At 46.1% G+C, this 56,766-nt stretch carries 60 protein-coding genes; 37 read left to right on the top strand and 23 right to left on the bottom strand.

The window, feature by feature from the left end; genetic code table 11:
- The first annotated feature begins 196 nt into the window (after positions 1–196).
- The 23 genes from ABMY42_RS23925 to glmU all read left to right on the top strand — a co-directional run bounded on the left by ABMY42_RS23925 (position 197) and on the right by glmU (position 20,433).
- Positions 197–943: an amino acid ABC transporter substrate-binding protein gene (locus ABMY42_RS23925; protein WP_050907875.1), complete on the top strand. Its 747-nt coding sequence runs from the start codon at positions 197–199 to the stop codon at positions 941–943.
- Between the two features lie 105 nt (positions 944–1,048).
- Entirely contained in the window at positions 1,049–1,720 is a 672-nt protein-coding gene (locus tag ABMY42_RS23920) for an amino acid ABC transporter permease (protein ID WP_005451049.1), read from the top strand.
- Positions 1,717–2,454, top strand: a complete 738-nt coding sequence (locus ABMY42_RS23915) for an amino acid ABC transporter ATP-binding protein (RefSeq protein WP_005451048.1) — start codon at positions 1,717–1,719, stop codon at positions 2,452–2,454. The genes ABMY42_RS23920 and ABMY42_RS23915 overlap by 4 nt, the downstream gene beginning before the upstream one ends.
- Positions 2,455–2,696: 242 nt before the next feature.
- Positions 2,697–2,831 carry a 50S ribosomal protein L34 gene (gene rpmH / locus ABMY42_RS23910; RefSeq protein WP_005378825.1) on the top strand — a complete coding sequence of 45 codons (135 nt, stop codon included), beginning with the start codon at positions 2,697–2,699 and terminating at the stop codon, positions 2,829–2,831.
- A 46-nt stretch (positions 2,832–2,877) separates the two neighbouring features.
- Positions 2,878–3,201, top strand: coding sequence for a ribonuclease P protein component (gene rnpA, locus ABMY42_RS23905; RefSeq protein ID WP_009699098.1), 324 nt, complete (start codon positions 2,878–2,880; stop codon positions 3,199–3,201).
- A complete protein-coding gene (yidD, locus tag ABMY42_RS23900; protein WP_005451046.1) occupies positions 3,168–3,425 on the top strand; it encodes a membrane protein insertion efficiency factor YidD in 258 nt (85 codons plus the stop codon). The genes rnpA and yidD overlap by 34 nt, the downstream gene beginning before the upstream one ends.
- A 2-nt stretch (positions 3,426–3,427) precedes the next feature.
- Complete coding sequence (gene yidC, locus ABMY42_RS23895) at positions 3,428–5,050, top strand: membrane protein insertase YidC (protein WP_005451045.1); 1,623 nt, start codon at positions 3,428–3,430, stop codon at positions 5,048–5,050.
- Positions 5,051–5,185: 135 nt separating this feature from the next.
- A complete protein-coding gene (gene mnmE, locus ABMY42_RS23890; protein ID WP_005451044.1) occupies positions 5,186–6,547 on the top strand; it encodes a tRNA uridine-5-carboxymethylaminomethyl(34) synthesis GTPase MnmE in 1,362 nt (453 codons plus the stop codon).
- Between the two features lie 99 nt (positions 6,548–6,646).
- Positions 6,647–7,087, top strand: a complete 441-nt coding sequence (gene mioC / locus ABMY42_RS23885; protein ID WP_005451042.1) for an FMN-binding protein MioC — start codon at positions 6,647–6,649, stop codon at positions 7,085–7,087.
- Between the two features lie 469 nt (positions 7,088–7,556).
- Complete coding sequence (gene mnmG, locus ABMY42_RS23880) at positions 7,557–9,452, top strand: tRNA uridine-5-carboxymethylaminomethyl(34) synthesis enzyme MnmG (RefSeq protein WP_005451040.1); 1,896 nt, start codon at positions 7,557–7,559, stop codon at positions 9,450–9,452.
- Positions 9,452–10,087, top strand: a complete 636-nt coding sequence (gene rsmG / locus ABMY42_RS23875) for a 16S rRNA (guanine(527)-N(7))-methyltransferase RsmG (RefSeq protein WP_005451038.1) — start codon at positions 9,452–9,454, stop codon at positions 10,085–10,087. Before mnmG ends, rsmG begins: the two co-directional genes overlap by 1 nt.
- 10 nt (positions 10,088–10,097) lie before the next feature.
- Positions 10,098–10,871, top strand: a complete 774-nt coding sequence (locus ABMY42_RS23870) for a ParA family protein (RefSeq protein ID WP_005451036.1) — start codon at positions 10,098–10,100, stop codon at positions 10,869–10,871.
- Between the two features lie 23 nt (positions 10,872–10,894).
- Positions 10,895–11,776 (top strand): ParB/RepB/Spo0J family partition protein, encoded by an 882-nt coding sequence (locus ABMY42_RS23865; protein ID WP_005451035.1) that lies wholly within the window; start codon positions 10,895–10,897, stop codon positions 11,774–11,776.
- A 189-nt stretch (positions 11,777–11,965) separates the two neighbouring features.
- A complete protein-coding gene (locus ABMY42_RS23860) occupies positions 11,966–12,355 on the top strand; it encodes a F0F1 ATP synthase subunit I (protein WP_005440813.1) in 390 nt (129 codons plus the stop codon).
- A gap of 8 nt (positions 12,356–12,363) precedes the next feature.
- A complete protein-coding gene (gene atpB / locus ABMY42_RS23855) occupies positions 12,364–13,176 on the top strand; it encodes a F0F1 ATP synthase subunit A (protein WP_005451034.1) in 813 nt (270 codons plus the stop codon).
- Positions 13,177–13,231: 55 nt separating this feature from the next.
- Positions 13,232–13,486, top strand: coding sequence for a F0F1 ATP synthase subunit C (gene atpE, locus ABMY42_RS23850; RefSeq protein WP_002540812.1), 255 nt, complete (start codon positions 13,232–13,234; stop codon positions 13,484–13,486).
- Between the two features lie 71 nt (positions 13,487–13,557).
- Positions 13,558–14,028 carry a F0F1 ATP synthase subunit B gene (gene atpF / locus ABMY42_RS23845; protein WP_005451032.1) on the top strand — a complete coding sequence of 157 codons (471 nt, stop codon included), beginning with the start codon at positions 13,558–13,560 and terminating at the stop codon, positions 14,026–14,028.
- Positions 14,029–14,042: 14 nt separating this feature from the next.
- Positions 14,043–14,576 (top strand): F0F1 ATP synthase subunit delta, encoded by a 534-nt coding sequence (atpH, locus tag ABMY42_RS23840; RefSeq protein WP_272759108.1) that lies wholly within the window; start codon positions 14,043–14,045, stop codon positions 14,574–14,576.
- Positions 14,577–14,589: 13 nt separating this feature from the next.
- Positions 14,590–16,131, top strand: coding sequence for a F0F1 ATP synthase subunit alpha (gene atpA / locus ABMY42_RS23835; protein ID WP_005451027.1), 1,542 nt, complete (start codon positions 14,590–14,592; stop codon positions 16,129–16,131).
- A 44-nt stretch (positions 16,132–16,175) separates the two neighbouring features.
- Positions 16,176–17,042, top strand: coding sequence for a F0F1 ATP synthase subunit gamma (gene atpG, locus ABMY42_RS23830; RefSeq protein WP_005440806.1), 867 nt, complete (start codon positions 16,176–16,178; stop codon positions 17,040–17,042).
- 35 nt (positions 17,043–17,077) lie between these two features.
- Positions 17,078–18,481, top strand: a complete 1,404-nt coding sequence (gene atpD / locus ABMY42_RS23825) for a F0F1 ATP synthase subunit beta (RefSeq protein ID WP_005451025.1) — start codon at positions 17,078–17,080, stop codon at positions 18,479–18,481.
- Positions 18,482–18,499: 18 nt separating this feature from the next.
- Entirely contained in the window at positions 18,500–18,922 is a 423-nt protein-coding gene (locus ABMY42_RS23820; RefSeq protein WP_005429758.1) for a F0F1 ATP synthase subunit epsilon, read from the top strand.
- Between the two features lie 149 nt (positions 18,923–19,071).
- Complete coding sequence (gene glmU, locus ABMY42_RS23815) at positions 19,072–20,433, top strand: bifunctional UDP-N-acetylglucosamine diphosphorylase/glucosamine-1-phosphate N-acetyltransferase GlmU (protein ID WP_009699093.1); 1,362 nt, start codon at positions 19,072–19,074, stop codon at positions 20,431–20,433.
- An 85-nt stretch (positions 20,434–20,518) separates the two neighbouring features.
- Here glmU and ABMY42_RS23810 read toward each other — a convergent pair whose 3' ends face one another.
- Positions 20,519–21,259, bottom strand: coding sequence for an amino acid ABC transporter permease (locus ABMY42_RS23810; protein WP_005451021.1), 741 nt, complete (start codon positions 21,257–21,259; stop codon positions 20,519–20,521).
- A 122-nt stretch (positions 21,260–21,381) separates the two neighbouring features.
- Between ABMY42_RS23810 and ABMY42_RS23805 the strand changes: the two genes are divergently transcribed.
- The gene (locus ABMY42_RS23805) at positions 21,382–22,158 is read left to right on the top strand and encodes a transporter substrate-binding domain-containing protein (RefSeq protein WP_009699091.1); all 777 of its coding nucleotides are present in this window, start codon (positions 21,382–21,384) and stop codon (positions 22,156–22,158) included.
- Positions 22,159–22,244: 86 nt separating this feature from the next.
- Here ABMY42_RS23805 and punC read toward each other — a convergent pair whose 3' ends face one another.
- Positions 22,245–23,450 carry a purine nucleoside transporter PunC gene (gene punC, locus ABMY42_RS23800; protein WP_005451019.1) on the bottom strand — a complete coding sequence of 402 codons (1,206 nt, stop codon included), beginning with the start codon at positions 23,448–23,450 and terminating at the stop codon, positions 22,245–22,247.
- Between the two features lie 153 nt (positions 23,451–23,603).
- Here punC and punR point away from each other — a divergent pair, with 153 nt between their 5' ends.
- A complete protein-coding gene (gene punR, locus ABMY42_RS23795) occupies positions 23,604–24,506 on the top strand; it encodes a DNA-binding transcriptional activator PunR (protein ID WP_005451018.1) in 903 nt (300 codons plus the stop codon).
- Positions 24,507–24,543: 37 nt separating this feature from the next.
- On the opposite strand, the gene ilvA is transcribed toward punR, so the two are convergent.
- The 5 genes from ilvA to ilvG are packed head-to-tail and all read right to left on the bottom strand — an operon-like array spanning position 24,544 to position 30,844.
- Entirely contained in the window at positions 24,544–26,091 is a 1,548-nt protein-coding gene (gene ilvA / locus ABMY42_RS23790; RefSeq protein WP_005429804.1) for a threonine ammonia-lyase, biosynthetic, read from the bottom strand.
- 4 nt (positions 26,092–26,095) lie between these two features.
- Positions 26,096–27,937 carry a dihydroxy-acid dehydratase gene (ilvD, locus tag ABMY42_RS23785; RefSeq protein ID WP_005451017.1) on the bottom strand — a complete coding sequence of 614 codons (1,842 nt, stop codon included), beginning with the start codon at positions 27,935–27,937 and terminating at the stop codon, positions 26,096–26,098.
- 13 nt (positions 27,938–27,950) lie between these two features.
- Positions 27,951–28,889 carry a branched-chain-amino-acid transaminase gene (ilvE, locus tag ABMY42_RS23780; protein ID WP_005451015.1) on the bottom strand — a complete coding sequence of 313 codons (939 nt, stop codon included), beginning with the start codon at positions 28,887–28,889 and terminating at the stop codon, positions 27,951–27,953.
- A 12-nt stretch (positions 28,890–28,901) separates the two neighbouring features.
- Positions 28,902–29,186: an acetolactate synthase 2 small subunit gene (ilvM, locus tag ABMY42_RS23775; protein ID WP_005440786.1), complete on the bottom strand. Its 285-nt coding sequence runs from the start codon at positions 29,184–29,186 to the stop codon at positions 28,902–28,904.
- An 11-nt stretch (positions 29,187–29,197) separates the two neighbouring features.
- Complete coding sequence (ilvG, locus tag ABMY42_RS23770; protein ID WP_009699088.1) at positions 29,198–30,844, bottom strand: acetolactate synthase 2 catalytic subunit; 1,647 nt, start codon at positions 30,842–30,844, stop codon at positions 29,198–29,200.
- Positions 30,845–31,306: 462 nt separating this feature from the next.
- On the opposite strand from ilvG, the gene ABMY42_RS23765 reads away from it, so the two are divergent.
- Positions 31,307–32,830, top strand: coding sequence for a YifB family Mg chelatase-like AAA ATPase (locus ABMY42_RS23765; protein WP_283312147.1), 1,524 nt, complete (start codon positions 31,307–31,309; stop codon positions 32,828–32,830).
- A 2-nt stretch (positions 32,831–32,832) separates the two neighbouring features.
- Here the strand turns inward: ABMY42_RS23765 and ABMY42_RS23760 are convergent, their stop codons facing one another.
- Together ABMY42_RS23760 and ABMY42_RS23755 are read right to left on the bottom strand one after the other, a co-directional pair.
- Entirely contained in the window at positions 32,833–33,666 is an 834-nt protein-coding gene (locus ABMY42_RS23760) for a GGDEF domain-containing protein (RefSeq protein WP_349266864.1), read from the bottom strand.
- 149 nt (positions 33,667–33,815) lie between these two features.
- Entirely contained in the window at positions 33,816–34,772 is a 957-nt protein-coding gene (locus tag ABMY42_RS23755) for a DUF2860 domain-containing protein (protein ID WP_009699087.1), read from the bottom strand.
- A 164-nt stretch (positions 34,773–34,936) separates the two neighbouring features.
- Between ABMY42_RS23755 and ABMY42_RS23750 the strand changes: the two genes are divergently transcribed.
- Entirely contained in the window at positions 34,937–35,815 is an 879-nt protein-coding gene (locus ABMY42_RS23750; RefSeq protein ID WP_005451002.1) for an acyltransferase, read from the top strand.
- A 42-nt stretch (positions 35,816–35,857) separates the two neighbouring features.
- Here the strand turns inward: ABMY42_RS23750 and ABMY42_RS23745 are convergent, their stop codons facing one another.
- The 5 genes from ABMY42_RS23745 to ABMY42_RS23725 form a co-directional block, all read right to left on the bottom strand.
- A complete protein-coding gene (locus ABMY42_RS23745; RefSeq protein WP_005451000.1) occupies positions 35,858–36,460 on the bottom strand; it encodes a thiol:disulfide interchange protein DsbA/DsbL in 603 nt (200 codons plus the stop codon).
- Positions 36,461–36,494: 34 nt separating this feature from the next.
- Positions 36,495–37,481, bottom strand: a complete 987-nt coding sequence (locus ABMY42_RS23740) for a serine/threonine protein kinase (protein ID WP_005450998.1) — start codon at positions 37,479–37,481, stop codon at positions 36,495–36,497.
- A 48-nt stretch (positions 37,482–37,529) separates the two neighbouring features.
- Positions 37,530–38,951 carry a cytochrome c oxidase accessory protein CcoG gene (gene ccoG / locus ABMY42_RS23735; RefSeq protein ID WP_005450996.1) on the bottom strand — a complete coding sequence of 474 codons (1,422 nt, stop codon included), beginning with the start codon at positions 38,949–38,951 and terminating at the stop codon, positions 37,530–37,532.
- 312 nt (positions 38,952–39,263) lie between these two features.
- On the bottom strand, positions 39,264–39,530 hold the full coding sequence (locus ABMY42_RS23730; RefSeq protein ID WP_005450994.1) for a YihD family protein: 267 nt from the start codon (positions 39,528–39,530) through the stop codon (positions 39,264–39,266).
- 122 nt (positions 39,531–39,652) lie between these two features.
- Entirely contained in the window at positions 39,653–39,820 is a 168-nt protein-coding gene (locus tag ABMY42_RS23725; RefSeq protein ID WP_005450993.1) for a hypothetical protein, read from the bottom strand.
- A 296-nt stretch (positions 39,821–40,116) separates the two neighbouring features.
- On the opposite strand from ABMY42_RS23725, the gene ABMY42_RS23720 reads away from it, so the two are divergent.
- Both ABMY42_RS23720 and ABMY42_RS23715 read left to right on the top strand, forming a co-directional pair.
- Positions 40,117–40,923, top strand: coding sequence for a sporulation protein (locus ABMY42_RS23720; RefSeq protein ID WP_047517495.1), 807 nt, complete (start codon positions 40,117–40,119; stop codon positions 40,921–40,923).
- Positions 40,924–40,995: 72 nt separating this feature from the next.
- Positions 40,996–41,649 (top strand): hemolysin III family protein, encoded by a 654-nt coding sequence (locus ABMY42_RS23715; protein WP_005450987.1) that lies wholly within the window; start codon positions 40,996–40,998, stop codon positions 41,647–41,649.
- A 38-nt stretch (positions 41,650–41,687) separates the two neighbouring features.
- On the opposite strand, the gene ABMY42_RS23710 is transcribed toward ABMY42_RS23715, so the two are convergent.
- From ABMY42_RS23710 to def, 6 genes are all read right to left on the bottom strand, one after another.
- A complete protein-coding gene (locus ABMY42_RS23710) occupies positions 41,688–42,317 on the bottom strand; it encodes a DUF3157 family protein (protein ID WP_005450985.1) in 630 nt (209 codons plus the stop codon).
- A gap of 25 nt (positions 42,318–42,342) precedes the next feature.
- Complete coding sequence (locus ABMY42_RS23705) at positions 42,343–43,788, bottom strand: TrkH family potassium uptake protein (RefSeq protein WP_005450983.1); 1,446 nt, start codon at positions 43,786–43,788, stop codon at positions 42,343–42,345.
- Between the two features lie 9 nt (positions 43,789–43,797).
- Positions 43,798–45,174: a Trk system potassium transporter TrkA gene (gene trkA / locus ABMY42_RS23700; protein WP_005429806.1), complete on the bottom strand. Its 1,377-nt coding sequence runs from the start codon at positions 45,172–45,174 to the stop codon at positions 43,798–43,800.
- Positions 45,175–45,238: 64 nt separating this feature from the next.
- A complete protein-coding gene (rsmB, locus tag ABMY42_RS23695; protein ID WP_349266863.1) occupies positions 45,239–46,522 on the bottom strand; it encodes a 16S rRNA (cytosine(967)-C(5))-methyltransferase RsmB in 1,284 nt (427 codons plus the stop codon).
- A gap of 81 nt (positions 46,523–46,603) precedes the next feature.
- Positions 46,604–47,551 (bottom strand): methionyl-tRNA formyltransferase, encoded by a 948-nt coding sequence (gene fmt / locus ABMY42_RS23690; protein WP_017190972.1) that lies wholly within the window; start codon positions 47,549–47,551, stop codon positions 46,604–46,606.
- Between the two features lie 33 nt (positions 47,552–47,584).
- The gene (def, locus tag ABMY42_RS23685; RefSeq protein WP_005450979.1) at positions 47,585–48,103 is read right to left on the bottom strand and encodes a peptide deformylase; all 519 of its coding nucleotides are present in this window, start codon (positions 48,101–48,103) and stop codon (positions 47,585–47,587) included.
- Between the two features lie 138 nt (positions 48,104–48,241).
- On the opposite strand from def, the gene ABMY42_RS23680 reads away from it, so the two are divergent.
- Genes ABMY42_RS23680 through ABMY42_RS23665 form a run of 4 tightly spaced genes read left to right on the top strand, consistent with a single transcriptional unit; the run spans position 48,242 to position 51,504 of the window.
- Complete coding sequence (locus ABMY42_RS23680) at positions 48,242–49,336, top strand: LysM peptidoglycan-binding domain-containing protein (RefSeq protein ID WP_009701852.1); 1,095 nt, start codon at positions 48,242–48,244, stop codon at positions 49,334–49,336.
- Positions 49,320–50,429: a DNA-processing protein DprA gene (dprA, locus tag ABMY42_RS23675; protein ID WP_349266862.1), complete on the top strand. Its 1,110-nt coding sequence runs from the start codon at positions 49,320–49,322 to the stop codon at positions 50,427–50,429. Before ABMY42_RS23680 ends, dprA begins: the two co-directional genes overlap by 17 nt.
- A 2-nt stretch (positions 50,430–50,431) precedes the next feature.
- Complete coding sequence (locus ABMY42_RS23670) at positions 50,432–50,911, top strand: DUF494 family protein (protein ID WP_005429833.1); 480 nt, start codon at positions 50,432–50,434, stop codon at positions 50,909–50,911.
- 23 nt (positions 50,912–50,934) lie between these two features.
- Complete coding sequence (locus ABMY42_RS23665) at positions 50,935–51,504, top strand: topoisomerase DNA-binding C4 zinc finger domain-containing protein (RefSeq protein ID WP_005450974.1); 570 nt, start codon at positions 50,935–50,937, stop codon at positions 51,502–51,504.
- Positions 51,505–51,567: 63 nt separating this feature from the next.
- Here ABMY42_RS23665 and ABMY42_RS23660 read toward each other — a convergent pair whose 3' ends face one another.
- Positions 51,568–52,701 (bottom strand): 5-(carboxyamino)imidazole ribonucleotide synthase, encoded by a 1,134-nt coding sequence (locus ABMY42_RS23660; RefSeq protein ID WP_349266861.1) that lies wholly within the window; start codon positions 52,699–52,701, stop codon positions 51,568–51,570.
- Between the two features lie 4 nt (positions 52,702–52,705).
- A complete protein-coding gene (gene purE, locus ABMY42_RS23655) occupies positions 52,706–53,191 on the bottom strand; it encodes a 5-(carboxyamino)imidazole ribonucleotide mutase (RefSeq protein ID WP_005440742.1) in 486 nt (161 codons plus the stop codon).
- 199 nt (positions 53,192–53,390) lie between these two features.
- Here purE and ABMY42_RS23650 point away from each other — a divergent pair, with 199 nt between their 5' ends.
- The 4 genes from ABMY42_RS23650 (at position 53,391) to ABMY42_RS23635 (ending at position 56,103) form a co-directional block, all read left to right on the top strand.
- A complete protein-coding gene (locus ABMY42_RS23650) occupies positions 53,391–53,948 on the top strand; it encodes an L-threonylcarbamoyladenylate synthase (protein WP_050940538.1) in 558 nt (185 codons plus the stop codon).
- A gap of 34 nt (positions 53,949–53,982) precedes the next feature.
- Positions 53,983–54,900, top strand: coding sequence for an oxygen-dependent coproporphyrinogen oxidase (gene hemF / locus ABMY42_RS23645; protein WP_017817571.1), 918 nt, complete (start codon positions 53,983–53,985; stop codon positions 54,898–54,900).
- A gap of 102 nt (positions 54,901–55,002) precedes the next feature.
- Positions 55,003–55,836: a shikimate dehydrogenase gene (gene aroE, locus ABMY42_RS23640; RefSeq protein ID WP_050934111.1), complete on the top strand. Its 834-nt coding sequence runs from the start codon at positions 55,003–55,005 to the stop codon at positions 55,834–55,836.
- Positions 55,837–55,839: 3 nt separating this feature from the next.
- The gene (locus ABMY42_RS23635) at positions 55,840–56,103 is read left to right on the top strand and encodes a DUF1488 domain-containing protein (RefSeq protein WP_005450963.1); all 264 of its coding nucleotides are present in this window, start codon (positions 55,840–55,842) and stop codon (positions 56,101–56,103) included.
- A 20-nt stretch (positions 56,104–56,123) separates the two neighbouring features.
- On the opposite strand, the gene ABMY42_RS23630 is transcribed toward ABMY42_RS23635, so the two are convergent.
- Entirely contained in the window at positions 56,124–56,678 is a 555-nt protein-coding gene (locus tag ABMY42_RS23630; RefSeq protein WP_005450962.1) for a gamma carbonic anhydrase family protein, read from the bottom strand.
- Positions 56,679–56,766: the final 88 nt, after the last annotated feature.

Here is a 56,766-nt window from a genome sequence, read left to right as displayed (position 1 = left end):
TTCATTCATCGGCTTATTTCGATCGTCACTCATGCTTCTTTCGATCGTTTTTTCATCATTTATCCCTATATCTTGGCTACTATCTATACCAAATAAGATCTTATTACTCTGAGGTCTAGGTTATTGCACTTGGTTATTTCTTTAATTGAGCTAACTGACAGTAGTATTTCCAACCATAAAATTATGGAGATGTATTATGAAAAACTGGATGAAGGTTGCCGTTGCAGCCATCGCTTTATCTGCCGCCACCGTTCAAGCAGCAACTGAAGTCAAAGTTGGTATGTCTGGTCGCTACTTCCCATTCACTTTCGTGAAGCAAGATAAGCTACAAGGTTTTGAAGTGGATATGTGGGATGAGATCGGTAAGCGTAATGATTACAAGATCGAATACGTAACAGCGAACTTTTCTGGTTTGTTTGGCCTACTCGAAACAGGTCGTATTGATACCATCTCGAACCAAATCACGATGACAGATGCGCGTAAAGCAAAATACCTATTTGCTGACCCATACGTAGTAGACGGTGCGCAAATTACCGTACGTAAAGGCAACGATAGCATCCAAGGTGTCGAAGATCTCGCAGGCAAAACCGTTGCTGTTAACCTAGGCTCTAACTTTGAACAGTTGCTACGTGATTATGACAAAGATGGCAAGATCAACATTAAGACTTACGATACAGGTATTGAACACGATGTGGCACTAGGTCGTGCGGATGCTTTCATCATGGATCGTTTGTCTGCCCTAGAGCTGATTAAGAAAACGGGTCTACCGCTTCAACTGGCAGGTGAACCATTTGAAACGATTCAAAACGCTTGGCCATTCGTGGATAACGAAAAGGGTCGTAAGCTACAAGCGGAAGTGAATAAAGCACTTGCAGAAATGCGCGCAGACGGAACAGTAGAGAAGATTTCAGTGAAATGGTTTGGTGCCGACATCACGAAGTAAAACTTCTCTTCTTTTAGGACGCAGGGCTTTATCTCGCGTCCTTTTTTAACTCAATGACAAGGTGGAACTTCGTATTCCACCTTTTCTTTTCTCAAGGTAAGTCGTATGGGATTTGATTTTAATTACATGCTGGAGCTGCTACCGATACTGCTCAAGTATCTTGGCACGACCATGGAAATGGCCACATGGGGATTGGTCTTTTCTTTAATTCTATCCGTCATTTTAGCGAACATTCGCGTATTTAAGCTGCCAGTTCTCGACCAATTGAGCCAACTTTATATCAGCTTCTTCCGTGGTACTCCGCTTTTAGTACAACTGTTTCTGCTCTACTACGGCTTACCGCAAATCTTCCCATTTATGGTGGGAATCGATGCCTTTTCTGCTGCGGTAATTGGTTTAACGCTGCACTTTGCCGCTTATATGGCAGAGAGCATTCGTGCAGCCATCATTGGCATTGATCGCAGCCAAATGGAAGCAAGCTTGTCGGTCGGTATGACAACCACACAAGCGATGCGCCGTGTGATTTTACCGCAGGCAACACGTGTCGCACTGCCTTCATTGATGAACTACTTCATCGATATGATTAAGTCGACATCCCTCGCCTTCACACTTGGTGTTGCAGAAATCATGGCCAAAGCGCAGATGGAAGCTTCGTCTAGCTTCCGTTTCTTTGAAGCGTTCCTTGCTGTCGCTCTGATTTACTGGGGCGTGGTGGTTATCCTGACTCGAGTACAGATTTGGGCAGAAGCGAAATTGAATAAGGCGTACGTACGATGATCAAACTAGAAAACATTCACAAACGTTTTGGCGATACTGAAGTTCTAAAAGGCATTGATCTCGACATCAAACAAGGTGAGATCATCGTTATTATCGGCTCAAGCGGTACTGGCAAGTCGACACTTCTACGTACCGTAAACTTCTTAGAGCAAGCAGACGAAGGCCGCATTACCATCGATGACATTTCGGTCGACACACAAAAACACACCAAAGCAGAAGTGCTTGCTCTACGTCGCCGTACTGGGTTTGTCTTTCAAAACTATGCCCTATTTGCTCATATGAATGCGCGTCAGAACATCGCAGAGGGCTTGATTACTGTTCGAGGATGGAAGAAAGATGACGCGTTAAAACGTGCTCAACAGATTCTGGATGACATTGGTCTTGGGGACAAAGGTGAAAGTTATCCAGCGGCGCTCTCGGGTGGACAACAACAACGTGTGGGTATCGGTAGAGCGATGGCACTGCAACCCGAATTGCTGCTTTTTGATGAACCAACATCAGCTCTGGATCCTGAGTGGGTCGGAGAAGTTCTCTCATTAATGAAGAAGTTAGCGAATCAACACCAAACCATGCTGGTGGTAACGCACGAGATGCAATTTGCCAAAGAAGTCGCTGACAGAGTGATCTTTATGGCTGAAGGCAACATTGTTGAACAAGGTTCTCCACAAGATATCTTCGATAATCCACAAGATCCTCGTTTGAAAAAATTCCTTAACCAAGTGGGAATAGAGTAAAGATCAAGCATCAAGATCAATCGATCCTTGAGATTTGACTCACACTACGTATAATCGCCCGGTCGGAATTTCGTACTCATGAGTCATTGACACATTATGTGAGTGTGATTACAATTCCGCCTCTTTGTTGAGAGGCGTCGGTTGTTCTTCTTTAATAAAGAGCTTCTTTATATAAAGAAAGCAAAATGCCCACGCCGGGTTTAACAAGAACCTAAAACTACTGATCAGTAAAGGTAATTATCATGAAACGCACTTTTCAACCTACAGTTCTAAAGCGCAAGCGTACTCACGGCTTCCGTGCTCGCATGGCAACTAAGAACGGTCGTAAAGTTATCAACGCACGTCGTGCAAAAGGCCGTGCGCGCCTATCAAAATAATCGCTAGTTTATTTTGAACACGTACGCGTTTAATCGGGAGTTACGCTTGTTAACTCCCGAGCATTATCAAAACGTCTTCCAGCAAGCTCATCGAGCTGGCTCGCCTCATTTCACCATCATTGCTCGCAATAACAAACTTTCTCACCCACGATTAGGTTTAGCTGTTCCGAAAAAGCAAATCAAAACTGCTGTCGGTCGTAACCGTTTTAAACGTTTGGCTCGTGAAAGCTTTCGTAACAATCAACATCAGCTTCCAAATAAAGATTTTGTTGTGATCGCGAAGAAAAGCGCGCAAGATTTAAGCAATGAGGAATTATTTAAGTTGTTTGATAAGCTATGGCATCGCCTGTCTCGCCCTTCACGTGGATAGCCATTGGGCTCGTTAATCTTTATCGCTGGTTTATCAGCCCTCTGATTGGTCCTCGCTGCCGGTTCACACCAACTTGTTCCACTTACGCGCTAGAAGCTTTGAGAGCTCACGGTTTTGTAAAAGGATGTTGGTTATCAGGCAAACGTCTATTAAAATGCCACCCTTTGAATGAAGGGGGGTATGACCCCGTTCCACCAGTCCAAAAACAAGACAGAGATAACTAACGATGGATTCTCAACGTAATATCCTGCTCATTGCTCTGGCACTGGTTTCTTTCTTGCTGTTTCAACAGTGGCAAGTAGCAAAGAACCCAGCACCTCAAGCAGTTGAACAGGCTCAATCAAGCAGTACTCTACCTGCACCATCTTTTGCTGATGAGCTAGACCCAGTTCCAGGTCAACAGCAAGCTTCTGCAAAAACTATCACAGTAACGACTGATGTTTTAACTCTGTCGATCGACACCGTTGGTGGCGATGTGGTACATGCCGACCTTAACAAATACTCTGCTGAACTTGATTCATCAGATCCATTCGTTCTGCTAAAAGACACTAAAGGTCACCAGTTCATCGCGCAAAGCGGTCTAGTGGGTCCTCAAGGTATCGACCTAAGCAGCACTAACCGTCCTCACTACAACGTAAGTGCAGACAGCTTCAAACTGGCTGACGGTCAAGACGAACTACGCGTTCCAATGACGTTCACTGCAAACGGTATCGAATACATTAAAACTTACGTACTGAAACGTGGCAGCTACGCGCTGAACGTGGAATACGATGTAGTGAACAACTCTGGTAACAACGCAACATTTGGTATGTACGCTCACTTGCGTCAAAACCTAATGGACGCTGGTGGTAGCATCACAATGCCAACTTACCGTGGCGGTGCTTACTCAACAGAAGACGTTCGTTACAAAAAATACAGCTTTGAAGACATGCAGGATCGCAACTTGTCTCTCAACCTAGCAGATGGTCAAGGTTGGGCAGCAATGATCCAACACTACTTCGCTGCAGCTTGGATCCCACGTAACGAACCAGGTACTAACCTGTACACTCGCGTGATTGGTAATCTAGGTGATATCGGCGTACGTATGCCAAACAAAACTATCGCGACGGGTGATCAAGCGAAGTTTGAAGCAACGCTTTGGGTTGGTCCTAAACTGCAAAAAGAAATGGCTGCAGTAGCACCAAACCTAGACCTAGTAGTGGACTACGGCTGGCTATGGTTCATCGCTAAACCACTTCACTCACTGCTTGCTTTCATCCAAAGCTTCGTGGGTAACTGGGGTGTAGCAATCATCTGTTTGACCTTCATCGTTCGTGGTGCAATGTACCCACTAACGAAAGCGCAATACACGTCTATGGCGAAAATGCGTATGCTACAGCCTAAGCTGCAAGCTATGCGTGAGCGCATCGGTGATGACCGTCAGCGCATGAGCCAAGAGATGATGGAACTGTATAAGAAAGAGAAAGTGAACCCTCTGGGCGGCTGTCTACCTCTTATCCTACAGATGCCTATCTTCATCGCTCTATACTGGGCACTAATGGAATCTGTTGAGCTACGTCACTCACCATTCTTTGGTTGGATTCACGACCTTTCAGCACAGGACCCTTACTACATCCTGCCGCTACTGATGGGTGCGTCAATGTTCCTAATCCAGAAGATGAGCCCAACAACAGTAACGGATCCAATGCAGCAGAAGATCATGACCTTTATGCCGGTTATGTTTACCTTCTTCTTCTTGTTCTTCCCATCAGGTCTAGTTCTATACTGGTTGGTGTCGAACATCGTTACGCTGATCCAGCAGACTTTGATTTACAAAGCGCTGGAGAAAAAAGGCTTACACACTAAGTAAACCTTTATAGAAAAGCATAAGAAAGGCGGCCAAAAGGTCGCCTTTTTGTTTTTGGCTGATTACAATTCAGCTAACTAATTGGTTCTGGCTCCCTAGGTCTGTAAAACCCTATAGCCCAGCTCAAAAGGCAAGATTATGACTACAGATACGATTGTCGCTCAGGCTACCGCACCCGGTCGTGGTGGTGTCGGCATTATTCGTGTTTCAGGCCCTAAGGCCAATCAAGTGGCACTAGAAGTCACAGGTAAAACGCTAAAGCCTCGCTACGCAGAGTATCTGCCATTCCAAGCGGAAGATGGCACCGTGCTAGACCAAGGCATTGCACTGTACTTCCCTAACCCACATTCGTTCACTGGCGAAGACGTTCTAGAACTTCAAGGTCACGGCGGTCCTGTTGTAATGGACATGCTAATTAAACGTATTCTGGGCATTGATGGTGTTCGTGCAGCCCGTCCTGGCGAATTCTCAGAACGTGCATTCTTGAATGATAAGATGGACTTAACGCAAGCTGAAGCGATCGCAGACTTGATCGATGCAAGCTCAGAAGAAGCGGCAAAATCAGCATTGCAATCGCTGCAGGGTCAGTTCTCACAACGTATTCAAACGCTGGTGGAGTCGTTGATTCACCTACGAATTTACGTTGAAGCAGCGATCGATTTCCCTGAAGAAGAAATAGACTTTCTTGCCGATGGAAAAGTATCAGCCGATCTTCAAGCCATCATCGATAACCTAGATGCTGTGCGTAAAGAAGCAAACCAAGGCGCCATCATGCGTGAAGGTATGAAAGTCGTGATTGCAGGTCGTCCTAATGCGGGTAAATCTAGCCTTCTGAATGCTCTGTCAGGCAAAGAGTCTGCAATTGTGACTGATATTGCCGGTACAACACGTGATGTACTGCGTGAACACATTCACATTGATGGTATGCCTCTACACATTATTGATACTGCCGGTCTGCGTGATGCTTCAGATGAGGTTGAGAAAATCGGTATCGAGCGAGCATGGGACGAAATAGCCCAAGCGGACCGTGTGCTCTTCATGGTAGATGGCACCACGACTGACGCCACGGATCCAAAAGACATATGGCCGGATTTCGTTGATCGCCTACCAAACAATATTGGAATGACGGTGATCCGTAACAAAGCGGATCAAACCGGTGAAGAAATGGGGATCTGCCATGTGAATGATCCAACGTTAATTCGTCTTTCGGCAAAAACAGGCGCAGGTGTGGATGCTTTACGCACCCATTTAAAAGAATGTATGGGCTTCTCAGGCAATACGGAAGGCGGCTTTATGGCTCGTCGTCGCCATCTCGATGCATTAGAACGTGCAGCTCAGCACCTACAAATAGGTCAAGAACAGCTTGAAGGCTTCATGGCTGGCGAGATTTTGGCAGAAGAACTGCGTATCACTCAGCAACACTTGAACGAGATTACCGGAGAGTTCAGTTCCGATGACCTCCTTGGACGAATCTTCTCCTCATTCTGTATCGGTAAATAGTAAAACGCGCGGTGTCAGGCATAAGCTTAACACCGCGTTTCTTTTTGTACTGACGAACAACTGCAACTTGTCGTTGGTATGACTTATAAAGGAAGACACATGATCCACATTATTACAGGCAGTACTCTCGGTGGTGCGGAATACGTTGGTGATCACCTAAGTGATCTACTCAATGAGAACGGATTGGAAACAACGATCCACAATCAACCAGAGTTGTCGTCGATCGAGAATCGAGGCACTTGGTTAGTTATCACTTCAACTCACGGTGCAGGTGAATATCCAGACAATATCCAACCTTTCATCAACGCACTGCAAAATACGCCACCAAAAATGGCGGATGTGAAGTTCGCCGTCATCGCAATTGGTGATTCAAGCTACGATACATTCTGTGCAGCAGGTCAGCATGCATATGACCTACTAGAAGATATTGGTGCAACACCTTTAGCAGATTGCTTGAAAATAGACGTGCTTAACCATGATGTACCTGAAGACGCAGCAGAAGCTTGGTTAAACGAGAACCTCGCACGTTTTTCTGCTTAATCCCCCTTTCACAGAGCCGAATTACGGCTCTGTTTTTCCTCTTTGTGAATAACTCCTATCAGCCAAAACCGTTAAACTGCTCAAAAAACACCCAAAACATCTGTGGATAAGTAAGGTAAGATCCAGTGACTTTCCTTTAGTTATCCAAATAACAACTTAGATCTTTTTTTAGCCCTGTGCATAACCATCGATTTTGATCTCAGGAAATCCTCGATCAGATCAAATCATGATCACAAGATTTGATCCAAAGAAGATCCATGATCTTGTTGATCATTTTCCAGTTATCCACAGAAACCTGCGATCCTAATAATAGATCCAATAAAAGATCATATATATAGATCTTATATATATAGTCTTAAGGTCTAAAATGTGAAAAGCGAGAAAACGATTCTCTCTCATAGATAAAAAAGGTAAAATACCGCTCTTTTTTATCTGTCCATTAAATCCTTTGAATACCTGAGGTCAGTTCATGCTTTATCACGAAAACTTTGACGTCATTGTTGTTGGTGGCGGACACGCAGGAACGGAAGCCGCGCTCGCATCTGCACGCACAGGACAAAAAACCCTTCTCCTTACCCATAACATCGATACATTAGGCCAGATGTCTTGTAATCCGGCGATTGGTGGTATCGGTAAAGGTCACTTAGTAAAAGAAGTGGATGCTATGGGCGGTCTGATGGCTGAAGCCATTGACCATGCAGGTATTCAATTCCGAACGCTAAATGCTTCCAAAGGTCCAGCGGTTCGAGCTACACGAGCTCAAGCAGACCGTGCTCTATACAAAGCATACGTACGCAACGCATTAGAAAATGCGCCAAATCTAACTCTGTTCCAGCAATCGGTCGACGATCTGATTGTGGAGCAAGATCGTGTGGTTGGCGTTGTGACACAAATGGGGCTGAAATTCCACGCGAAAGCTGTGGTATTAACGGTTGGTACTTTCCTTGGTGGTAAGATCCACATTGGTATGGAAAGTTCATCCGGTGGTCGTGCTGGTGATCCACCATCGATAGCATTGGCGGATCGATTGCGTGAACTACCATTCCGAGTTGATCGATTAAAAACAGGTACGCCACCGCGTATTGATGCTCGAAGCGTTGATTTCTCAGTGCTAGAAGCGCAGCATGGTGACAACCCGACACCTGTATTTTCATTTATGGGGAAACGAGAGCACCATCCACGTCAGATCCCATGTTTTATCACTCACACCAATGAGCAAACTCATGAAGTGATCCGTAATAACCTTGATCGTAGCCCAATGTACGCTGGTGTGATCGAAGGTATCGGTCCACGCTACTGTCCGTCTATCGAAGACAAAGTGATGCGCTTTGCGGATAAAAACAGTCACCAAATCTTTATTGAGCCAGAAGGTTTAACGACGCACGAGTTATACCCTAATGGTATTTCCACCAGTTTGCCGTTTGACGTTCAAGTTCAAATCGTTCGCTCAATGAAAGGGTTTGAAAACGCACACATTGTTCGTCCTGGTTATGCGATTGAATACGATTTCTTCGACCCTCGTGATTTGAAGCAAACGTACGAAACCAAATTCATCAATGGTTTGTTCTTCGCGGGGCAAATCAACGGTACAACAGGTTATGAAGAAGCTGCTGCACAGGGTTTAATGGCTGGTCTTAATGCAAGTTTGCACAGTCAAGGCAAAGAAGGCTGGAGCCCTCGTCGTGACCAAGCTTACATGGGTGTTCTAATTGACGATCTGTCGACCATGGGTACCAAAGAACCGTACCGAATGTTCACGTCTCGAGCGGAATACCGTTTGTTGCTACGTGAAGATAACGCCGATTTGCGTTTGACAGAAAAAGCACGTGAACTTGGTTTGATTGATGATGTTCGTTGGGCACGTTTCAACGAAAAAATCGACAACATGGAAACTGAGCGCCAACGCCTAAAGTCGACCTGGATGAATCCAAATTCAATTGGTATCGATGAATTAAACAAGCTGCTGAAAACGCCAATGGCGCGTGAAGCAAGTGGTGAGGATCTTCTTCGTCGCCCAGAGATCTCATACTCACAATTGACCGAGCTCGAAGCTTTTGCTCCGGCACTGGAAGATCAACAAGCTGCTGAGCAAGTTGAAATTCAGGTTAAGTACGATGGTTACATCAAGCGTCAACAAGAAGAGATCGAAAAATCACTGCGCCATGAGCACACTAAGTTGCCAGCTGATTTGGACTACAAAGACGTGAAAGGTCTTTCCAATGAAGTCGTTGCGAAGCTGACAGAAGCGAAACCAGAAAGCATTGGTATTGCATCTCGCATCTCGGGCATTACCCCTGCGGCGATTTCTATTTTGCTTGTTCACCTGAAGAAGCACGGTTTGCTGAAGAAAGGTGAGGAAGAATAATGAGCGCTTTACGTACCAGATTAGACGAGCTGATCGCACAAACCGATTTAGAAGTGTCTGAAAAGCAACGCGAGCAGTTAGTCGGTTACGTCGAATTGCTCGACAAGTGGAACAAAGCTTACAACTTGACGTCGGTCCGTGATCCGCTTGAGATGTTAGTGAAACATATCCTTGATAGCATCATCGTTAGCACTCACTTACCGGGTGAGCGCTTTATCGATGTTGGCACAGGACCTGGTTTACCTGGCATTCCACTCGCAATCATGAACCCTGAGAAGACGTTCTTCTTGCTCGATAGCCTTGGTAAGCGCATTCGTTTTCTCAAGCAAGTTGTGCACGCACTTGGGTTGAAAAATGTGACACCAATTCAAAGTCGCGTTGAAGAATTCCAGCCAGAAGAAAAATTTGATGGCGTTTTGAGTCGAGCTTTTGCTTCAATGACGGACATGGTGGAATGGTGTCATCATTTGCCTAAACAAGATTCAGGGGTGTTTCTTGCATTGAAAGGACAACACCCTAAAGATGAAATAGATCAGCTTCCTGAATGGTGTAGTGTGACGGAGATCATATCTTTAGCTGTTCCTGAGTTGGAAGGTGATCGTCATCTAGTAATCTTATCGCGCAAGGAAAATTAGCGAGGTAATCGTGGGTAAAATTGTAGCAATCGCCAACCAGAAAGGTGGGGTCGGCAAAACAACAACGTGCATTAACTTAGCAGCTTCGATGGCGGCAACAAAGCGCAAAGTTTTGGTGATCGATCTCGACCCTCAAGGCAATGCTACTATGGCTAGTGGTGTCGACAAGTACATGGTTGACGCGACGGCGTATGATCTTTTGGTTGAAGATACCCCTTTTGATCAAGTGGTTTGCACACAAACCACTGGGAAATACGATCTGATTGCAGCGAACGGTGACGTGACTGCTGCAGAAATCAAATTGATGGAAGTGTTCGCGCGTGAGGTTCGTCTCAAAAACGCCCTTGCGCCAGTTCGCGATAACTATGATTTCATCTTTATTGATTGTCCTCCTTCTCTAAACCTTCTTACAATCAACGCAATGGCCGCAGCCGACTCTGTGCTGGTGCCGATGCAATGTGAATACTTTGCGTTAGAAGGTTTAACTGCTCTTATGGATACAATCAGCAAGTTAGCGGCCGTGGTTAATGAGAACCTCAAAATTGAAGGTTTACTGCGTACCATGTACGACCCACGTAACCGCCTATCTAATGAAGTATCCGATCAACTTAAAAAACACTTTGGTAGTAAAGTTTACCGTACTGTGATCCCACGTAATGTGCGTTTGGCCGAAGCGCCGAGCCACGGTAAACCAGCTATGTACTATGACAAGTACTCAGCTGGCGCCAAAGCGTATCTTGCTTTAGCGGGCGAAATGCTCCGCCGCGAAGAAATCCCAGTTTAACTCTAACCTAAGGAATTCCTCCTATGTCTAAGCGTGGTCTAGGAAAAGGACTGGATGCGTTGTTGTCGACCAGTTCGTTAGCTCGTGAAAAACAGCACATTGCATCGCAAAGCCAAGCGTTGTCGGCTGATGGCGAGTTGACTGATTTGGCTATTGGTCAATTGCAGCCGGGTGTTTACCAACCGCGTAAAGATATGGCTCCAGAAGCGCTAGAAGAACTAGCCGCTTCGATTCAATCGCAAGGCATTATTCAGCCAATCGTGGTTCGCCAAGTGGCAAGCGGTCAGTTTGAAATCATCGCTGGTGAGCGTCGTTGGCGTGCGGCAAAGCAAGCCGGTCTAAAACGTGTACCTTGTTTGGTGAAAAAGGTCGAAGACCGTGCTGCGATAGCGATGGCGTTGATTGAAAACATTCAGCGCGAAGATTTGAACGTGATTGAAGAAGCGCAAGCGCTTGAACGTCTACAAGATGAATTCACGCTGACACATCAGCAAGTGGCCGATGTGATCGGAAAATCAAGAACGACCGTGAGTAACCTATTACGTCTAAATCAGTTGGAAATTGATGTAAAAGGTCTGGTTGCAGATAAAAAATTGGAAATGGGTCATGCTCGAGCTCTGTTAGCGTTAGAAGGCGAACAGCAGGTCGAAGTGGCGCAACAAGTAGCTAAGAAGCAAATGACTGTTCGCCAAACCGAACAGTTAGTAAAAAAGTGCTTAGCCCCACAGAATGAGCAAAAAGCTCAACAAGAAGATACCGAAGCAGAGCAAATGTCGCATAAATTGAGTCAACTGCTTGATGCTAAAGTTTCTTTGGTTCGTTCTGCAAACGGCAAAGCGAAAGTGACGATAAGTCTTGATGAGCCTCACAAATTGGATCAACTGATTGCCAAGCTAGAGGCCTAGATGAGATAATTGATTTAGGTCAATTAATCAAAATAATCGAATTTTGTGTGAAAGTTGTCGGATTGTAAACAAAACTGTAAGTTTTTGATGCAATATAATTGCATTCAATTGTTCTCACCGTATAATTTTCGCCAATTTCCCTGCACAGAGAGTTTAGTGCAAAGTGGATATTACTAGAGGTACGAATACATGGTAGCTGCGTTAGCTAGACCAGGACGAGAGCTCGCAAAGCAATTGTTAATGATCCAGTCTGGCGCGGTTATTTTTGTGGCTGCAGGAATGGCGATAGCCGTGAATCCTGAATGGGGAATTTCAGCGCTGGTTGGTGGGGGCATTTTTGTTGTTGCCAATGCTGTCTTTGCGTTATGTGCTTTTATGTTTAGTGGGGCTCGCGCTGCCAAGCGTATCGCGGCTTCTTTCTATACAGGCGAAGTTCTGAAAATCCTCATCACGGTTGTGTTGTTCTACGTAGCCTACATGTATATGCAGGTGGAACTTGTTCCCCTCAAACTAACCTATTTGCTGGTACTAGGTATTAATATCTGTGCACCAGTGCTATTCATTAACAACAAAAAATAGGATGAGTTATGGCTGCGCCAGGTGAAGCGCTAACATCGTCCGGTTACATTGCCCACCACCTTACTAACCTATCTCTTTACAAGTTAGGTCTAGTAGCGGAGGAGACAAGTTTCTGGAACGTACATATCGATAGCCTGTTTTTTTCTTGGTTTACTGGTTTAATCTTCCTCGGAATTTTTTACAAAGTAGCGAAGAGAACAACAGCGGGTGTACCGGGTAAGCTTCAGTGTGCTGTAGAAATGATCGTTGAATTTGTCGCGGAAAACGTCAAAGACACGTTCCATGGACGCAACCCACTGATCGCGCCTTTAGCACTGACTATCTTTTGTTGGGTATTTTTGATGAACGTGATGGACTTAGTTCCTATCGACTTCTTACCGTACCCAGCAGAGCATTGGCTAGGTATCCCTTATCTTAAGGTTGTACCGTCTGCTGATGTGAATATCACCATGGCTATGGCTCTAGGCGTTTTCGCATTGATGATCTACTACAGCATCAAAGTGAAAGGTCTAGGTGGATTCGCAAAAGAACTTGCACTACATCCATTCAATCACCCACTGATGATTCCGTTTAACCTACTGATTGAAGTGGTATCGCTACTAGCGAAGCCTCTATCACTTGGTATGCGTCTATTCGGTAACATGTTCGCGGGTGAGGTTGTATTCATTCTTTGTGCGGCAATGCTACCATGGTACTTGCAATGGATGGGTTCACTACCGTGGGCAATCTTCCATATCTTGGTTATTACGATTCAAGCCTTCGTATTCATGATGTTGACAATTGTTTACCTGTCAATGGCACACGAAGATTCTGATCATTAATTTTTTAAGCTTTTTATTTGGGCACTAAGCCAACAACTATAAATTGGAGATAGTAATGGAAACTTTACTGAGCTTTTCTGCAATCGCCGTAGGTATTATCGTCGGTCTTGCTTCTCTTGGTACAGCGATTGGTTTCGCACTACTAGGTGGTAAATTCCTAGAAGGTGCAGCACGTCAACCAGAAATGGCTCCTATGCTACAAGTTAAGATGTTCATCATCGCAGGTCTACTTGATGCGGTTCCAATGATCGGTATCGTAATCGCGCTACTATTCACATTCGCAAACCCATTCGTTGGTCAACTAGGTTAATCACCTTTAACTCGGGACGAGCTCAGGCTTGTCACTGATTAACACTAAGTCCAAATAGAGGGGTAGCTGTTGTGAACATAAACGCAACTCTGCTAGGTCAAGCAATCTCGTTCGCACTATTTGTGTGGTTCTGCATGAAGTATGTATGGCCACCATTGATGCAAGCGATCGAAGAGCGTCAGAAGAAAATTGCTGATGGTCTTCAAGCAGCGGAACGTGCTGCAAAAGACTTGGATCTAGCACAAGCCAACGCTTCTGATCAGATGAAAGAAGCGAAGCGCACAGCAACTGAGATCATCGACCAAGCGAACAAGCGTAAGTCTCAAATTATTGATGAAGCTCGCGAGGAAGCTCAGGCAGAACGCCAGAAAATCCTAGCGCAAGCGGAAGCAGAACTTGAAGCTGAACGTAATCGTGCACGCGATGAGCTGCGCAAACAAGTTGCTACTCTGGCTGTAGCTGGTGCTGAGAAAATCCTTGAGCGTACTATCGATAAAGACGCTCAGAAAGATATTCTCGACAACATTACTGCAAAACTTTAAGTCTGGGGGCGCATATGTCTGATTTGACTACAATCGCACGCCCCTATGCTAAAGCAGCCTTCGACTTTGCTGTAGACAAAGATCAGCTAGACCAATGGGGTCAAATGCTATCTTTTGCTGCTGAAGTTGCCAAAAACGAACAAATGAATGAACTTCTAACGGGTTCAGTTTCTGCTGACAAAATGGCAGGAATCTTTGTTGCAGTTTGTGGCGAACAAGTTGATGCGCACGGTCAAAACCTGATTAAGGTAATGGCTGAGAATGGTCGTCTGACGGCCCTTCCTGATGTTTGTGAACAATTCTTCCTATTGAAGAAAGAGCATGAGAAAGAAATCGATGTTGAAGTAATTTCAGCAAGCGAACTTTCTGATGAACAACTTGCAAACATTGGCAGCAAACTTGAAGTGCGTCTTGAACGCAAAGTGAAGCTGAATTGCAGTGTAGATGAGACCCTACTTGGTGGGGTTATTATTCGAGCCGGAGACCTAGTCATCGATGACTCAGCGCGTGGTCGTTTGAACCGCCTGAGCGATGCATTGCAGTCTTAATGGGGATTGGAGCATGCAACTTAATTCCACGGAAATTAGCGATCTGATCAAACAACGTATCGAATCTTTCGAAGTTGTTAGTGAAGCTCGCAACGAGGGTACTATCGTATCGGTAAGCGATGGTATCATCCGCATCCACGGCCTAGCGGACGTGATGCAAGGTGAAATGATTGAATTACCGGGTGGCCGTTATGCACTAGCACTTAACCTTGAGCGTGACTCGGTTGGTGCGGTAGTAATGGGCCCATATGCTGACCTTAAGGAAGGCATGAAAGTTACAGGTACTGGTCGCATTCTTGAAGTGCCAGTTGGTCCAGAACTTCTAGGTCGCGTAGTGAACACACTAGGTGAGCCTATCGATGGTAAAGGTCCAATCGAAGCTAAATTGACTTCGCCTGTAGAAGTAATCGCACCAGGTGTAATCGACCGTAAATCGGTAGACCAACCTGTGCAAACTGGTTACAAATCAGTTGACTCAATGATCCCAATCGGTCGTGGTCAGCGTGAGCTTGTAATCGGTGACCGTCAGACTGGTAAAACAGCAATGGCGATCGACGCGATTATCAACCAGAAAGACTCTGGTATTTTCTCAATCTACGTAGCAATCGGTCAGAAAGCATCGACTATCGCTAACGTAGTTCGCAAACTAGAAGAGCACGGCGCGCTAGCTAACACTATCGTTGTTGTTGCATCTGCTTCTGAATCTGCAGCGCTACAATATCTAGCGCCATACGCAGGTTGTGCGATGGGTGAATACTTCCGCGATCGCGGTGAAGACGCACTGATTGTTTACGATGATCTATCTAAGCAAGCGGTAGCTTACCGTCAGATCTCTCTACTACTAAAACGTCCACCAGGCCGTGAGGCATTCCCAGGTGATGTATTCTACCTACACTCGCGTCTACTAGAGCGTGCAGCTCGTGTAAACGAAGAGTACGTAGAGCGTTTCACTAACGGTGAAGTGAAAGGTAAGACTGGTTCTCTAACTGCTCTTCCTATCATTGAAACTCAAGCAGGTGACGTTTCAGCATTCGTACCGACTAACGTAATCTCGATTACCGATGGTCAGATCTTCCTACAAACTGAGCTATTCAACGCAGGTGTACGTCCAGCGGTTGACCCAGGTATCTCAGTATCTCGTGTAGGTGGTTCAGCTCAGACGAAAATCATCAAGAAGCTATCAGGCGGTATCCGTACTGCACTAGCTCAGTACCGTGAACTAGCGGCATTCGCGCAGTTCTCGTCTGACCTTGATGAAGCGACGAAGAAACAGCTAGACCACGGTCAAAAAGTTACAGAACTAATGAAGCAAAAGCAGTACGCTCCAATGTCTGTATTTGACCAAGCACTAGTAATCTTCGCGGCAGAGCGCGGCTATTTAGCAGATGTTGAACTAAGCAAACTGCTAGATTTCGAAGCGGCTCTACTATCGTACGCTCGCGGTCAATACGCTGAATTCGCAGCTGAGATCGACAAGACGGGTGCATACAACGATGAAGTTGAAGCTCAGTTGAAGAAACTGACTGACGACTTCGTAGCAACCCAAACTTGGTAATTAGGTCGGTGGCAGTTTCTGCCACCAACTAACGGAGAGTAACGATGGCCGGCGCAAAAGAGATACGTAATAAAATCGGTAGTGTTAAAAGCACTCAGAAAATTACGAAAGCGATGGAAATGGTAGCAGCTTCAAAAATGCGTCGTTCTCAAGACGCAATGGAAGCTTCTCGTCCATACGCTGAAACAATGCGTAAAGTGATCGGTCATGTGGCTAACGCAAACCTAGAGTACCGTCATCCGTACCTAGAAGAGCGTGAAGCTAAACGTGTTGGTTACATCATCGTTTCGACAGACCGTGGTCTGTGTGGTGGTTTGAACATTAACGTGTTCAAGAAAGCCGTTACAGACATGCAATCATGGAAAGAGAAAGGTGCTGAAGTTGAACTGGCTGTAATTGGTTCAAAAGCAACAGCTTTCTTTAAACATGGTGGCGCAAAAGTTGCGGCACAGGTTTCTGGTTTGGGTGATAGCCCAAGCCTAGAAGACCTAATCGGTTCTGTTGGCGTAATGCTTAAGAAATACGATGAAGGTGAACTGGATCGTCTATATGTGGTGTTTAACAAGTTTGTGAACACTATGATTCAGCAACCAACGATCGATCAATTGCTACCTTTGCCTAAATCGGACAGCGAAGAGATGCAGCGTGAGCACTCATGGGACTACATCTATGAGCCTGAGCCAAAACCTCTATTAGACACACTTCTAGTGCGTTACGTAGAGTCTCAGGTATACCAAGGTGTGGTTGAGAACCTTGCTTGTGAGCAAGCGGCTCGAATGATTGCGATGAAGGCTGCAACGGATAACGCAACCAACTTGATTGAAGATCTAGAACTTGTGTACAACAAAGCCCGTCAGGCTGCGATCACACAAGAACTGTCGGAAATCGTTGGTGGTGCATCTGCGGTTTAAGCTTAGGTAAAACGAAATAGTTTAGAGGATTAACGATGGCTACAGGTAAGATCGTACAGATCATCGGTGCGGTAGTCGACGTAGAGTTCCCACAGAGCGAAGTACCAAGTGTATATGACGCTCTAAACGTTACAGAATCGAAAGAGCGTCTAGTTCTTGAGGTTCAACAACAGCTAGGCGGTGGCGTAGTTCGTTGTATCGTAATGGGTAGCTCTGATGGTTTACGTCGTGGCGTTGAAGTGGTTAACACTGGCGCTCCAATTTCAGTACCAGTAGGTACTAAAACTCTAGGTCGTATCATGAACGTCCTAGGTGACGCGATTGATGAGCGTGGTGAGATCGGTGCAGAAGAGGTTTACTCTATTCACCGTGAAGCACCAAGCTACGAAGAGCAATCAAACGAAACAGCACTTCTAGAAACTGGTGTTAAAGTAATCGACTTGGTTTGTCCATTCGCTAAGGGTGGTAAAATCGGTCTATTCGGTGGTGCAGGTGTAGGTAAGACCGTTAACATGATGGAGCTTATCAACAACATCGCACTTCAACACTCAGGTCTATCAGTATTTGCTGGTGTTGGTGAACGTACTCGTGAAGGTAACGATTTCTACTTCGAGATGCAGGAAGCGGGCGTTGTAAACGTTGAGAATCCTGAAGAATCTAAAGTAGCGATGGTTTACGGTCAGATGAACGAGCCACCAGGCAACCGTCTACGTGTTGCACTGACTGGTCTAACAATGGCAGAACGTTTCCGTGACGAAGGTCGTGACGTACTTCTGTTCGTTGATAACATCTACCGTTACACGCTTGCAGGTACTGAGGTATCAGCACTTCTAGGTCGTATGCCTTCTGCGGTAGGTTACCAGCCAACTCTTGCAGAAGAGATGGGTGTACTACAGGAGCGTATCACGTCAACTAAGCAAGGTTCTATCACGTCTGTACAGGCGGTATACGTACCTGCGGATGACTTGACTGACCCGTCTCCAGCAACAACGTTCGCGCACTTGGATGCAACGGTTGTACTTAACCGTAACATCGCAGCTATGGGTCTATACCCAGCGATCGACCCACTAGATTCGACTTCTCGTCAGCTAGACCCACTAGTAGTTGGTCAAGAGCACTACGACACAGCTCGTGGCGTTCAGCAGACACTTCAGCGCTACAAAGAGCTGAAAGATATCATCGCGATTCTAGGTATGGACGAGCTATCTGAAGAAGATAAGCAAGTTGTATCTCGTGCACGTAAGATTGAGCGTTTCCTAACTCAGCCTTACCACGTAGCGGAAGTATTTACAGGTGACCCAGGCGTTTACGTACCTCTTAAAGAGACACTACGTGGCTTCAAAGGTCTACTAGCTGGTGAATACGATGACATTCCAGAGCAAGCGTTCATGTACTGCGGTACGATTGACGATGCTATCGAGAATGCGAAGAAGCTATAAGGCTAACTAGGAGGCGATATGGCACCAATAACCTTTCACCTAGACGTAGTAAGCGCTGAGAAACGTATTTTCTCTGGTCGTGTAGAAACGTTTCAGGTGACCGGTAGCGAAGGTGAACTGGGTATTTTCCACGGTCACACTCCGCTGCTGTCCGCTATTAAGCCTGGTATGGTGCGTATTGTGAAACAGCACGGCCACGAAGAGTTCATTTATGTCTCTGGTGGTATGGTCGAAGTTCAGCCTGGTACTGCTACAGTACTGGCTGATACTGCGATTCGTGGTGAAGATCTAGACGCAGCGAAGGCAGAAGAAGCCAAGCGCCGCGCTGAGGAGCAAATCCAGAATCAGCATGGTGACATGGACTTCGCACAAGCGGCCAGTGAACTGGCTAAAGCCATTGCTCAGCTACGAGTTATCGAGCTGACCAAAAAGCGTCGCTAAGCTCAATTAGCAACGTTGCATGAAAAAAGGCGGCCAATTGGTCGCCTTTTTGATTAATTTTAGTTGGAAATTTACATCTCACCATTAACTAATCCTTCCAAGGTGTTTAAAATAACGCCCAATTAAAATAGAACGTCAATAGGTTATTAATGAAATTCAGTGCTGTGATTCTTGCTGCGGGTAAAGGTACCCGTATGTATTCGAACATGCCTAAAGTGCTACACACTTTGGCAGGGAAGCCGATGGCAAAACATGTTATCGATACATGTACAGGTCTTGGCGCACAAAACATCCACCTAGTATATGGTCACGGTGGTGATCAAATGCAACAAACGCTAGCAAAAGAGCCGGTTAATTGGGTACTGCAAGCGGAGCAACTAGGTACAGGTCACGCGGTTGATCAAGCGTCTCCGAAGTTTGAAGACGATGAAAAAGTACTGGTGCTTTACGGTGATGTTCCACTGATTTCAGCAGAAACGATTGAAAACCTATTAGATGCACAACCAACAGGCGGTATTGCACTACTAACAGTGATGCTAGATAACCCAATGGGTTACGGTCGTATCATTCGTAAAAATGGTCCAGTAGTGGCGATCGTCGAGCAAAAAGACGCAACAGAAGAGCAGAAGCTCATCAAAGAATGTAATACTGGTGTGCTGGTGGCGACAGGTGGTGACCTGAAACGCTGGCTTGCTGGTCTAAATAATGAAAACGCACAAGGCGAATACTACTTAACAGACGTTATCGCGGCAGCGCACGATGAAGGTCGCGCGGTTGAGGCGGTGCACCCAGTAAACGCGATTGAAGTAGAAGGCGTTAACGACCGTGCTCAACTGGCTCGTCTTGAGCGTGCATTCCAATCAATGCAAGCACAGAAGCTATTAGAGCAAGGCGTAATGCTGCGTGATCCAGCACGTTTTGACCTACGCGGTGAACTGCAATGCGGTATGGATTGTGAAATCGATGCAAACGTGATCATCGAAGGTAAAGTATCACTGGGTGATAACGTCGTAATCGGTGCTGGTTGTGTACTGAAAGACTGTGAAATCGATGATAACACGGTGGTTCGTCCTTACAGTGTGATTGAAGGTGCAACAGTTGGTGAAGAATGTACAGTTGGTCCATTCACGCGCCTACGTCCTGGCGCAGAAATGCGTAACGATTCTCACGTAGGTAACTTCGTAGAAGTGAAAAATGCACGTATCGGTGAAGGCTCTAAAGCGAACCACCTAACTTATCTAGGTGATGCAGAAATCGGTCAACGTACTAACATCGGTGCAGGTACCATCACTTGTAACTACGATGGTGCGAACAAGTTTAAGACCATCATTGGTAACGACGTCTTCGTTGGCTCAGATAGCCAGCTTGTTGCGCCAGTGACGATTGCTGATGGTGCAACGATTGGTGCTGGTACGACATTAACCAAAGACGTTGCAGAAGGTGAGCTTGTGATTACTCGTGCGAAAGAGCGCAAAATTACCGGTTGGCAACGCCCGGTAAAACAAAAGTAAGCCTCAGCTGCTTTCTTTAACCGAAATAAACCAAAGCCGCTCATCTGAGCGGCTTTGTTGTATCTAGTGTTGTGAAAGGGAGAGTTTAGTGACTCGGAATCGCTATGCGTTTTTCTAGCCAGCGAACCGCTTGAGAGACCAAAAGAATCAGCACCAAATACTCTAAGACGAGAAATGTATAGATCTCTAATGGTAAGTACTCATTCACGACCAATTCATTAGCACGCCTTGTTAAGTCGCTTAGACCGATTACGCTGACTAAAGAACTCATCTTAAGGATATAAACGAATTGATTCCCCAGCGGCGGTAAGATTTGGCGAAATGCTTGTGGAAGGATCACTAAGCGCATTTTTTGCCAGTAGTTTAACCCTAATGACTCCGCTGCCTCGTGTTGTCCGCGACTGATTGCTTGGATTCCCCCTCTAAATACTTCCGCCATAAAGGCACTTTCTGCGATAGTTAGCGCAATGACACCTGCCCAAAAGTGGTTTAGGGATACATCGAGTAACGTTGGCATTCCGTAATACACCCACAGCAACAATACCAAAACGGGAATAGAGCGGATCACTTCCACATAAACGCGGTTGATCCACTTGAGCACCGGAGAGTCAGAAAGGGCGGGAAGAGCAATGAGCAATCCGATGGTCATTGCAAACAGCATGCTGAGTAGTGACACTTGGATCGTGTCATTAAAACCGGCGACCAAAAACTTGATGTTTGTCAGCCCTTGCTCGGTTGATGGGTCAAGCACATACCAGCCCCACTGATAATCGGAACAACCGGTGAGAAACAGCAGCGAAACTAAGCATAGATGTCGATAGTTCACATTTACTCCCTGAACTGACTAAAAAACTTCCTTTGTTGCTGCTATGTTATCAATGAAGCCGTACTAATGGTTAATAATTAAAGGGAATATCTCCTACCGTCATTCTTTTAAGGGAATAGAAAATGAAAAAAACTTTGCTTGCGCTAGGAATGTGTTTGCTTGCGATAACTCAAGTCGCTCATGCAGAAAGTCGTCTACAAGAGATCTTAGATAAAGGTGTGTTGCGTGTCGGGACGACAGGGGATTGGAATCCGATGACGATGAAAGATCCAGCGACCAATAGCTATCGTGGTTTTGATATCGACGTCACCTCTGAGCTTGCTAAAGATCTTGGTGTTAAGGTGGAATACGTCGCGACCGATTGGAAAACGCTAGTCAATGGCATTACTGCCAACAAATACGATATTACGGGTAGTGCATCATTGAATATGTCACGAGCGAAAGTTGCGGGTTATAGCCAACCGTATTTCTACCTTGCGTTTGTTCCTGTTGTACAAAAGAAAGACTTAGCGAAGTTCTCTGATTGGGCTGACTTTGACAAACCTGATGTAAAAGTGGCGGCTACGCTGGGGACAGTGCAAGAAAAGATGGTCAAAGATTTCTTTCCATCTGCACAACATATTGTGATTGAAGCGCCTGCGCGTGATTTCCAAGAATTATTAGCTCGCCGCGCTGATGTATCGGTAACATCCAATGTAGAAGCGGCAACGTTGGTGACCAAGTTTAAGCAACTGGCGATAGTGCCGGTGAAGGAGCCTCGTAAGCCTACCCCTATTGCGATGCTGCTACCTCAAGATGATCAAGTATGGATTAATTACATCAATCATTGGGTTGAGTTGAAGAAAACCCAAGGCTTCTTTGAGCAAACCGCTGAAAAGTGGGGACTGAAGAGCATGTAAGTTCGTTGCTTATTGTTACTATCACAGAATAAAAGAGCCGCTCAGCAGCGGCTCTTTGTTTTAATTAAGATGACTTTGAATTGAATCTAAAGCTCGTCTTCACTCACTACGCGAGCATTGTCTGGAGTTGTGAAGTGTTTAGATAATTCACGGTTAGACAAGATGTAACCCATCCATAGACCACCCATACAGATGATGATTGCAACACCCGTTACCATCTGAGCTTGGCTTGCCATCGCTGCTACTAGTGCGCTTGATAGGCTGCTCACGGTAATTTGCAGGCTGTTTTGCAAACCAGCTGCGGTTGCAGGGCTTTGCTTCGCACTTGCCAATGCACGGTTTACTACGATTGGGTACAGTGCACCATTCGCTACCGCAATCAAACAGAAAGGCGCTAGGATTGGCCAGATGGAGGTCAATTCCCACTGCGAAGCTACAAAGATAAGCAACGCGGCAACACTGAATAAACCGATCAACTGACGCAGAATTTTTTCATCACCAAATTTGCGAACACCAACTTTACCTAGGTAACCACCCACCATGAAAGCAATGGTTTGTGGGATAAAGCTCAAACCGATGTCTTTTGCTTCGTAGCCGAGTTGAGACATGATTTCTGGCATACCTGTTAGGTAAGCGAAGAAAGCTGCAGATGCCGTCGCAAACATAAACACGTTGCCTAGGTAAGTTTTAGATCCTAGAAGTGCTTTGATGTCAGACGACATGCTGGTTTGTTTTGTTTCTGCCTTTTCATTTTTTTGCGCCATTGTCGCAACGACAAGCAGTACGCCCATCAGTGTCAACGCTACAAAAATACTATGCCAGCCAAAACTATCTGCGAGCAGTACACCTAACTGAGGTGCTAATGCTGGAGACAGAGCCACCAGCGGCATGATGGTCGCAAAAATCTGCTGGCTACTGCTAGAGTGACGTTTGATCACCATCGCTTGCCAAATAACAGCTGGGGCACAGACACCAATTGCTTGAACAAAGCGCAATGCTAATAGTTGCCACACTTGCTCACTGAATGCGAGACCGAAGGACGCAACAGTAAACAGCACTAAACCAGCTGCCAGTGTATTACGGTGTCCAAATTTGTCTGAAGCCAAGCCCCACATCAATTGACCAAAAGCCATACCAACAAGAAATACGGTCAGTGAAAGTGCGATTTGTTCTGGACCTGTTGCAAAGTCGATTTCCATCGCTTTGAACGCAGGTAGGTACATATCGGTCGCAATAAAGCCAAGCATAGACAAGGCTGCAAGGTAAACGAGTTGTAGTTTTGATATTTTCATGATTCAACCAATCAAATTATTTAATCATTTTTTAGTCAATATCAGTTGGCGCCAACCCTGATTTATTTACCTCGCCATTCTATTTTTCGATTTTAAGAAAATAAAACGCTAAAATTATTGGTTATCAATCAAAAATTTTGAAAGGTCGAAATCATGTTCTCCAAGTCTTCACTGGAAATGCTCGATACCGTTGCTCGATTGGGCAGTTTTACTGCGGCTGCTGAAGTGCTGCATAAAGTCCCTTCTGCGATCAGCTACGGTGTTCGTCAAGTAGAGCAAGATCTCGATGTAGTGTTGTTCCGTCGATTACCGAGAAAAGTGGAACTGACACCAGCTGGAGAGCTGTTCATTGAAGAAGCGCGTTTAATGCTACGACAAATGGCTGAAGTGAAAGCGCAAACTCGCCGCGCGGCACATGGTTGGCAGTCAACATTGAAGCTCACACTGGATAACGTGGTTAAGCTCGATAAGCTTAAGCCTTTGGTTGAAGATTTTTATCGTGAGTTTGAATTTGCTGAGCTGCAAATCAACATGGAAGTGTTTAACGGCTCATGGGAAGCGATTGCCCAAGGGCGTGCTGATATTGTCGTCGGTGCAACGTCAGCGATTCCAGTTGGGGGGGATTTTGAAGTAAAAGACATGGGGGTATTGGATTGGGCATTTGTTATGTCACCTGCGCACCCTTGTGTTCGCCAGCAAGTCCTGACAGAAGAGTTTGTGAGTCAATTTCCGGCGATCTGTCTCGATGATACCTCGAACGTGCTGCCAAAACGTCATACTGGTCATTATCCGAAACAGCGTCGTCTGCTGTTACCTAATTGGTATAGCGCGATCGAATGTCTGAAGAATGGAGTAGGAGTCGGTTACATGCCGCGCCATATTGCCATGCCACTGATCCACGATGGTGTGCTGGTGGAAAAAGTCCTGGAGGATGATAAACCGTTGAGCCAATGTTGTTTGGTGTGGCGTAAAGATGACAATCACAAGTTGATTCAATGGATGGTGGATTACTTAGGCACACCAAATAAACTGCATCAGGATTGGCTGCAGTACTAACAAAAAGCCACTTTCAAGGAAAGTGGCTTTGGCGGCTCTAAGACAAGAAAAACTTGTAAGACGGGTTATCTGTTTCGTCTTTGCATTGATAGCCAAGTTCGCGCAAATGCGCAGAAAACTGAGCTAAATCGCTTTCATCTAACTCGAAACCACATAAAACGCGTCCGTAGTCAGCCCCGTGGTTACGGTAGTTGAACAAGCTGATATTCCAATGGGTACCGAGTGTACTCAAGAACTTCAGTAGCGCTCCCGGATATTCTGGAAACTCAAAGCTGTAGAGGCGTTCTTTGAGTGGCTTAGATGGCTTACCACCAATCATGTAGCGTACGTGCAGTTTCGCCATTTCATCATCAGAGAGGTCAACCACAGGGTAACCACCATCACGCAAGTCATGGATGATGTTTTCTAGTTCTTCCTGACCGCCTTGCAAACGCACACCGACAAAGATATTCGCCAGTGCGTCATCGTTGTAACGATAGTTAAACTCCGTTACGGCACGACCGCCAATGAGGTTACAGAACTCAAAGAAGGCACCTTGACGCTCAGGAATGGTGACCGCAAGCAGGCCTTCACGTTTCTCACCAAGCTCGCAGCGTTCAGAAACATAACGCAAACCATGGAAGTTGGTGTTGGCGCCTGACAGTACGGTGCCTAGATTTTTGCCTTCGAGTTTGTTTTGCTCAGCAAACTTCTTTAAGCCCGCTAGAGCAAGTGCGCCGGAAGGTTCTGCGATAGCACGAGTATCTTCAAAGATGTCTTTCACAGCAGCGCAGATTTCATCACTGGAGACTGCGATATGCCCATCAATGTACTTTTGGCACAGACGAAACGTCTCTTCACCAATGCGCTTTACTGCGACGCCATCGGCAAACATGCTGACTTGGTCTAGTACGACTGGCTCGCCAGCATCCAAAGCTGCTTTTAAGCATGAAGAGTCTTCTGGCTCGACCGCAATTACTTTGATTTCTGGCATCAACTGCTTCACAAGCACCGCTACGCCTGCGGCTAAACCGCCACCACCAACAGGTACGAAGATGTAATCCAGGTGACCATTTTGCTGCAGCATTTCCATGCCGATAGTACCTTGACCTGCAATCACCAGTGGATGATCGAATGGTGGGACAAAGGTATAACCGTTTAACTCGGATAGGCGCTCAGCTTCCGCTTTTGCTTCATCAAAATTACTGCCATGCAGCACCACGTTGCCACCAAACCCGCGTACCGCATCGACTTTGATATCTGGTGTGGTTTTTGGCATCACAATGGTGGTTTTTATGCCTAGCTTTGTACCCGAAAGCGCCATGCCTTGGGCGTGATTACCTGCGGATGCAGCAATGACACCAGCGGCTTTTTGTGCTTCAGACAGGCTTGCAACCATGTTGTAAGCGCCGCGCAGTTTGAACGAGTGTACGGGCTGGCGATCTTCGCGCTTGATTTGCACATTGTTACCAATGCGTGCAGCAAGGCGAGGCATTTCTTGCAATGGGGTGACTGTCGCAACTTCATACACAGGAGCTCGCAAGATCTGGCGCAGATAATCTGCACCAGATTGGTTTTCCTGTTTTAAGGGAAAGGGTTGACTCATAAAGCTAGCCCTCGAGCTTAGATTTGTCTCGTACTGCACCTTTGTCAGCACTGGTTGCCATACTTGCGTAAGCTTTGAGTGCAAATGAAACTTCACGTTGGCGGTCAACAGGTTTCCAGCCTAGTTCGTCTTGTTTTGCACGTCGCTCAGCAAGCTCTTGTTCAGATACTTGGAGTGAAATTGAACGATTTGGAATATCAATTGCGATCATATCGCCTTCTTTTACCAGACCAATCGCACCGCCATTTGCCGCTTCAGGAGAGGCGTGACCAATAGACAGACCTGATGTGCCTCCAGAGAAGCGACCGTCAGTCAGAAGTGCACACTCTTTACCGAGTCCCATCGATTTCAAGTAAGTGGTTGGGTACAGCATTTCTTGCATGCCCGGACCACCTTTAGGACCTTCGTAGCGGATAATTACCACGTCGCCCGCTTTAACTTTTCCGCCTAAGATGCCTTCAACGGCGTCTTCTTGGCTCTCGAAAACCACGGCAGGACCTGTGAACTTAAGAATGCTTTCATCAACGCCAGCGGTCTTAACGATACAGCCATCAAGTGCGATATTGCCAGATAGAACAGCTAGACCACCTTCTTGGCTGAAAGCATTGTCTTTGGCACGAATACAACCTTCAGCGCGGTCATCATCAAGTCGATCCCAGCGACAATCTTGTGAGAATGCTTGTGTAGTACGAATACCTGCAGGACCTGCGCGGTAGAACTTGAGTACTTCTTCGTCTTCAGTTTGGATGATGTCGTATTTTGCGAGCTGCTCTTTCATGGAAAGACCAAGTACGGTGCGCGCATCATTGTGCAGTAGACCTGCACGGTCAAGCTCACCAAGGATAGCCATTACACCACCAGCGCGGTGCACGTCTTCCATGTGATATTTCTGAGTGGACGGTGCGACTTTACACAGGTGCGGTACTTGGCGAGACAGGCGATCGATATCTTCCATATCAAAATCAACTTCGCCTTCTTGCGCTGCTGCCAATAAGTGCAAAATCGTATTGGTTGAGCCACCCATTGCGATGTCCAGTGCCATAGCATTTTCAAAGGCATCAAAGGTTGCGATGTTGCGTGGTAATGCGGATTCGTCATCTTGCTCGTAGTAACGACGAGTCAGTTCAACAATGCGTCGACCCGCGTTGAGGAATAGCTGTTCACGGTCTGCGTGAGTCGCCAACATAGAACCGTTGCCCGGCTGAGAAAGACCGAGTGCTTCAGTTAAACAGTTCATCGAGTTTGCGGTAAACATGCCTGAACAAGATCCACACGTTGGGCATGCACTGCGCTCGATCTGTTCGCTTTGCTCATCAGAAACTTTTGGATCTGCGCCCTGGATCATTGCATCAACAAGGTCTAGCTTGATGATCTGATCGGAAAGCTTGGTTTTACCCGCTTCCATAGGACCACCAGAAACAAAGATAACAGGAATGTTGAGACGCATTGATGCCATCAACATTCCCGGAGTGATTTTGTCACAGTTAGAGATACACACCATAGCATCGGCACAGTGTGCGTTTACCATGTACTCAACGGAGTCTGCGATCAGTTCGCGTGAAGGCAATGAGTACAGCATGCCACCGTGACCCATTGCGATACCATCATCAACGGCGATGGTGTTGAATTCTTTTGCGATACCGCCAGCTTTTTCGATTTCGCGTGCTACAAGCTGACCCATATCTTTCAGGTGTACGTGACCCGGAACAAACTGAGTAAATGAGTTTACTACTGCGATGATTGGTTTACCGAAGTCTTCTTCTTTGACGCCAGTGGCACGCCATAATGCACGTGCTCCCGCCATGTTACGACCATGTGTGGTGGTTGCTGATCTATATTTTGGCATTTCCTAATCCTTCTTACTTCTGTTCTGGGTACACATAGTCTAACCAGCCCCACTTATCTTCCGTGGTGCCGTTAAATAGGCCGAAATAGGCCGCTTGTAGTTCTTTGGTGATAGGACCGCGCTTACCGCTGCCTACTTCAATTTTGTCGATGGTTGCAACAGGCACGACTTCAGCGGCTGTGCCTGTCATGAAGACTTCGTCAGCAAGGTAAAGGGCTTCACGAGCAATGTTTGCTTCACGAACTTCATAGCCTTTATCACGCGCAATGGTCATGATTGAATCGCGAGTGATGCCTGGCAGAATAGCGCTGGTTGCTGGTGGTGTTGTGATGACGCCATCTTTGATAACAAAGATGTTTTCACCTGCGCCTTCCGATAAGTAACCATCTACGCTGAGAGCGATGCCTTCATCATAACCGTGACGACGAGCTTCACCGCCAACGAGCAGTGAAGATAGGTAGTTACCACCTGCTTTCGCTGCGGTAGGGATAGTATTTGGTGCTGCACGGTTCCAGCTTGAAATCATCGCATCAACACCTTTCTCTAACGCTTCTTCACCTAGGTAAGACCCCCAAGGGAAAGCCGCAATGATCAGATCCATTTCAGTGCCAACAGGCGGGCAAACACCCAAGCCAACATTGCCCACAAAGCCCAATGGACGAATGTAAGCACTGTCGAGCTTGTTCTGGCGAAGGGTTTCACGTGTTGCTTCCATAATTTCTTCCACAGAGTATGGAATCGGGAAGCGGTAAATCTTGGCTGAATCTTTTAGACGTTGCGCATGTTCACGGTGACGGAAGACAATTGGTCCTTTTGGCGTGTTGTAACAGCGTACGCCTTCAAAAACAGAGGTGCCGTAATGCATTGCGTGAGTAAGAACGTGAACGTTCGCTTCAGCCCACGGGAGCATCTCGCCATTAAACCAAATGTAATCTGCAGTTTTCGTTGCCATTTATTGCCTTCCTTATGCACTTACGTGTTGTTGTAAGTTGTGATTTGGGAGTTCATCGTTGCGGATCTTAAGTACTTCTACGGTACGAATATCCCACAACTTCTCAATTTGATTGACCAAGAACGAGATAGGTCGATCGCTGTCGACGATGATCTCTACGCTGGCTACTTTGCTTTCATGGTTTTGGGTAGCTGCGACTTGTTTGATCACAAAGCCTCGGTGACGAATCACACGAAGAACGCGCTCTAACAGTACCGGTTTGTCGTCGGCTTTGATGTCGAGTAAATATCTGTCCATGTGATTGCCTCTTAAGTGTTTTCCAACATGTCACTATTTGATGCACCTGGCGGTACAAGTGGCCACACGTTTTCTTCCTCATCGATTAAAACGTGAAGCATGTAAGAAGTCTTACTTTCTAGCATCTCTTTGAGAGCCGGTTCGACTTCTTCTTTCTTGGTGATGGTCTTGCCCGGGATATCGAAGGCTTTTGCAAGCATCACGAAATCTGGGTTGTCATCAAGAATGGTTTCGCTATGACGACCGTCGAAGAATAGCGACTGCCATTGGCGAACCATGCCAAGACGTTGGTTGTTAAGAAGGACTATCTTCACTGGAATCTGACGACGCTTTAGCGTGCCCAACTCCTGCACGTTCATCATAAATGAACCGTCACCTGTAATAAGGATAGACTGATCATCAGGACGTGCGACCGCGGCACCCATTGCGGCTGGCAGACCAAAACCCATGGTGCCAAGACCGGCCGAAGTGATGAAGTTTTGCGGATCGCGTGGTTGGATATGTTGTGCTGCCCACATCTGGTGCTGACCGACGTCGGTCGACACAATTGAGCTATCCGGCATCATGTCAGACAGTTGTTTGAGTAGTAGCGGTGCGTAGATCAACTCGCCTGGGTGGTCGTAACGCCATTTGAATCCGCTACGCAGACTTTCGCTGTGATGCACCCAAGGGGAGATATCTTGAGTCAGTTCTAGTTGAGGAAGAATCTTGCTGATTTCACCGCGAAGTGGTGCATTAGCATGGCGAAGCTTGTGAATTTCGGCTGCATCGATATCGATATGAATCACTTTGGCATGTGGCGCAAAGGTATCGAGTTTGCCCGTCACACGATCATCAAAACGAGCCCCAACCACAATCAAAAGGTCAGATTCTTGAACTACTAGGTTCGCAGCTTTAGTGCCGTGCATACCCAGCATACCTAAATAGTGAGGGTCATGACGTTCAATGGTGCCCAAGCCTTTCAGCGTGCTGACCGCTGGCATTGGGTTTAACCGTAGAAACTCGCGTACTGCATCTGTCGCTTTGGCAATCTGTACACCGCCGCCGACGTATAAAACTGGGCGAGTTGAAGCGGCAAGTACTTCTTGTGCGCGCTGGATATCGGCGTCACTTGCTAATGGAGGGGCTGGTGGAACAAAAGGAGGCAGAAGTTCTATGGGTGCTTGGGCAAGCTGAACGTCTTTGGCGATATCGACAATCACTGGACCTGGTCGACCTGTTTTTGCAACTTCGAACGCTTCGGCAAGTGTTGGAGCAAGGTCTTCAATGTCGGTCACTAGGTAGCTGTGTTTGGTACAAGCTAGGGACATACCAATCACATCCATTTCTTGGAATGCATCGGTACCGATATGAGAGCTAGCAACCTGACCTGTGATGGCTACTAGAGGAACGGAATCGAGAAAGGCATCGGCAAGACCAGTAACAAGGTTGGTGGCTCCTGGTCCGGAAGTTGCCATACAAACCGCAACGTCTTGTGTTGCGCGGGCCATCCCTATGGCGGCCATGGCAGCCCCTTGTTCATGACGACATAAGATGTGTTCCACACCTCCGTCATACAAGGCATCGTAGATCGGCATGATGGCTCCACCCGGATACCCAAACACCGTTTCGATGCCTTGTTGCCTTAAAGCGGCTACGACTAGTTCTGCACCGGTCATCGTAAACCTCCTTTGCTACGTTGTGGCTCGTAGCTATCGCCATGTGTTTTGCACTTCATGTGCACTCCCATTCTTCCCGTTAAGCTGTCTGAGGGTTAGACAGATGACAACTTGTAGTTGTAAAAAAACCCCCGGACTTTTCAGTGCGGGGGTTTTTCGTAATTTGTGGTTATCTTTCGCCCACAATACCCCGCGCGGTGCCAATAATGACCACGATAATCAGGGCTAGCAGTGAGTTGTTGTGAGCGAATAAGTTCATCTGTCTGTCGTTCTTTTTTCGTTAAAAAGTAGTGTGTAATGTTCTACGAAAATGTTTGCGTCACTAGTGGTAACACACAAATCTGCTGCATGACAAGCAAAAAGTCATTCTTTTTTCACATTAAGTACCATTCTGGACAGGCTATATAACATATCCATATAGAAAACATCTGGTTATATAGCGAACAAAAATTTGAGGAAATTATGGGGCTGGCAATCATTCATAGTCGAGCAAGTGTGGGTGTGCAAGCGCCGTCGGTAAGCGTGGAAGTCCACATCAGCAATGGGATGCCGGGGTTTACGCTGGTGGGTCTACCGGAAACCACAGTAAAAGAATCGAAAGATCGTGTCCGAAGTGCGATCGTTAATTCCAACTTTCAGTTCCCAGCAAAACGAATTACGGTCAATTTGGCTCCTGCTGACTTGCCCAAAGAAGGTGGGCGCTTTGATCTGCCGATTGCATTAGGGATTTTGGCTGCTTCAGAACAAATCGCGACAGATAAGCTCAAAAACTACGAATTTGTTGGTGAATTAGCCCTTTCTGGAGGGCTGAGACCTGTAAAAGGCGTGCTACCTGCTGCGTTGGCTGCGAACAAAAAACAGCGTCGTTTAGTGGTGCCTCATGCGAATGGTGATCAAGCGGCATTAGTGGGTAAAGAGCAGCATAAATCAGCCCAATCGTTACTGGAAGTGTGTGCTGAGCTTTGTGGTCAGCATCAATTGAATTTATATCAAACCCCGAAGAAAAAAGAGACCAAAACGCACGGTCGTGATTTACAAGACATCATTGGTCAACAACAAGGTAAACGCGCTTTAGAAATTGCTGCGGCTGGCAATCACAACCTACTTTTTCTTGGCCCTCCTGGTACAGGTAAAACCATGTTGGCATCACGGCTATGTGATTTATTGCCAGAGATGAGCGATGAAGAAGCCATGGAAACCGCTTCTGTGGCGTCGCTGACTCAAAGTGAAATCAATGAACACAATTGGAAGACGCGGCCGTTCCGCGCTCCGCACCATTCCAGCTCAATGGCTGCTTTGGTCGGAGGTGGCTCAGTACCAAGACCGGGCGAGATATCTCTAGCTCATAATGGGTTGTTGTTTTTAGATGAGATGCCGGAGTTTGACCGTAAGGTGCTCGATTCTTTGCGAGAGCCTTTAGAGTCAGGAGAAATTATTATCTCTAGAGCACAAGGTAAAACGCGCTTTCCTGCTCGATTCCAATTGGTTGGTGCATTAAACCCCAGTCCGACAGGATATTATGAAGGGAATCAAGCACGGACGAATCCACAAGCTATTTTGCGCTACCTTGGACGTTTATCAGGTCCGCTTCTAGATCGTTTTGATATGTCGCTGGAAATTCCTGCTCTGCCGAAAGGCACATTATCTGAAGGGGGCGATCGAGGGGAACCAACAGCGACGGTCAAGGAACGAGTAAATCAAGCACGCAATGATATGCTCAATCGCAGCGGTAAGGTTAATGCACTGTTGGGCAGTCGAGAGATTGAAGCGTTTTGCCCGCTACAAAAAAGCGATGCCGAGTTTCTAGAGAACGCTTTGCACCGCTTGGGATTGTCGATTCGCGCGTATCACCGCATCATCAAAGTTGCGCGTACTATCGCTGATCTGGAAGGTTCACCACAAATTGAACGAACTCACCTTGCTGAAGCATTGGGGTATCGAGCGATGGATAGATTACTCAAACAGTTGACGGCGCAGGCAGTATAAATTTAAGCCTGCTTTCGGTTGCGTTTATCTTGGTAGAGTGCTTGGTCAGCACGCTCGATACATTGCTCAAGACTCCCTTGGCACTCCACCAAGCCAAAACTGAATGAGATACCATGTAGATGGATATCATTTTCTACAAATTGGCGAATATTCAACAGGATGTCTTGAGCACTGGATAATGGCATGCAATCAAATAGGACGACAAACTCATCGCCACCAACCCGGTAGAGCGTGCCATTCTCTCCCAGTTTTTGCATCATTAAGGTGGCAAAGTCGATCAGTACTTTATCTCCAATAGCATGACCATAAGTGTCGTTAACTTGCTTGAATTTATCCAAATCAAGATAAGCCACAACGCAGCAGTCACAGCCCTTTTGTATGGCTGACATCAACGCTTTTTTATTTAATGCACCTGTTAGGTGATCGTAGTGCAGGCTTTGTTTTAACTGGTTTTGTTCTTCGATACGCGCTGTTATATCCCATGCCATCAATACGATATGACGCTCACCATTAACTTCGGTAAGGTAGCGCATCGATTCAAAGTGGTGATTTTGAAAGGTTTCAATATCCACTCGCATCGGGGCTTTGCTGTCGATCAAAGCTTGGTCGTTGCGTTTGCATTGAAGTAACAGATCTCGTAGGTCTTCGTTATCACAAGTTGTGATCATATTGTCTAAGCTGATGCCGAGAATGTCTTCTTCGAAGAAAGCACGGTAGCGCTGGTTGAGGGCGACATGTTCACCTGTCTCTTTTCGCACAGCGATAAAACCCGGAAAGTTCTTGGAAAGAACGCTCATTAAGTTTTGTTCGGAAGCGTATTGAGGATCGATGTGCATGTATGGCTCTCGCAAATAATAAATAGGGCGCATATTATCCACAAGAGCGTTCGATTGGCTATTGTTTGAGCAATGAATTGTTTTTATTGTGACGATCAGTCCATTTTATACTCGCAGCAAATGGATCCCATTTACTGCGAGTATCGATCTTAGAAGTTGTAGTTCATACCAACTGAAACTAAATATTCTTTCTCATCGTAGAAAGTGATATTCGAATCGGTATTGCTGTAGCCAGCCAGAGAAATGAACGACCAGTTTTGCCAATCGAATACATTTTCGTATTCGTATGCCGCAAACAGACTTAATGTGTCGTCGCTACGTGTTTTACCAAACGTGTTGCTTGCTGATTGGTAGTCTTTCATTGTGTAGCCAGCGGTTAAGGCAAAGCGGTGACGGTTCATAAATTGGAACCAGCTTAAGTCTAAACCATATGAATCAAATGACTCGGCATCACCAACGGCATCTTGATTAATGTAGGTTAAAGCTGGTTGTAGCATTGATGTGCGACTCAACGGGATACGATAATCACCTTTTACGTAATATACTTTCGCGTCACGGGCTAACGTGCGGTCAGTGACTTCATCTTTTTCCACATCTTTGTCTGCGTATGCCAAATCAAGATTAAAGTTGTCATCTAAGAAGCGTTTGATTTGGAAGCGGTACGCGTTGCCACCTTCGTCAGTGGTTTGTCTTGCAGAGCCTGTTTTATATGGGTTGCGCCACGTTTCACCTTTTAAAACGGTAGGAAGGTAAGAGACATCTAATATTGTGCCTGATGGCAATTGGTACTGATATCCTAACTGGAACGCTAAAGTACCCACTGCAATATCGGCACGCGTAGTACCAACGTATATTTGCTGGTTGAGTTTGCTACCAAATGTATAAGCGATGTTGCCTAATGGCGCAGCAATAAAGGAGCTATCACTCTCAGCGCTTTGATCGAGAGAGTTGATGGTGCTGCTATTATCGGTATTGAAATGAGATTCTGATGAAACGAAGCCTGCATTGAGCGAAATTTCACCGCTAAAACCTGCTGTTTCAGCAAGTTGAGCCTGAGCTGTACTGACGATAAGAGCCAAAGGCAGTAAGGTTAGCCTTGGATTCATTCGCTTTCTCCTTGTTTGTCGAATGAAGAATGTTAGTTGAGCGTTGGTCCGGTTTTACAGTGAAACAAATCTGACCATTATTACAAATATTCCAATGTGGCAACGGATTCGTATAATTACACGCTGTTTTATTGTTCACGTACACTAGTTACTGATTGGTTACCATGTTGGCATATTTGTTACTCATTTTTAACGCTTCTTTTGTGATTATAAATTCTGCGATTTGTTCCATCGCTATTTGTATCATTGCCATTTTTAAGCTTTTGCTTCCAACAGCAAAGCTCAAAGCCAAGGGTACCGAAGCTGCAAACAAAATGATGTGGGTTTGGGCTACAGTCAATGCAGGCATCCTTGCTTTGTTTAATCGCGTTGAATGGGATGTTCAAGGCGGAGAAAACTTAAAGAAAGATGGTTGGTACCTACTGATCAGTAATCATCTTAGTTGGACTGATATTGTTGTACTGTGCTGCGTATTTAAAGATCGCATCCCTATGCCTAAATTTTTCTTAAAACAACAGTTACTTTACGTGCCTTTTATCGGTATGGCTTGTTGGGCATTAGATATGCCATTTATGCGTCGCTATTCTCGTGAATATCTGCTTCGTAATCCACATAAACGTGGACAAGATTTGCAAACGACGCGCCGCTCTTGCGCCAAGTTTAAACATACACCAACTACAGTAGTGAATTACGTGGAAGGAACGCGTTTTACACAAGAGAAGCAGCGTAAAAGTCGAGCGGGTTATCAATATTTGTTGCAGCCAAAATCAGGTGGTATTGCTTATACGTTAGCGGCAATGGGTGAGCAATTTGAGAACATCATTGATGTGACCTTGGCATATCCAGATAATACGGAGAAGCCATTTAAAGATATTCTTATGGGGCGTATGACCAAGATTGTCGTGCGTGTGAAAGTGCTTCCTGTCGACGAACGTGTATTGGGCGATTATTTTAATGACAAGCCGTATAAACGCCAGTTCCAACAATGGCTTGGTGATGTTTGGCAGGAGAAAGATCAACTGCTGCAAGAAATACACAAATAAAGAAGGGGAGCACAGTGCTCCCCTTTCTTGTTTTTGCACAGATTACTTAAGCGTTAGCAAGTAGTTTACTAGTGCAAAGTACTCGTCCATTGACTTAATGCCTTGCGCTTGAACTAGGTACTTATTGTTAACGATAACTGCAGGAACGCCTGTTAGACCGCTGTTTTCAAATTGCTTGTCCATACGGCGAACCATTGAATCGACTGCGAAACCTTTGAATGCTGCGTCGAATTTTTTCGCGTCCACACCTTCGTCTAGGAAGATTTGACGAATTTCAGCATCGTCACGTGGTGGCTTACGCATGTTGTGGATACGGTTAAACATCACAGGCACCATCTTATCTTCTACTTTTAGAGCAACCATGGTCGCGTATGCTTTGCTCATTGAAGGCCCCATGTTTCCGCCCATGAAGGATACGTGGTTCTTCTGTAGTTTTACGCCTTCAGGTAGCTTTTGTTTCAGCTGCTGAATGATAGGCTCGAATGAATGACAGTGTGGGCAGTAGAAAGAGAAGAACTCAGTCACTACAGGCTTTTTCGATGCCTCTAGATCCAATACTTTGTAATGTTCACCTTCTTTGAATTGCGCTGCATGTGCCGACAGGCTTAGCATCAGCATAGAAAACAGTGCGAACAGCTTTTTCATTTAAATATCTCCATTTTGAATTGTTCGGCCTGACTTACCATTGAGGCATTAAAGACAGTGGTGCTTCTTCTAAGTTGGCAATCTGCTCTTTAAATGCAAGGACCTGACCTTCCCAGTATTTTGGCTCATTGAACCATGGAAAAGCGAGCGGAAATGCCGGGTCATGCCAACGTTTTGCTAGCCATGCCATATAGTGCACCATTCGTAGACCGCGAAGTGGTTCGATTAGTTTCAATTCTGCCGAGTTAAAGTCACAAAACTCCTGATAAGCTTCTAAGACGATATCCAACTGCATTAGTTTATCTTGGCGCTCACCATTGAGTAGCATCCATAAGTCTTGCACTGCTGGACCATTACGTGAGTCATCCAAATCGACAAACATGGGACCATCGCGCCATAAGATGTTGCCCGGATGGCAATCTCCGTGTAGGCGAATGGTATTGAAACCATCCTGCCAGTGGCTTTCAATCGATTTGATTAACATGTCTAAATCGTTGAAGAAGCTGTTCTCTAAATGCATTGGGATCATGTTAGCGTTTTGCAGAATCTTTCTTGGCTGATAAAGATATTCTTGCAAGCCAATCGTTGGGCGATGCTGGAAGGCTTGGCGGCTGCCTACTTTGTGGATTCGCCCTAAAAAACGACCCACACCTTCGAGCTGATCTAAGTTGTCGACTTCATATTGACGACCTCCCACACTCTCAAATAAAGCAAAGCCGTAGCCTTGGTAATGGTGTAGGGTGTGTCCGTTGATGCGCACGGGTGGAGCAACTGGGATTTCGTTGTCGATCAATTCAAGGGTAAAGTCATGTTCTTCTTGAATTTGTTCATTGCTCCAGCGCTCAGGACGGTAGAACTTCACCACATAGCGCTTGCGTTCTTCATCGGTGAACTGGTAAACACGGTTTTCGTAACTGTTGAGAGCGAGAAATCCAGATTCCGCTCGAATACCGATGCTCTCTAACGCGTACCACATAAAGTCTGGCGTGAGGGCATCAAAGTTGAAGGTGCCTTGGGACATATAAATAAAAAGGCTCATTGCTGAGCCTTTTTCCATTAATCATCGAAGTTATAGCTTCTTGATAAATCGACTTTCCACTTCGATAGTGAATTCGTTGCTCTTATCGGTGAGTATAAACTGAATTGTTGTGATCGCAGAGTTTAGCTTGTCAGGATCTGCGCCAAGGCTCATTGGTAAGTTTAATACTTCTCCTGGTTCAACTTGAATGGTTTGTTTGCCATACCAGCTGACATCACTCAAACCTTCGACGTTCAAGTCGTACTCTTGAACTTGTTGGGTCTTGTTGATCACTTTTAAGGTATAGGTGTTTTCTACTTCGCCAGAGCTGTTAACGCGGAACAATTGGTTACGGTCACGCAGCACGCTCATGCCTGCTGGATCAACCGATGCCACTTGTAAGAAGAACAAGCCAATCATGACCAACAGTACCGCACCATAACCAAGCAGTTTTGGACGCATGACTTTGGTACTCTTACCTGAGAGACGATGTTCGGTGGTGTAGTTGATCAGACCTTTCTCGTAACCCATGCGCTCCATGGTGTTGTCACATGCATCAATACACGCGCCACAGTTGATACACTCATACTGCAAGCCATCCCGGATATCGATACCAGTCGGACATACCTGAACACACAGATCACAATCGATACAGTCACCTAAACCAAGTTGCTTTGGATCGGCTTTGCGTGAACGAGGACCACGTTTTTCACCACGTTTAGTGTCGTAACCCACGATGAAGGTGTCTTTATCGAACATAGCCGATTGGAAACGCGCATAAGGGCACATGTGAATACACATAATAGAGCGCATCCAGCCAGCGTTACCGTAAGTACAAATAGCAAAAAACATTACCCAAAATACGGGCCAAAAGTTGGCATTAAAGGTGAAAAAGTCGACGACTAATTGCTTCATGGGTACGAAATAGCCAACAAAGGTAAAGCCTGTCGCAAGAGCTATCGCAAACCACGCAATGTGTTTGAGGGTTTTGCGCATGGCTAAATTTGCAGTCAGCTTATTGGAGTCCTGCTTTCGGCGTTTATTTGCACTGCCTTCGAGCTTCTCTTCAAACCAAATATAGATGAAGGTCCACACGGTTTGCGGGCACAAGTAGCCACACCAAACCCGCCCCAAGAAGGTGGTGATAAAGAACAGCCCAAACGCCGCTATTACAAACAGCAGTGCGAGTAGGGTAAGGTCTTGTGGATACAGCGTTGTGCCGAAAAAGTTGAACTGCTGGTTACCGATGTCCAGCAAAATGGCTTGGCGCTCGCCGTAAGGAATCCATGGTACCAATGCAAACAGCAACAATAAAAACCAACCGCCGTAGCGACGGAGTTTCTGAAAGGTGCCTTTACTTTCTCGAACATAGATTCGATTACTTGGGTTGAAACGATCCCCTTTCCCTTTGTGGGTTTTCGGGTTAAAGGTTTTTGGAGTCACATCTTTGATATCAATCTTATCCTGACTCATGCACACATCCTTCTTTAGGCTTTTTATAATGTACGGCGACACTTCTAGTGATGTCGCTCGATGACATTGCTGCTTCGTCCATGCCATGATTCATGGCTGAACATAATTATTTTAGTAAATACTGATGAACGGCGATTATACAATCAATAACAATTCCGTTTCTTTAACGCAGTCAACGTTTAACAACAAAAGTCAGTACAGTTAACCTAATAAATGACTGAACAGTTATAACCACCTTTTTAAACTGTTTGATTTAGTTATAAAAAAAGCGACTCAAATGAGTCGCTTATCAATGCTTGGGTGTTGAGCGGTTTACTTGATGATACCGCGTGCGCGTAGGATTGCTGTCTTGAAATCATCTTCTTGGTCTTTCTTAAGACCTGGGATCATTTCATCTTTGCCGCTGTTGCGCATTTTTAGGTGGTAGATCAACACGTCGTCGGTGAGATCTTCCAGTTTGCCTTCATAGCCAGCTTCATTTGCTAGCTTTAGGATGAACTGCAGCAGGTTCATTTCTTGGTCTTTATGCCACTCAGGCTCTAGAAGCTCAAGCAACTCTTCAATACGATGACACTTCATTTCTTTCTCCACAGAATTTATAGGTGTTATTTGCTACTAAAGGTATCAAATTGCTTGGCGAACACCAAATAGGAAAGGTAGGGGAGCAAAGAAAAAAGCGCGGTGATTGCCGCGCTTTTTAATTAAGCTGCTTTGATAACTTTGTTTGGAACACTTGGCATAACCGCTGTCTTCTCAACCAGAGTCATTGCTGGCGCAACTTGTTTTGCCTTTGGCGCAGTAGTGAAACCACTGCGACGGCGCATTGCACTACGATTAGTATGTGCGAACCTGACTGTTGTTGGGCGCATTTAGATACCTAACTGCCAGGCATATCCATTGCCGATGTAATGGCCTGATTCATTATGAGTTGAGCTTCAACTGCTTGAAGGGTGGCTCTTCTGGCTCTCGCCAATCCAAATAATGCATCAGGAATAACGATATGCATGCATATCATGTATAGGTTAGCACTCCTGCTATAATTGGTCGATAGTTGAGCAGTTGAATTGTATGGATTTTATGGTTTTCTGTGCGAAATCGAGACGAAAATTTGTTTTGATCCCATGATCAGCAGTAGTAGTATGAGATCTCTACGAAGGAGGTGCATATGTCATTTTTGAAGAAGACACTTGCGAGTTTTGGGATCGGCAGTGCTAAGGTCGATTCGATCCTAAACCAAGATGTACTGTATCCCGGTCAGAGCGTTGATGTTTCTATCCACGTGTATGGCGGAGCGACTGAACAAGCGATCGACAACATCGATCTGAAGCTTTGTTGCCGTTACATTGCAGAAGCGCCTGATGATCGCGGAGCTCGCGAAGGACACAGCATGCGTCGGGTACCGCAAACGCATGTGCTTGCTAAGTGGAACCTCCCATACGCATTTACTATCCATCCCGGCGAAGACCGTACTTTTGAGGTTAAACTCGATGTGCCTTGGAATACGCCTGTGACCATTGGTGATGCCAAAGTTTGGCTAGAGACCGGCCTAGACGTTGCGATGGCGCTCGACCCTACCGACAAAGACATTCTTACTGTTAGACCTGACCCACTTATGGATGCCATTTTGTCTGCTTTTGAATCGCAAGGTTTGCGTATCCGCCAAGTCGAGTGTGAAGAAGTGAAAGGCTTTGATTTGCCATTCGTGCAAGAGTTTGAAATGGTGCCAACCGATGGACCATATCATGGCGTATGGCGTGAATTAGAGTTTGTTGCTCATCGCGACGAGCAGGCTCTTAAACTTTGGTTTGAAGTTGACCGTACACGAAGTGGGGCGAGTGGCATGTTGGCGAGCCTACTAGGCAGCGGCAAACTTAAACGAGAACTGAGCATTCCAGTTAGCACCCAATTAGAAGATGTAGGTCCGCTGGTACTGAATTACCTTGAGCAAACCACTGCTGCCCACGAGTCATAATTTAAGCTTACACGTGTAAGCTTAATGTGCCATACTAGAGTGAATATTCGAAACTCTAGTATAGGCGCGTTCATGTCCTCACCACAGAAAGCACAATACAGTCAGGGCGAAGAGCTAGCCAACTCGATCACTCATGGTATTGGGATGATTTTTGGCATCGTTGGTTTGGTGTTGCTTTTAATCAAGGCGATCGACCACCAAGCGGATACGTTGACCATTACCAGCATGGCAATATACGGCTCTAGTATGATTGTCCTGTTTCTGGCATCCACGCTCTACCACGCCATTCCATATCCCAAAGCTAAACGTTGGCTGAAAACCTTCGATCACTGCGCCATCTATCTTTTGATTGCAGGCAGCTACACGCCGTTTTTATTGGTGAGTCTGCGTACTCCATTAGCGATTGGGCTGATGATTGTGATTTGGACCATTGCGCTGATTGGCATCATCATGAAAGTTGCATTTGTATATCGATTTAAGAAGCTATCTTTGATGACGTATCTGGTGATGGGGTGGTTGTCGCTGATTGTGATTTATCAGTTGGCGATTAATTTAGATATTGGTGGTTTGACACTATTAGCGGCGGGTGGATTGGTGTATTCAATTGGGGTGATTTTCTACGTAGCGAAACGAATCCCATTTAATCACGCAATTTGGCACGGCTTTGTTTTGGCGGGGTGTGTATGCCATTTCTTCGCTATTTACTACTTTGTCGAGCCTATCTAGTTGATAGAAATAGACTCGACTAAGCATATTTTATTGTATTAGCGGGTCTTCACTTCTAATACTTCTGCCGAGAACTGGTATTGCTGCGACTGCGGTACTGCCAGCTTGATTGCTTTACCTTGCTCAGCTTGTTGCGGACGTAGGTAAGTGTCTGCCATACGTTTGATGGATTGCCAAACTGTGACGCTTTCTTTCGCCAACGGTTTACCAGACATATCGAATACCTGTACTTCCACTTCAACCTGAATCACCGATTGTGAGCTTTGATTGGTTACTGAGGTCGGTAGGATCAGTTCACCGTCTTCATAACGCGCTGAACCAATTAACACATCCACACCAGAGTCGGACAGCTGCATTGTCGGCTTCTTCGCATTCACGACTATGGTTGTGCCCACTTTTTTGTTTACGACTGGAATTGTTGCAATCTCAGGTGCTTTAGTGGTTTGCGTGGTGACTGCTTCTACGGCTGTTGTTGATGCAACAACCGCAGCCGCCTCTACCGCCTCAACTTTTTCTAATGTGTTTTCAGACGCTGCTTTCTTCACGACGTACTCCCATGTGAAGTCGTCATTCAATTTTACTTCGCGCCCATCTGCTAGCTTCACGACTTCAGCTGCGTAAACGGATGAAGAGGCGAGTAGGGTCGCCAGAGTGATCCATGTTTTCATTGTTATACCTTTTATTTGAGTCTGTTTAACGGCGCCAAAACGCAGGGAAGAACAGTACAAGAATAGTCAGAATTTCCAAACGCCCCATTAACATACCAAAGCTTAATAACCATTTTGCAGTGTCAGGCAGTGGGGCAAAGTTACCCGTTGGCCCAATGATGTCACCCATCCCCGGTCCCACGTTTGCAACTGCGGTAATCGACCCCGAAATACTGGTGACTGGATCAAGGCCGAGAGCACTTAAACAACCAGCAATGAAGATGATGGTGATGAAAAACATCAAACCAAACGCCACCACAGAGCGAACAATATCGTCGTTTACAGGGCGTTGATTGTAGCGCTGAACAAAAACACCTGAAGGGTGAATAAGCTTCATGATTTGCTTGTTGAGTAGTGTCATCGCGATCTGAAAACGGAAGATTTTAATCCCGCCTGAGGTGGAGCCTGAACATGCGCCTGCCATCATCAAGAAAGCAAACAATGTCGATGGCAATGCGCCCCAAGCTGTGAAATCTTCCAGGCCAAAACCCGTCGTGGTGACCACTGAAACAATATTGAACATTGAAACTCGCAGTGCATCCAAAATGGTGTAGCCATCACGAAGTACCAACCAAGCGGCGACCACTAAGCTTGAGAACAAAAATAGGTAAGCAAAGCCGCGAACTTGGGCGTCTTTCATCAAGACATCGATACTGCGCTTACGTAATGCCGCTACGAACAGTAGGAATGGCAAACCACCGAGGAACATAAAGGTGGTCGCAACCCAATGAGCACCGTTGGAGAAATGGTTCATCGAACCGTCTGATGTCGAGTAACCGCCGGTGGATAGAGTCGTGAATGCGTGGTTGATCGCTTCAAACAGGTTCATGCCAGTTAACAAGTATCCCACGATACATAAGCCTGTCAGCATCAAATACACCAATACGATGTTCTTCGCGACAGTCTTAGCTCTTGGGCTGCTTTTGTCTGACCAATCGGAGGATTCGGTTTGGAATAGCTTCATACCACCAACGTTAAGCATCGGTAGGATAGCTACTGCCATCACGATAAAGCCAATACCACCCAACCATTGCAAGATAGAACGCCACAGTAAGATGCTTGGCGCCATGTTGTCTAAGCCACTAAGTACGGTCGAACCCGTAGTCGTGATACCTGACATGGTTTCGAAGTAGGCGTCGGTAAAGCTGATATGGTTGATAAAGACAAATGGCAGTGCGGCAAACGCACTGGCGATAGTCCATACCAAACTGGTGATGAGAAACATATCACGCACGCTGAGTTTGAATTTGGCGGTTCGACCAATCGTTAAACAGATAAAAGCGGCGAGATGAGTGATCACTACGGCTTGGGCGAAGTCGAGGAACCCGCCCGTACCAGTGAAAAACGCGACCAAAGTCGGCACGTACATAAAAAGGGCTAGTTTGGATAAAACCAGCCCGATAACAAACAGTACGGGACGTAAGTTGACCATAGGAAAATCCTAGAGGAAGAATGGACTCGGCTGGAACAGCGCTTCGACGTCTGGTACGTACTTTTTGTCGACCAGGAACATCACGACGTGGTCATCTTGTTCGATGACAGTACGATCGTGTGCGATAAGAACTTCTTCGCCACGAACGATAGCACCAATGGTGGTTCCTGGTGGGAGTTTGATATCGCCAATCGCGCGACCCACCACTTTGGATGTGGTTTCGTCACCGTGCGCAACGGCTTCGATTGCTTCGGCTGCGCCACGACGTAGTGAAGAAACGTTCACGATGTCAGCACGGCGAACGTGCGTTAGTAGAGCAGAAATCGTTGCTTGCTGTGGTGAGATTGCCACATCAATCACGCCGCCTTGTACAAGGTCGACATAAGCGCCGCGTTGGATTAGCACCATCACTTTCTTTGCGCCCATGCGTTTTGCCAACATCGCTGACATGATGTTGGTCTCATCTTCGTTAGTCAGCGCGATGAACACGTCTACTTGGTCAATGTTTTCTTCAGTCAGCAGTTCTTGATCTGCCGCATCACCACAGAAGACGATGGTATTTTCTAGTTGCTCGGACAGCTTTTCTGCACGCTGATAGTTACGTTCGATCAGCTTCACGCTGTAAGTTTGCTCAAGGCGTTTGGCCAAACTCGCACCGATGTTACCACCGCCAACAATCATGATGCGGCGGTAAGGTTTCTCAAGTCGCTGAAGCTCACTCATTACCGAGCGAATGTGGTTACTTGCTGCAACGAAGAACACCTCATCATCAGCTTCAATGATGGTAGTGCCTTGTGGACGAATAGGACGACCCTGACGGAAAATCGCAGCAACACGAGTATCGATGTGTGGCATGTGCTCACGCAGGGCAGACAGAGCGTTGCCCACAAGCGGACCACCGTAATAGGCTTTAACGGCTACTAGGCTGACTTTCTGCTCGGCAAAGCTTACCACTTGCAGTGCGCCTGGGTATTGGATGAGGCGCTCGATGTAGCTCGTTACCAGCTCTTCTGGTGCGATAAGGTGATCGACAGGAATGGCACCAGACTTAAATAGGGCTTCTTTTTCTGCCAGATACTCTGGAGAACGAATACGTGCAACACGGTTTGGGGTATTGAACAGAGTGAACGCAACTTGACAGGCTGCCATGTTGGTCTCATCGGTGTTGGTTACTGCGACAAGCATATCGGCGTCTTGCGCACCGGCTTCGTGCAGAACATCTGGGTGGCTTGCGTGACCGTTGACCACTCGTAGGTCGTATTTGTCTTGTAACTCACGCAGTCGGTCGCCATTTTTGTCGACGATGGTGATGTCGTTGTTCTCACCAACTAGGTTTTCCGCCAGTGTGCCGCCAACCTGACCAGCACCAAGAATAATGATCTTCATACTCTTTACTCGTTATCTGAAAAAGGCGATTGAATTCACTTCAATCGCCCTATTTAGCATGCTGTTACGCGTGTTTTTTTGTTAGCACTGCGTAGTAGAAACCATCCATATCTTCTTCGCCTGGTAGAATCTGACGACCAGGTTGCTTTGGATCGGAGTCCACTAATTGCGCGTCTGCAGTACGTGCTAAGAACGCTTTTACTTGTTCCACGTTTTCTTGTGGTGTGATTGAACAAGTCGCGTAAACCATGGTGCCGCCAGGTTTTAGTTGCGTCCACATTGCATCAAAAATTTCGCTCTGTAGATCCGCAAGTGCGGCAATATCATCAGCACGACGTAGCCATTTGATGTCTGGGTGACGACGAATCACGCCAGTTGCAGAACACGGAGCATCCAGCAAAATGCGATCAAATTGTTCGCCTTGCCACCATTCTTGAGGATTACGCGCATCGCCGCAAACCACTTTTGCTTGAAGGTTGAGGCGCTTCAGGTTTTCGTGCACACGTTTAAGGCGCGTGTCATCGCAATCAATGGCAACCACTTCACTACCAGATGTACGCTCAAGAATGTGCGCTGTCTTACCGCCTGGTGCTGCGCAGCAGTCTAGGATCAGCTCGCCATCTTTTGGCTCAAGATAGTTAATCGACAGCTGCGCTGCCGCATCTTGCACCGATACCCAACCTTTTTCAAAGCCCGGCAGTTTCATCACATCGCATGGCGCCGCCAATTTTAGGGCGTCCATTGCTTGTGTGTGTGGCGTGCTATCAATGTTTTCATTTTTGAGTAGCGCAAGGTATTCATCACGAGTGTGGTGCTGGTGGTTTACACGCAGCCACATTGGCGCTTTCTGGTTGTTGGCTTCAACAATGCTTTCCCATTGTTGTGGGTAAGCTTCTTGCAGCAGTTTAAGTAACCAGCTCGGGTGACCGTACTTGCCCGCATTGTTGTTGACAGCCATTTGATCCAGTTCTTCTTGGTTGCGCTGGTAGTTACGCAATACTGCGTTGATAAGACCGCGCAAGCGGGGGCCTTTCAACTCTTTAGTACCTTCAACCGTTTCACCCACTGCAGCGTGTGCAGGAATACGCATAAAGCTCAATTGGTAAATGCCAACCAAAATCAGGTGATGGAAAACGCGTTGTTTGCCTTTTAGCGGCTTGTCCATCAACTGGTTTGCAATCATTTCTAGGCGAGGGAGGTAACGTAGAGCACCATAGCAAATTTCTTGCAAAAGAGCGTGATCACGTGGTCGTACGTTTTGTTGAGCCGCTGGAAGAGCGCTTGAAAGTGAGTGGCCCTTGTCGACGACAAGATACAAGACGTTGGCAGCCGCAGCGCGAACATTCATGATAAGTACCTTAAAGTAAAGGAGGGCATCTCTGCCCTCTAAAAGTTCGTATTATTGGTCTTTGACACGGTTATCTGGTTTTTAAACCAGTTGAGTGCCAACTTCAAACCAAGATGCACGTGAGTTCAAAATGTCTTGAACTGACATGGCTTTTTTGCCCGGAACTTGCAGTTGTTCCAGAACCAATACACCGTTGCCTGTCGCAACATAAATACCGGTTTTGTCCGCTTGCAAAATGGTGCCTGCTGGTTTGTCGCTAGTTTGATCCGCAACACGACTTTCCCATACTTTGATGCTGTTTTCAGCCGCTTCAAAGTGGCTCATTGGCCATGGGTTGAATGCGCGAACACAACGTTCAATGTGCGCAGCATCATCGTTCCAATCAATGCGCGCTTCTTCTTTGCTCAGCTTCTTCGCGTAGTTTGCTAGCTCGTCGTCTTGTTTCACGGGCTCTGCTTTGCCGGCTGCGATGTCTGCTAAACAATCAATCAGCGCATCAGGACCTAAACCTGCGAGTTTTTCGTACATTGATGCACTAGTGTCGCTTGCTTCAATCGGTAACGTTGCGATTTTAAGCATGTCACCCGTATCCAAACCAATGTCCATCTGCATAATGGTAACACCAGTTTCAGCATCACCTGCCCAAATTGAACGTTGGATAGGAGCAGCGCCACGCCAACGAGGAAGAATCGAACCGTGAACATTGATACAGCCTAGTTTAGGCGTGTCTAACACAACTTGCGGAAGTAACAGACCATAAGCGACAACAACCATGATGTCGGCATTCAGATCCGCTAGTTCTTGCTTAGCCTCATCTGATTTGAAGTTTTCTGGTTGATAAACCGGAATGTCATGCTCAAGCGCGATGGTTTTTACTGGGCTTGCAGTAAGCTTCTTACCACGACCTGCTGGGCGATCTGGTTGAGTATAAACCGCAATTACTTCGTGCTCCGAAGACAACAACGCCGCCAAGTGACGGGCGGCGAAATCCGGAGTACCTGCAAAGACAATACGTAAAGACTGACTCAAGGTAGGCTTCCTTCTAATTAAATTGTATCGAGATTAAGCGTTTTGCTGTTTCTCGTTAAAGCGTTTGATTTTTGCTAGCTTGTCCTGAATACGCTTACGCTTCAGTGGCGATAGGTAATCAACGAACAACTTACCCATCAAATGGTCTAGTTCGTGTTGAACACAGATGGCTAGCAGATCGTCGGCTTCAAAAGTGTACTCTTTGCCATCACGATCTAGTGCTTTAACAGTAACTTCAGCAGCACGCGGCACAAGTGCACGAGCACCTGGTACCGATAGACAGCCTTCTTCGATGCCATCTTCGCCACGCTTTTCCAGAATCTCAGGGTTGATAAGCACCATTGGCTCATCACGAGTTTCTGAAATATCAATTACTACGATACGTTTGTGGATATCAACCTGCGTTGCAGCCAGGCCAATACCCTCTTCGTCGTACATGGTTTCAATCATGTCATCGACGATTTTTTGAATCTCAGGTGTCACCTCTTCTACAGGTTTTGCAACGGTACGCAGGCGATCATCTGGGAATGTTAATACTTGTAATACAGACATATTCACTCGAAATATTGAACTGTGCCGTAACAGCACAAACCTTGTTGGCTCAATTCTAGACATTTTATGACCTAAATGACAGCATCCTTATACCAATTTCCATTCTGGTAGTTGCCTAACAGACCAAGGACGAGGGTCATGAATCGAATTTTCCGCAACGTTTCTCGCATTACGTTGCCGTTACTTTTCTCTTTCAATGCCGTAGCAAACACGGACTCCCAACCGCTTACCGTCAAAGATGACGCACCTAAAACTTATGTTGTGGTCAAAGGTGACACGCTTTGGGATATTTCAGCAATGTATCTGGATAGCCCATGGTTGTGGCCTCGTTTGTGGCAGGTCAATCCAGAGATCGATAATCCGCACCTTATTTATCCCGGAGACAAGTTGTCGCTGGTATGGATTAATGGTCAACCAGTATTGAGCTTAAAAGCGGTGAAAAAGCTCAGCCCTAAAGCTCGTATCACGGAAAAGAAAGCGGTGCCAACCGTTGCTGAAGGTTTGGTTATGCCTTACCTCAAGTCGGACCGTTTGGTGGACGATGAAACGCTAGAAAACGCGGCTAAAGTGATGGGGAGTAGCAAAGGCAGTAAATATCTGACTGCTGAGGACACCCTGTATATTAGTGGTGAACAAACGGCGACAGGTTGGGCTATCTATCGTCCAGTCGAAACATTTTCCCGTGAAGACGTATCTAAGCAAATTACCGCTTTACGTTTGATTGCAAAAGGGGAACTTATCGAGGCATCAAGCGAGTACTCAGGATTAAAGATCACCACTCAACTGCAAGAGATTATTCGTAACGATATCGCTTTGCCGGTCCAAACATTAGAAAATGGTGATTTCACGACGACCTTTTACCCACTGCCATCACCAAAAGGCAGTTCTGCAGCATTGCTGGGTAATATTGAGGGCATTCGATTTAGCTCAACCAATCAAGTGGTTGTGATTGATAAAGGAACATCCGATCAACTTCGCCAAGGCAGTGTGTTTGATCTTAAAGAAGATGCGCACCCGGTTTTCAAAGGTGGCGATGGTTTTGTGAAAGACAGTGGCTTACTCGACTCTAAGATCACCTTGCCGCAAAGTAAGGTTGGTGAACTGCTGGTCATTCGTCCTTATGAATATTTCAGTCTTGCACTGATTACCAATAGCACTAAGCCAATCAATAAAGAGGTATCAGTGGTTTCTCCTCTGGCTGAGGAATCGACCACGAATGAAACTACGCAATGATACTGACCTCGCCGCCTGGTTAAAGCTGAGCTGCTTGCCAGGCATTGGCGGGGTGAAGATGAATAAGCTGCTGAGTAAAGATACGCCAAGCAATATTGTCGGATACTCAACTGAGCAGCTTCAGCTTTTGGGTTTTACCACTAAGCAACTGCAAGCATGGTCTGAGGTCGATAAAGAAGTCGACGCTTGTCTTACTTGGGCTAGCGCCTCATCTCATCATCATATTGTTACTTTGGCGGATACTCTGTATCCCCCACTTCTCAAACAAACGGTCGCTCCACCTCCTTTACTATTTATAAAGGGAGAAGCGAGTTGTTTGTCTCAACCTCAAATTGCCATGGTCGGCAGCCGTAATGCTAGTGTTGATGGGCTTCAACACGCACGTCAGTTCGCTGCAGATTTGGTGAAACATGATCTGATTGTTACCAGTGGTTTGGCTTTGGGTATCGATGGACACGCTCATGATGGTGCTTTGCAAGCGGACGGTAAAACCATTGCGGTATTGGGTTCAGGGTTAGAGCAAGTTTATCCAGCCCGTCACCGAGGTTTAGCGCGGCGAGTGATGGAAAACGGTGCGTTAGTCTCTGAGTTTCGCCCAGATGCAAAACCTCGAGCAGAAAACTTCCCACGACGTAATCGAATCATTAGTGGTTTGTCGCTTGGCGTGTTGGTTGTCGAAGCAGCAGAAAAGAGTGGCTCATTAATCACCGCTCGCTACGCTCTTGAGCAAGACCGTGAAGTTTTCGCTATACCAGCTTCGATTAATGCTCCCAATGCCAGTGGTGGTAATCAGTTGATTCGTAATGGGGCTTGTCTCGTACAAAACACTCAAGAGGTGTTGAATGAAATACAGTCTTTGCTCGACTGGTCTATTAATCACAGCTTGGATTTATTTTCTACGCCAATTGATGAAGAAGAATTGCCATTTCCTCAGCTGTTAGCTAACGTAGGAAATGAGGCTACACCAGTTGATATTCTTGCAAGCAGGACCAATATACCTGTCCAAGAAGTCATGATGCAGCTCTTAGAGCTTGAGCTTTCAGGGCATGTTGTTGCAGTATCCGGTGGCTATATTCGAAAGGGGAGGGGCTAGCTATGATGATGGATATACTTATGTATCTATTCGAAACCTACATCCATAGCGATGCAGAGTTACAGGTCGAACAAGACGAGTTGGAAGATGAATTGCTTCGTGCAGGCTTCCAGCAAAAAGACATCTACAAAGCCCTTGTCTGGTTAGAAGAGCTGGCAGCATTGCAACAAAGTGATGAGCATTCAGCGATTTCAACTTGCATAGCATCGGCATCAACACGTATCTATACGGCATCAGAGATGCAGCGCTTAGATCTTGAATGTCGTGGTTTTCTGCTGTTCTTAGAGCAAATTAATGTTCTAACCACAGAAACACGTGAGATGGTTATCGATCGTGTAATGGGGCTAGAAACCAATGAATTTGAGCTTGAAGACCTTAAGTGGATCATTCTTATGGTTCTGTTTAATGTCCCTGGCAACGAAAATGCCTACACGCTGATGGAAGAGCTGCTGTACACCAAGGAGCAGGGTATTCTTCACTAATATCTTCTGCTTTAACGGTGAGTATGAGTAGTAAAATCGATCACAACCTTTTCTCGGCACACGAGCATGCGCTTGAGAGAGAGCCGTGCCCTAAATGTGGTGGGGAAGTCAGGCTGAAACATGGCAAACATGGTCCTTTTCTTGGTTGTAGCCAATACCCAAGCTGCGACTATATCAAGCCGTTGCACAGTAATGATGGCCACATCGTAAAAGAGTTAGGTGTGCCTTGCCCTGACTGTGGCAATGAGTTGGTGCTCCGACAGGGGCGATACGGCATGTTCGTTGGCTGTAGTCATTACCCAACTTGTCATCATATCGAATCAATCAATCAGCCCGAACCCGAGCAAGAATCAAAAGAGCTATACGCTTGCCCTGAGTGTGGTAAAGGGCATTTAGTTGAACGTAAGACCCGATTTGGTAAGACATTCTACGCGTGTGATAACTATCCGAAGTGCAAGTTTGCGGTAAACTTACCACCTGTAAGAGGTCGCTGTGAGGAATGCGGGTTTACCTTGTTGGTAGAAAAGAAACTCGCCAGCGGGGTTAAGTTGCAATGTGCAAGTCGCAAGTGCCAGCATACACAATCACAATAAATCTCAGGCAAAATTAAAAAGGGTCGCATCATGCGACCCTTTGTTGTCTATTTATCAACTTTTCTATGCTTGCCACTGTTTGGCAAATTCATGAACTGCTGGGAAGGTTTCTTCATCAAGCACGTTTGTTAATGCACACAACCTACGATTCAACTCACCAGTGTAATCACCGCATACGTTGATGTGACCCATCTTACGACCTTCTCGTTTCTCTTTGCCATACCAATGAATATGGCAACCATTCATCGCGAGTAGCGCATCTGGCAAGGTATCTTCACCGAGAATATTGATCATCGAGGTCTCGCGAACGAGCTTAGTACTACCTAAAGGCATACCACACACAGCGCGTAGGTGGTTCTCAAACTGACAAGTTTCTGCACCCTGCTGAGTCCAGTGACCTGAGTTGTGTACGCGTGGTGCGATTTCGTTAACCAGCAACTTGCCGTCAATGTCGAAGAACTCCAGGGCTAGCACGCCAACGTAATTCAAACAATTGGCGACGGCCGTGAACATCTCTTTTGCTTGTTCTTGCAACTCTGGAGCATCAATTGCTGTTGAGAGGCTTAATACACCATTTGTGTGGATGTTTTCTGCGAGAGGGTAAACTTCAATACTGCCATCGTTACTGCGAGCACCAATCAGTGAAACTTCACGGTTAAAAGGAACAAACTCCTCAGCAACAATGGCTTGAGTTGGTGTTGAGGCAATGCATTCCACCATTTCTGTCCAAATTATGTCGATTTGAGAAGGTTCTTTTAAACGCCACTGACCTTTTCCATCGTAACCGCCCAATGCACTTTTCAGAACCATTGGCATGCCGACGTGTTCAATTGCGCGGTCAAAATCTTCACGAGTTTTGATCACGTAGTATTTCGCATTACGTACGCCAGCATTATCAAGTAATGCCTTTTCAATGCGGCGATCACCGCCTGCTTTGATAGCTTGTGTACTTGGTAAGAACTTACCGCTCGCTTCGCAAATATCAAGCACGTCATGCGGGATATGCTCGAACTCAGCAGTGATTACATCAACTTGTTCGATCGCATTTTCTAAGCCGTTGCCTAGTACATGTTGAGTCAGTGGATGAACGATATTACCGCTGCCCACATCGTAAGCTGAAATTTGAATATTCAGTGGCGCACCAGCCAGAGACATCATACGAGCTAACTGACCCGCACCAAGAACCAGTACATGCATCTGATTAATCCTCAGCAGGGTTTGGGTTCGCCAATACGGTTTCCGTTTGTTCGTTACGGAACGCTTCGACTTTTGCCATGATCGCTTCATCATGTGTACCAAGGATTTGAGCCGCTAGGATACCAGCGTTTGCTGCGCCTGCTTCGCCAATAGCTAATGTACCAACAGCAATACCTTTTGGCATCTGTACGATAGAAAGTAGTGAGTCCATGCCTTTCAGTGCGCGAGACTGAACGGGAACGCCAAGTACAGGTACGCTGGTAAACGCCGCCGCCATGCCTGGTAGGTGGGCAGCACCGCCCGCACCTGCGATGATGACTTTAATGCCACGTTCTTTAGCACTGCTTGCGTAATCAGCCAACAATTGAGGAGTACGGTGAGCTGACACCACCTTTGTTTCGTAAGACACGCCAAATTGATCCAGCATGTCCGCTGCTAGTTTCATGGTTGGCCAATCTGATTTAGAACCCATGATGATACCGACTTTCATCTCAAACTCCTTCAAGCTGCAAAATTAGGTGAGCTGATAAATTTGTGAGCATTATACGGGGATTTTTACCTCAAGCAAACGTTTGCGTGCGTTTGTAAATACGATTGATACATTTTATAAACAAATTGCTTTAGTCTCTGAGAATGAATATTTGTACACTTAGTACAAACACAACAGACAAGATTATCAGGAAGTATCGGTGGAGAACTTTGAACAGGTGCTAGAAGCACTACAAAAAGGCGAAGTGATCGCCTACCCAACAGAGGGGGTGTTTGGTGTTGGCTGTGACCCAGATAACCCAGAAGCGATTCAAAAATTGCTAGAGCTAAAACAACGCCCTGTTGAGAAAGGATTAATCTTAATTGCGGCAAACTATGAACAACTTTTGCCTTATGTTGATGAATCTCAGTTGACCCAAGAGCAGTTAGATAAAGTACACGCAACGTGGCCTGGTCCATACACTTGGATTATGCCTGCGAGTGGCAAAGTTTCTCATTGGGTATCGGGGCAATTTGATTCGATTGCAGTGCGTGTGACGGATCATCCTTTGGTACAAAAGATGTGTAATGCTTTCGGAAAGCCGCTAACCTCTACCAGCGCGAACCTCACTGGTCAGCCTCCTTGTATGACGACTGAAGAAGTAGAGCAACAATTGGGTGACCGACTTGTGGCGATCTTACGTGGTGAAACCAGCGGTCGTGACAAGCCTAGTGAAATTCGTGATGCTAAAACCTCGCAAATATTAAGACAGGGCTAACCCTGCTAGTCAGCAATCAATAGGTACTACACGTATGTCAGCAATCGATAAGCACGCCGTAAAACAGTTCCTGATGTCACTTCAGGATTCCATTTGTCAGCAGTTAGAACAAGAAGATGGAAAGGCCGTCTTTGTTGAAGACGCATGGCAACGTGAAAAAGGGGAGCGCCTTGGTGGTGGTGGTCGTACCCGTGTTTTGCGTGATGGTGACGTTTTTGAGCAAGGGGGAGTGAATTTCTCTCATGTCGAAGGTAATGAGATGCCAGCATCAGCTACGGCGCATCGTCCAGAGTTAGCTGGTCGCCGCTTTGAAGCGATGGGTGTTTCTTTGGTTATCCATCCTCACAACCCATATGTACCGACTTCTCACGCTAACGTACGCTTCTTTATCGCAGAGAAAGAGGGTGAAGAGCCTATTTGGTGGTTTGGTGGTGGTTTTGATCTAACACCTTTCTATCCATTCGAAGAAGATTGCCAATCATGGCATGAAACCGCAAAACAACTTTGTGCACCTTTCGGTGATGATGTCTATGCAGAGCATAAAGCTTGGTGTGATAAATATTTCTTCCTACCGCATCGAAATGAAACTCGTGGTGTTGGTGGTTTGTTCTTTGATGACCTAAACCAGTGGGAATTCGACAAGTGTTTTGATTACATCAAGGCGGTTGGTGAAGGGTACTGCCAAGCTTACCTACCGATTGTGTCTCGTCGTAAAGAAATTGAATTCAGTGAGCGTGAGCGTGAATTCCAACTTTACCGTCGTGGTCGCTACGTTGAATTCAACCTAGTGTATGATCGTGGAACTCTATTTGGTCTGCAAAGTGGCGGTCGTACAGAGTCAATTCTTATGTCGATGCCACCACTTGCGCGTTGGGAATACAGCTATGAGCCACAACCTGGTTCTCCAGAGGCTGAACTTTACGAGCGATACTTAACGCCACGAGAGTGGTGAGCGTTGAATCTCCTTTTCTATATAGATAGATAGTGATAGGGTCATCTGTAATCAGATGGCCCTGTTTTTTCTCTATAGTAGGTAAGGAATAAAGGTAAGGAAATGACTCAGCAAATTGATCGCTATGCCGTGTTTGGTAATCCTATTGGACACAGCAAGTCGCCATTCATTCACACCTTGTTTGCTCGTCAAACCAATCAATCTTTGGTGTATACCGCAGAAAGTGCTCCTGTAGATGGTTTTATTGACGCAGCGAAGCTGTTCTTTGCTGAAGGAGGCAAGGGGTGCAATATCACCATGCCATTTAAAGAAGATGCTTATCAATTTGCTAGTAGACTGACCGAACGTGCTCAGCTAGCCGGGGCAGTCAATACGCTCAAGAAGTTAGATGATGGTGAGATCATTGGCGATAACACCGATGGAGCAGGTTTGGTTCAAGACCTACTTCAACATCAAGTTGTGTTAGAAGGTGCGCGGATCCTGATCATTGGCGCTGGCGGTGCCGCTCGTGGAGTGATCAAGCCGCTTCTTGATCAAAAGCCTAGTTCTTTAACCATTACTAATCGAACCTTCAGCAAAGCGCAGGAGCTTGCGGAGTTGTTTATTGCACATGGCTCTATCATCGCCAAAGAGATGGATGATATTAGTGATGAGTTCGACGTGATTATTAACTCCACATCTGCTTCCCTAAGCGGTGAGCTGCCGGGTATCTCCTCTTCTATCTTTGCAGCTAACAGTACGAGCTACGACATGATTTACGGGCAAGGGACGACCAGTTTTAACTTATGGGCAAAAGAAAGTGGTGCCGCTCATGCTTATGATGGTCTTGGGATGCTAGTGGGACAAGCTGCGGAAAGCTTTATGCTGTGGCGTGGTTTACGCCCTGGCGCAAAACAAATCCTTAGAGAATTAAGAAAGAACCTTGAAGGTCAGTAAACGATGAATCAGTCCATCTTATTCCCAGATATGCAATCATGGGATAAAACATTACAAGCGGTAAACTTTACCGCACAGCAATCAGGAGCTCTGATTGAATGCTATGTAACAAAGCAGAAGCTAGAAAAGCTTAGCGGCTCCCTGGTTGAAACTGAACAAGCGGCAATTAAAGTATTTATTGATTATCGATTCGACCTAGAAGAAATCGCGGAAGAGCTAATTGAAGATGAAGCCTTCAATGAAGAAGGCAATATCATCATCGATTAGCTTATTGCTAACCAACTACATCATTCGTCGTTGACGTCTTCTACTTCGTTTATGTAGTCATTTTTATTCTGTACATAGTTATTGGCAGACTTTTGTAAGAAAGCTCGTTCATTCTCTGATAAGGGGCGAGCTTGTTTTACTGGACTACCAACATATAAATAGCCGCTTTCCAACCTTTTCCCCGGTGGGACTAAACTTCCAGCGCCTATCATTACGTCTGATTCGACAACAACGTTATCTAAAACGATCGCTCCCATACCAACCAATACACGATCGTGGATTTCGCAGCCGTGCAACATGACTTTATGACCAATAGTGACATCATTACCAATGATTAGCGGATAGCCGTTGGGATTCTCAGTATTTTTATGGGTTACATGCAGTACGCTACCATCTTGAATATTGGTTCGAGCACCAATGTGGATATGGTTCACATCACCACGAGCTGCAACTAATGGCCAAACACTCGAGTCGTCACCAATTTGGATATCACCGACAAGAACAGAAGTTGAGTCGACATATACGCGCTTGCCTAGTTGAGGTCGAATACCTTTATAACTTCTAATAGAACCCATCTTTACTCCTTATAAAGCGTTAATAATCGGGATATCTGGAGGGAAGAGTAGCAAAAACTCGCCTTTTAGAATAAAAAACACTCAAACA

The sequence above is a fragment of the Vibrio sp. SSH13-20 genome (assembly GCF_040104475.1).
In the GTDB taxonomy this organism is placed as follows: Bacteria; Pseudomonadota; Gammaproteobacteria; order Enterobacterales; family Vibrionaceae; genus Vibrio; species Vibrio harveyi.
This window is presented reverse-complemented; position numbering and strand designations above follow the sequence as displayed.

Excerpts from the sequence above, each read along its gene's own strand:
- rsmG (WP_005451038.1), top strand. The coding sequence starts at position 9,452 with ATGAGCGCTTTACGTACCAGATTAGACGAGCTGATCGCACAAACCGAT.
- purE (WP_005440742.1), bottom strand. The coding sequence starts at position 53,191 with ATGAAAGTCGGTATCATCATGGGTTCTAAATCAGATTGGCCAACCATG.
- ABMY42_RS23680 (WP_009701852.1), top strand. The coding sequence starts at position 48,242 with ATGAATCGAATTTTCCGCAACGTTTCTCGCATTACGTTGCCGTTACTT.
- ABMY42_RS23725 (WP_005450993.1), bottom strand. The coding sequence starts at position 39,820 with ATGCGCCCAACAACAGTCAGGTTCGCACATACTAATCGTAGTGCAATG.
- ilvE (WP_005451015.1), bottom strand. The coding sequence starts at position 28,889 with ATGGCAACGAAAACTGCAGATTACATTTGGTTTAATGGCGAGATGCTC.
- dprA (WP_349266862.1), top strand. The coding sequence starts at position 49,320 with ATGAAACTACGCAATGATACTGACCTCGCCGCCTGGTTAAAGCTGAGC.
- ABMY42_RS23920 (WP_005451049.1), top strand. The coding sequence starts at position 1,049 with ATGGGATTTGATTTTAATTACATGCTGGAGCTGCTACCGATACTGCTC.
- hemF (WP_017817571.1), top strand. The coding sequence starts at position 53,983 with ATGTCAGCAATCGATAAGCACGCCGTAAAACAGTTCCTGATGTCACTT.
- trkA (WP_005429806.1), bottom strand. The coding sequence starts at position 45,174 with ATGAAGATCATTATTCTTGGTGCTGGTCAGGTTGGCGGCACACTGGCG.
- ABMY42_RS23745 (WP_005451000.1), bottom strand. The coding sequence starts at position 36,460 with ATGAAAAAGCTGTTCGCACTGTTTTCTATGCTGATGCTAAGCCTGTCG.
- ABMY42_RS23765 (WP_283312147.1), top strand. The coding sequence starts at position 31,307 with ATGGGGCTGGCAATCATTCATAGTCGAGCAAGTGTGGGTGTGCAAGCG.
- ABMY42_RS23820 (WP_005429758.1), top strand. The coding sequence starts at position 18,500 with ATGGCACCAATAACCTTTCACCTAGACGTAGTAAGCGCTGAGAAACGT.
- atpD (WP_005451025.1), top strand. The coding sequence starts at position 17,078 with ATGGCTACAGGTAAGATCGTACAGATCATCGGTGCGGTAGTCGACGTA.
- mnmG (WP_005451040.1), top strand. The coding sequence starts at position 7,557 with ATGCTTTATCACGAAAACTTTGACGTCATTGTTGTTGGTGGCGGACAC.
- def (WP_005450979.1), bottom strand. The coding sequence starts at position 48,103 with ATGTCTGTATTACAAGTATTAACATTCCCAGATGATCGCCTGCGTACC.
- ABMY42_RS23670 (WP_005429833.1), top strand. The coding sequence starts at position 50,432 with ATGATGATGGATATACTTATGTATCTATTCGAAACCTACATCCATAGC.
- ilvM (WP_005440786.1), bottom strand. The coding sequence starts at position 29,186 with ATGGACAGATATTTACTCGACATCAAAGCCGACGACAAACCGGTACTG.
- mioC (WP_005451042.1), top strand. The coding sequence starts at position 6,647 with ATGATCCACATTATTACAGGCAGTACTCTCGGTGGTGCGGAATACGTT.
- yidD (WP_005451046.1), top strand. The coding sequence starts at position 3,168 with ATGGCATCGCCTGTCTCGCCCTTCACGTGGATAGCCATTGGGCTCGTT.
- rpmH (WP_005378825.1), top strand. The coding sequence starts at position 2,697 with ATGAAACGCACTTTTCAACCTACAGTTCTAAAGCGCAAGCGTACTCAC.
- ABMY42_RS23665 (WP_005450974.1), top strand. The coding sequence starts at position 50,935 with ATGAGTAGTAAAATCGATCACAACCTTTTCTCGGCACACGAGCATGCG.
- ccoG (WP_005450996.1), bottom strand. The coding sequence starts at position 38,951 with ATGAGTCAGGATAAGATTGATATCAAAGATGTGACTCCAAAAACCTTT.
- ABMY42_RS23705 (WP_005450983.1), bottom strand. The coding sequence starts at position 43,788 with ATGGTCAACTTACGTCCCGTACTGTTTGTTATCGGGCTGGTTTTATCC.
- ilvD (WP_005451017.1), bottom strand. The coding sequence starts at position 27,937 with ATGCCAAAATATAGATCAGCAACCACCACACATGGTCGTAACATGGCG.
- ABMY42_RS23805 (WP_009699091.1), top strand. The coding sequence starts at position 21,382 with ATGAAAAAAACTTTGCTTGCGCTAGGAATGTGTTTGCTTGCGATAACT.
- punR (WP_005451018.1), top strand. The coding sequence starts at position 23,604 with ATGTTCTCCAAGTCTTCACTGGAAATGCTCGATACCGTTGCTCGATTG.
- ABMY42_RS23750 (WP_005451002.1), top strand. The coding sequence starts at position 34,937 with ATGTTGGCATATTTGTTACTCATTTTTAACGCTTCTTTTGTGATTATA.
- ABMY42_RS23635 (WP_005450963.1), top strand. The coding sequence starts at position 55,840 with ATGAATCAGTCCATCTTATTCCCAGATATGCAATCATGGGATAAAACA.
- rsmB (WP_349266863.1), bottom strand. The coding sequence starts at position 46,522 with ATGAATGTTCGCGCTGCGGCTGCCAACGTCTTGTATCTTGTCGTCGAC.
- aroE (WP_050934111.1), top strand. The coding sequence starts at position 55,003 with ATGACTCAGCAAATTGATCGCTATGCCGTGTTTGGTAATCCTATTGGA.
- atpG (WP_005440806.1), top strand. The coding sequence starts at position 16,176 with ATGGCCGGCGCAAAAGAGATACGTAATAAAATCGGTAGTGTTAAAAGC.
- ABMY42_RS23925 (WP_050907875.1), top strand. The coding sequence starts at position 197 with ATGAAAAACTGGATGAAGGTTGCCGTTGCAGCCATCGCTTTATCTGCC.
- punC (WP_005451019.1), bottom strand. The coding sequence starts at position 23,450 with ATGAAAATATCAAAACTACAACTCGTTTACCTTGCAGCCTTGTCTATG.
- ABMY42_RS23720 (WP_047517495.1), top strand. The coding sequence starts at position 40,117 with ATGTCATTTTTGAAGAAGACACTTGCGAGTTTTGGGATCGGCAGTGCT.
- ABMY42_RS23660 (WP_349266861.1), bottom strand. The coding sequence starts at position 52,701 with ATGCATGTACTGGTTCTTGGTGCGGGTCAGTTAGCTCGTATGATGTCT.
- ABMY42_RS23865 (WP_005451035.1), top strand. The coding sequence starts at position 10,895 with ATGTCTAAGCGTGGTCTAGGAAAAGGACTGGATGCGTTGTTGTCGACC.
- ABMY42_RS23740 (WP_005450998.1), bottom strand. The coding sequence starts at position 37,481 with ATGTCCCAAGGCACCTTCAACTTTGATGCCCTCACGCCAGACTTTATG.
- yidC (WP_005451045.1), top strand. The coding sequence starts at position 3,428 with ATGGATTCTCAACGTAATATCCTGCTCATTGCTCTGGCACTGGTTTCT.
- ABMY42_RS23760 (WP_349266864.1), bottom strand. The coding sequence starts at position 33,666 with ATGCACATCGATCCTCAATACGCTTCCGAACAAAACTTAATGAGCGTT.
- ABMY42_RS23755 (WP_009699087.1), bottom strand. The coding sequence starts at position 34,772 with ATGAATCCAAGGCTAACCTTACTGCCTTTGGCTCTTATCGTCAGTACA.
- atpE (WP_002540812.1), top strand. The coding sequence starts at position 13,232 with ATGGAAACTTTACTGAGCTTTTCTGCAATCGCCGTAGGTATTATCGTC.
- ilvA (WP_005429804.1), bottom strand. The coding sequence starts at position 26,091 with ATGAGTCAACCCTTTCCCTTAAAACAGGAAAACCAATCTGGTGCAGAT.
- atpB (WP_005451034.1), top strand. The coding sequence starts at position 12,364 with ATGGCTGCGCCAGGTGAAGCGCTAACATCGTCCGGTTACATTGCCCAC.
- ABMY42_RS23860 (WP_005440813.1), top strand. The coding sequence starts at position 11,966 with ATGGTAGCTGCGTTAGCTAGACCAGGACGAGAGCTCGCAAAGCAATTG.
- atpA (WP_005451027.1), top strand. The coding sequence starts at position 14,590 with ATGCAACTTAATTCCACGGAAATTAGCGATCTGATCAAACAACGTATC.
- mnmE (WP_005451044.1), top strand. The coding sequence starts at position 5,186 with ATGACTACAGATACGATTGTCGCTCAGGCTACCGCACCCGGTCGTGGT.
- ABMY42_RS23630 (WP_005450962.1), bottom strand. The coding sequence starts at position 56,678 with ATGGGTTCTATTAGAAGTTATAAAGGTATTCGACCTCAACTAGGCAAG.
- ilvG (WP_009699088.1), bottom strand. The coding sequence starts at position 30,844 with ATGACCGGTGCAGAACTAGTCGTAGCCGCTTTAAGGCAACAAGGCATC.
- atpH (WP_272759108.1), top strand. The coding sequence starts at position 14,043 with ATGTCTGATTTGACTACAATCGCACGCCCCTATGCTAAAGCAGCCTTC.
- ABMY42_RS23710 (WP_005450985.1), bottom strand. The coding sequence starts at position 42,317 with ATGAAAACATGGATCACTCTGGCGACCCTACTCGCCTCTTCATCCGTT.
- ABMY42_RS23730 (WP_005450994.1), bottom strand. The coding sequence starts at position 39,530 with ATGAAGTGTCATCGTATTGAAGAGTTGCTTGAGCTTCTAGAGCCTGAG.
- ABMY42_RS23915 (WP_005451048.1), top strand. The coding sequence starts at position 1,717 with ATGATCAAACTAGAAAACATTCACAAACGTTTTGGCGATACTGAAGTT.
- ABMY42_RS23715 (WP_005450987.1), top strand. The coding sequence starts at position 40,996 with ATGTCCTCACCACAGAAAGCACAATACAGTCAGGGCGAAGAGCTAGCC.
- glmU (WP_009699093.1), top strand. The coding sequence starts at position 19,072 with ATGAAATTCAGTGCTGTGATTCTTGCTGCGGGTAAAGGTACCCGTATG.